The sequence below is a fragment of the Thioalkalivibrio sp. ALgr3 genome (assembly GCF_000377325.1).
GTDB lineage: Bacteria > Pseudomonadota > Gammaproteobacteria > Ectothiorhodospirales > Ectothiorhodospiraceae > Thioalkalivibrio.
The window spans coordinates 1-56,837 of the sequence record NZ_KB897984.1 but is presented as its reverse complement, the minus strand read 5'-3'; the positions used below and the strand labels follow the sequence as shown (position 1 = coordinate 56,837).

Below are 56,837 nucleotides of genomic sequence, written 5' to 3'. Positions count from 1 at the left end.
AGGGTGTCGTTGATGTCCTTGAAGTTGTCGAGGTCGAGGAACAGCGCCGCGCCGTGCAGGCCGGTCCGGTGCGCATGCGCCAGGGACTGACGCAGACGGTCGTGCAGCAGCGTGCGGTTCGGCAGGTGGGTGAGGTTGTCGAAGAACGCGAGGCGCCGCACTTCTTCTTCCGCCCGCTTGCGGTCGCTGATGTCCATGATGGTGCCGAACAGCGCGATCACGCGACCACGTTCGTCGCGCCGGGTGCTGGCGAACACGCTGACCCAGCGGGCATTGCCTTCGCGGGTGCGCAGGCGGATCTCTTCGGCAAAGTCGCGGTCCTGCTCGCCCTGCATCAGGGTGCGGCAGACCTGGTCGGCCTCCGCTTGGTCCTCGGTGGCCACGAATTCGCACAGGCTGCGGCCGAGGCTCTCGTCCAAACTGAAGCCGGTCAGCTTCTCCCAGGCGGGGTTGAGCAGGGTCCAGCGGCCCTCGGCGTCGGTGCGGAAGATCACCTCCGAGATGTTGTTGACGACCTCCTCGTAGCGCGACTCGGTCTCGTGCAGGGCGTCGGCGGCCTGGCGATGGGCGGTGATGTTGAGGGTCAGGCCGCGCAGTACCGGCTCGCCGCGGTCGTCGGCCGCCCAGGACAGGATGTCGCGCAGCCACATCCAGTGGCCGTTGCGGTGGCGGAAGCGGTAGTCCACCGGCCGCGGCCGTTCCGCGGGGTCGCGCGTGGCCTCCCGGACGCGGGGCAGGTCCTCCGGATGGATGCGGCGGACCCGCAGCCCCGGCCGGGCCAGGCGCTCGACCGGGTAGCCCAGCAGTTCGCGGGTGTCGCCGGCGACGAACTCCCAGTATCCGGTATCCGGGTGCGATTCCCACAGGATGGCGTCGGCGCCGCCCAGCATGGACTCCAGGCGCGCCACCGAACGGTTGAGCCGGAGGTTCTGCTGCTGGATCTCGCTCTGGGTGTTTTCCAGATGGGCGGCGACGTTGTTGAACGTGCGGGCGAGATCGCCGAATTCGTCGTTGGAGGTGACCTTCAGGCGATATTCGAGATTGCCGCGCTGCAGGGCCTGGCCGCCCAGGTTGAGCAGCCGCAGCCGGCGGGTCACGATCAGCGCGAAGAGGGTCCCCGCGGCCATGGACAGGGCCAGCACGCCCAGGGCCAGGGCGATGTTGCGGTGCAGCAGGTCGGTGGCGAGGGCGTCGATATCGTCGGTGGAGTACTCGACGTGGATCGTCCCGAGGTGCTGCCCGGCCAGATCCACCGGGATGCCCATTTCCAGGGTGCCGGGTTGCTGGCGCAGGCCGTCGTGTTCGGGAAGGCTGTCGGGCACCGAACCCACGTCGGCCATGCGGCGGCCGTCCGCGTCTTCGACCACCGCGTAACGCAGGGTCGTGTCCTGCTCCAGGTCGTCCAGCAGCTCCTGCAGCATGCCGGGGTCGGCGTAGGCCAGACCGGGCCCGACGGCAGAACTGAGCAGACGGCCCTGCTGGTCGGCGAAGCGTTCCAGCACCTCGGCCTGGTTGTCGCGGATAAGCGAGGTTCCGCTGGCCATCAGCACGATGACCATCACGGCCTGGATGGCGACCGTGCCGATCGCGATCTGCGCGGCGAAATTCAGGCGCATGGCATCACGCCCGGTCACGCGTGCAGAGCAGGCCGCCCGCCAAGAGGTCTCAGCTCCGGTTGACCGAGTAGCGCCCGGGGCCGGTGAGCGCCAGGGCGACCGCCGCGAACAGGAACATGCCCTGCAGTTCCAGGGCCCAGCCGCCGTGGGCGGTCAGGTCGGTCAGTTCGTGGGCATGGGCCAGGGCGATGGCGACCACCATGTTGATCGCGATCAGCACCGCGCCGATGCGCGAATACAGCCCGAGGATCACCAGCACCGGGGCCAGGACTTCGCCGATGTAGACGCCCCAGGCCACGAACGCGGGCAGGCCGGCGTCCACGACCATGGATTCGATGCCGCCGATCCCGCCGAGGATCTTGTCGATCCCGTGCAGCAGGATGAGGACCCCCAGCGCGAGGCGCAGGATCAGTTTTCCGGTGTCGTCGAGCATGCTGTCCATGGTGTCCCCCGTTGTGGTTCGAGTGGTGGCGGATTCAGTGGTCCGTACCCGCCGGGTCGTCGCTGTCGGGAAGGACAAAGCCCGGATCCGGCAGCGGCATCATGTCCGGGATGGCGTCCGTGTCGAAGGCTTTAAAGCCCCGATGGCCGATGCGCCCCAGGCGTTCGCGCCCCTCCGGCGTGTCGCTCAGCGCGATCAGCTGTCCGGCCAGCTCAGCGGTGGCCGGCAGGCGGTCCTCGCGCGCCAGGATGACCGCACCCGGGAAGCGCGGCGTGCGCATCAGCATGCGCACCAGTTGGCCGTCCCGCAGGGAGATCAGGCGTTCCCGGTCCGGGTCACGCGTTTCAGGACGTGCGGAACCCGCCTCGTCATCCACCACCATGATCGCAGCATCCGCAAGGCCGCGCTGCAGCGCGTCCAGGGCGGTCTCGTGATGGGAATAATAGAGGTACTCGGGCGGATTGTCCGCCAGTGGCAGATCCAGCAGATAACGCACGGCCACGGTGCCCATGCTCAGGCGCGGCGGGGCGGCGATGGTGTGCCCGGCCAGGTCCTGCACGGAGTCGATCGGGGAATCGACCGGCGTCACGATCCGCGCGGAGAGGCGGTGGGTGGCCGCGACCAGCGGGCGGTAGTCGCCGTGCGTGCGGGCGCGCCGGGCCAGGTGGGACCCGGTGAGCACCAGATCGTAACGGCCCGCATCGGTTCGCCCGAGGAAGGTTTCGAAATTGCGTGCGGTCTCGATGCGCACTTCGCGTTCGAGGGTCTGCGACAGCCAGTCCCGCAACGGTGCATAGCGCTGAAACAGGGTCCCGGGGCTGGCGAACGGCAGGATGCCGAGGGTCACGGGGTCGGCATCCGGCGCGGGTTCTTCCGCGGTCTGCGCGGTGGCGGGGAGTGCGGCGGCCATGCTCCCGAGCAGCAGGACCAGGGTCAGGATCAGGGGCAGGTTGGTGCGGCCTGGCATCGGGCCCTCCCGGGGCAAATCTGTCCTCAGGGTAGCGTTTCTGGCGGCGCTTTGCCGTCCGCCGGCGATCGGCGTCCCACGGCCTGACGGATTGTTGACGGTGCGGGCTCGGGATGGAGCCGCGGGCGCCTCCGACGGTGTCGGAAGGTCGACGTTTGTCGGGACGACGTCCGTGCGCGCGGGGCCTGCGACGGGTGGCCCTGATATTGCTTCCTGATCCGGGGAGTCGGCATGGCCATGGCGCCGCGGGCGTTTCCCGGGCGCCGACACCCGGACAGGAGCAAGCATGACACAGTGGTTGAACGGACTGGCGAGCGCCCTGCTGGGGACGCTGGAGGCGCTGACGCCGATGACCGTGATCGGAGCGTTTTCCCTCGGCCTGCTGGTCCTCGCCGGCCTGGCGCTGGCGGGCATGGCGCTGGGCCGGATGACGCGGCTGCAGGCGGCGGCCCCGGCACTGCTGACCACGCTGGGGATCCTCGGGACCTTCCTCGGGGTGGCGATCGGGTTGCTGGACTTCGATGCGGCGCGGGTCGAGGCCTCGGTGCCGGCGCTGCTGGAAGGGCTGAAGCTGGCGTTCGTTACCAGCATCGTTGGCATTGCGCTGGCGGCCCTGTTGCGCCTGCTACAGGTGCTGCGGCCCGAGCCCGCCGCCGCGGATGATCCGGACGCGGCCGGGGGCACGGGGGCCGCGGGCGGCAACGGGTTGCCGCAGGACCCGGCCCTGGTGCCGGATCTGCTGCGCGAACAGCGCGATGCGATGCAGGCGGTGGCGCAGCGGCTGGAGGCCATGGACCGCGGCCTGGAGGAGCGTCAGCAGCGCCAGCATCGCGAGACCCTGGAGGCACTGGACGGGCTTGCGGAGCGCATGAGCGAGATGAGCAGCGGCCATCTGGTGGCGGCGCTGGAGCAGGTAATCCGCGACTTCAACACGCGCCTGGGCGAACAGTTCGGCGAGAACTTCCGCCGCCTGGATGCCTCGGTGGGTCGCCTGCTGGAATGGCAGGGGCAGTACCGCGACCAGATGGAGGAACTGCGGCGGGCGTTCGATCAGGCGCGCGAGGGCATAGAGCACTCCGGCGCCAGTCTGGAGAAGCTGACCGATCAGGCCTTCCGCATCACGCGGCACGTGGAGGATCAGGATGCGACGCTGTCCAGCCTGCGCCGCGAGACGGTGGAGCTGGAGGCCCTGCTGGGATCCATCGCGGCGCTGCGGGATCGTGCGACCGAGGCCTTCCCGGCGATGGACGCGCGTCTGGAGGGCATGCTGGAGAGCCTGGAGAACGCGATTGAGGCGGGACAGGCCGCGCAGGCGCGCTGGTCCGCGACCGAAGGGCGCAGCATGGCGGCCGCCGGGGGGCGCTCGTGATCCTGCGGCGGCTGTTTGCGCGGCGGGCGCGGGCTGCGGGGGAAACGCCTTCCGAGCAGGGTTCGCAATGGCTGGCGGTGGCCGACCTGATGGCCGCGCTGATGATGATCTTCCTGTTCATTGCGGTGCTGCACATGGTGCAGGTGGAGCGCTCGCAGGCGGCCCACGAGGAAACCCGCAGCGAGGCGCTGGCGCTGCGCGACGCGATCCACGCCGCGTTGCTGGACGAATTCGAGGAGGACCTGGAGCGCTGGAACGCGGAGCTGGACCGCGAGGATCTGACGCTCAGCTTCCGCGAGCCGGAGGTCCTGTTCGAGCAGAGTTCGGCGGCGATCCGGCCGCGCTTCGAGGCCATCCTGGAGGATTTCATGCCGCGTTATGCCGAGCGTCTGCGGCCGTTCGCCGGGGTCATCCGCGAGGTGCGCATCGAGGGCCATACGTCCAGCGAATGGGCCGGGGCGGAAGACGCGCGCGAGGCCTATTTCGCCAACATGGACCTGAGTCAGCGGCGTACGCGTTCGGTGCTGGAATACGCCTGGGGTCTGGAGCGCGTGCGCGGCGAGGACTGGTTCCGCGAGCGCGTCGCGGCGGTCGGCATGTCGTCCTCGCGCCGGGTGCTGGATGAGCGCGGACGCGAGGATCGCGAGGCCTCAAGGCGGGTGGAATTCAGCGTGCTGACGGATTTCGAGTCGCGCCTGCTGGGCGAGTCGGGCGCGCCGGGAGCCCCGGACACGGGAGTCATGCCGGTCCCGCGTCCCCTGCATTCGGGCCCGCATTCGAACTCGGGGGCTCCGACTCCCGGATAGCCTCCAGCAGGGCCGCGCGCAGGCGCTCGCGTTCGGCCGCGGTGAGCGGCCGGCGGTCGCTGCCGGTGAGGGTGAAGCTGTCCTCGACCTGTTCCCCGGCGGTGGCGATGCGCGCGGTGCGGATGTCGGTGTCGTGCTCGGCCAGCACATGGCCGACGGTGGACAGCAGGCCGGGGCGGTCCAGCGCGCGGATGCGCATGCGTGTGGCACCGCCCGGCGAACCTTCCTCGAATTCCACCCGGGTGTCGACGTCGAAATGCTTCAGCCGCCGCGGCAGCTGGCGCTGCACCGGGGCTGCGCCGCCCGCGCCTTCGCGCAGCGCCCGGTTGAGGGTCGCGCAGATCTCCTGGGTGCGGTAGCCGGATTCGACGGTCTGTCCGGCGTTCTCCAGCACCAGAAAGGTGTCCAGGCTGTGACCGTCGGCGGTACTGATGATGCGGGCGTCGACGATGTCCAGCCCGAGCTGGGCGAGGGCGGCGGTAGTCCGCGCGAACAGGCGCGGGTGGTCCTCGGCATAGACGAAGACCTCGGTGCTGCCGCGCGAGGTGCGCGGGCGGACCAGCACCAGGGGCAGGTCCTCGAGGTCGTTGTTCAGCAGGGCCTGGGTGTGCCAGGCGATCTCGTCGGGCGAATGGCGCAGGAAGTATTCGTCATCCAGGCGGCCCCACAGCACGGCGGCATCTTCCCCGCCAATGCCCTGCGGCGCCAGCAGTTCCAGGGTCTCGCGGCGGGTCTGGCGGATCTGTTCCTCCATGTCCGGCGGCCGGTCGAGCCCGCGGTCGAGGACGTTGCGCGTAGCGTGGTACAGCGTCTGCAGCAGGGAATCCTTCCAGCTGTTCCACATCTCCGGGTTGGTTCCGCGGATGTCGGCGATGGTCAGCAGATAGAGGAAATCGAGGCGCTCCGGCGAGCGCACCTCGCGGGCGAATTCCATCACCACGTCGGGGTCGGAGATGTCGCGGCGCTGGGCGGTCAGGGACATCAGCAGGTGCGAGCGCACCAGCCAGGCGACCAGCGCGGCGTCCGCGTCCGACAGCCCGTGCTGCTGGCAGAAGTGCAGCGCGTCCTGTGCGCCCAGCTCCGAGTGATCGCCGCCGCGGCCCTTGGCGATGTCGTGGAACAGCGCGGCCAGGACCAGGCGTTCGGGGCGTTCCAGGCCGGCGTGGATCTCGCTGGCCAGCGGGTGTTCGTGGGCGAACTCGGGCAGCGCCAGGCGGCGGGCGTTGCGCACCACGTGCAGGGTGTGTTCGTCGACCGTGTAGACGTGGAACAGGTCGTACTGCATGCGCCCGATGATGCGGCCGAAGGCGGGCAGGTAGTTGCCCAGCACGCCGTAGCGGTTCATCCGCCGCAGCTGGCTGGTGATGCCGCGCGGGGCGCGCAGGATCGCCATGAACAGCTCGCGGTTGAGGCGGTTGCGGCGGAAGTGGCCGTCGATCAGGTGCCGGTGGGCGCGGATCAGGCGCACCGTGGAGGCGCGGATGCCCTGGATCTCCGGGTGCTGCTGGAGGATACGGAAGACTTCCAGCAGGGCCGGCGGGTAGATCATGAAGACCTGGTCGTGGGCGACTTCCAGATAGCCGCCGCGGACCTGAAAGCGGGGATGGATGCGTTCGGGCTGCTGGAGCTGCTCCGGGTCATCCAGGATCGCCTCGTTGAAATGCTGCAGCAGCAGTTCGTTCAGGCGCTCCAGGTCGTTGATCGTGCGGAAGTAGCGCTGCATGAACTGCTCGACCGCCCGGTTGTGGTTCTGGTCGACGAAGCCGAAGGTGCTGGCGAGCTGACGCTGCAGGTCGAACAGCAGGCGGTCCTCGCGCCGGCCGGTGAGCATGTGCAGGGCAAACCGCACCCGCCAGAGGAAGTTCTGCCCCTCCACCATTTCCTGGAACTCGCCCTCGCGCAGAAAGCCGAGCGAGACCAGCTCCTCGATCCGTTCCGCGCCGAAGTGGCGCTTGGTCACCCAGCCGATCATCTGGATGTCGCGCAGTCCGCCGGGGCCTTCCTTGACGTTGGGTTCCAGACGATAGGCGGTTTCGCCGAAGCGGCGATGGCGGGCCTGCTGTTCGGCCAGCTTGGCGGCATAGAAGCTGCGCGAATCCCATACGCGATCGGCTTCGATCGCGGCGCGAAAGTCGTTGAAAAGGGTCAGGCTGCCGCTCAAATAGCGCGATTCGATCAGGTTGGTGACCACCGTGATGTCGTCGCGGGCCTCGCGGGTGCAGTCCTCGATGCTGCGTACGCTGTGGCCGACCTCGATGCCGATGTCCCAGAGGAAGGTGACGAACTCGCCGATGCGTTCGGAGCGCGTGGCGTCATGTTCGCCCGTCACCAGGATCTGGATGTCGATGTCGGAGGCCGGGTGCAGTTCGCCCCGGCCGTAGCCGCCGACCGCCACCAGACACAGGTTCGGATCGGCGGCGAGGCCGAACTGGGCCCAGATCAGGCGCAGGAGGTCGTCGATCCGGCGGGCGTGGCCGAAGATCAGATCCTCGATCGCCACCCCTTCATGGAAGCCCCGGTACTGCTGTTCCACGATCCCGCGGCGATATTCGCGGAACCGCGCGATGTCACCGGGGTGGCGGCTGAGCTCCCGGTAGTCCGCGCTGCTGTCGGTCAGGGCGGGTTCCGTGTTGGCCATGCGCGCCTCCGGGGCGGTGTCGGGATGGATGTCAGGCGGCCACTTCCTGCGGCGGGGTCTCATCCTTGCGCAGGGTCAGGATCTCGTAGCCGTCCTCGGTCACCAGCAGGGTGTGTTCCCACTGGGCCGAGGGACTGCGGTCCTTGGTGACCGCGGTCCAGCCGTCGGCCAGGACTTTCGTGTGGCGCTTGCCGGCGTTGACCATGGGTTCGATGGTGAAGCACATGCCGGGCTCCAGCACCATCCCGGTCCCGGGCTTGCCGTAGTGCAGCACCTGCGGATCCTCGTGGAAGCCGCGCCCGATGCCGTGGCCGCAGAACTCGCGCACCACCGAGCAGCGCTGCTTCTCGGCGTAACTCTGGATCGCGTGGCCGATGTCGCCCAGGGTCGCGCCGGGGCGCACCTGCTGGATGCCCAGGTACATGCCGGTGCGGGCGACGTCGATTACCCGCTGCGCCTGGATGCTCGGCTTGCCGACCGTGAACATGCGGCTGGTGTCGCCGTGGAACCCGTCCTTGATCACCGTGACGTCGATGTTGACGATGTCGCCGTTCTTGAGTGTGCGATCCCCGGGGATCCCGTGGCACACCACGTGGTTGACCGAGGTGCACACCGATTTGGGGAACCCGCGATAGTTCAGCGGTGCGGGCGTGGCCTGCTGCTCGTTGACGATGTAGTCATGGCAGATCCGGTCGAGCTCGCCGGTGGTGACGCCGGGGACGACATGGGGCTCGATCATCTCCAGCACTTCGGCGGCCAGACGGCCCGCCACGCGCATGTACTCGATTTCTTCCGGGGTCTTGATGGTGACGGACATGGGGTCTCCGGACGCGGCATGACGGGCCGCGCGTGCTTGGTTCGAATAAGCGTTCTATGCTATAAAGCGCGCGCTTCGCTGGCAATTGAGCGGAGACTTGCAACCTTAATCCACACACGTATCGACACGGTCTGTCGGGTGCTGGTTCGCGCGAGCGGGCCGGTTTCAGGCCGGGATGCGTGGAGGCCCAACCCGTACAACAGGAGAACACTCATGTCCCTCGTGACCATGCGTCAGATGCTGGAGGCCGGCGTCCATTTCGGCCACCAGACCCGTTACTGGCATCCCAAGATGGCGCCGTACATCTTCGGCGAGCGCAACAAGATCCATATCATCAACCTGGAAAAGACCCTGCCGATGTTCAACGACGCGTTGAACTTCCTCGGCAAGGTCGCGGCCGACGGTGGCCAGATCCTGTTCGTCGGCACCAAGCGCTCCGCGCGCGACGTCGTCGCCGAAGAGGCCCGCCGCTGCGGCATGCCCCACGTCACCCACCGCTGGCTGGGCGGCATGCTGACCAATTTCAGCACCGTGAAGCAGTCGATCAAGCGTCTCAAGGATCTCGAGACGATGGACACCGACGGCTCCTTCGACGTGCTGAACAAGCGCGAGGCGCTGTCCCGCCGTCGCGAGAAGGACAAGCTCGATCGGAGCCTGGGCGGCATCAAGGACATGAACCGCATGCCGGATGCCATGTTCGTGATCGACGTCGGTTACGAGCGCATCGCGGTCAACGAGGCGAAGAAGCGCGGTATCCCGGTGGTCGCCGTGGTCGACTCCAACAATCCGCCGGACGGCGTGGACTACGTGATCCCGGGCAACGATGACGCGATGCGCGCGATCCAGCTGTACGTCGCCGCAGTCGCGGACACCATCATCGAGGCCAAGGGCACGATGACTACCGCCGCCGGCGAAGAGGCGTTCGGCCAGGCCGAAACGGCCGAAGCTGCCGAGGCTTCGGCCGCCGACCAGGCTTGATGAAACCGGCCGGCCGCGATCCGCGCGGCCGGCCCCGCAAGAATTCTTCAGGAGTTGATTCCGATGGCAATCAGTGCTGCCCAGGTTAAGGAACTGCGCGAACGCACCGGCGCAGGCATGATGGAATGCAAGAAGGCCCTCACCGAAACCGACGGTGACCTCGAGGCCGCCGTGGAGGCCATGCGCAAGTCCGGCATGGCCAAGGCCGACAAGAAGGCCGACCGCGTGGCCGCCGAGGGTCGCGTGGAGATCGTCAGCGAAGGCAACCGCGCGGTGATCGTGGAAGTGAACTGCGAGACCGACTTCGTCGGCAACGACGACAACTTCCGTGCGTTCGCCACGCGCTGCGCGCAGACCGCGCTGAACACCGAGGCCACCGACGTGGATGGCCTGATGAACGAAGAAGTCGAGGGCGAGAAGCTGGAAGAGCATCGCACCCAGCTGGTGGCCAAGGTCGGCGAGAACGTGCAGGTCCGCCGTTTCGAGCGCCTCAACGCCGAGGGTTCGCTGGGCGCCTACCAGCACGGCGCACGCATCGGCGTGCTGGTCGCGCTGGACAAGGCCGACGACGAGCTGGCCAAGCACATCGCCATGCACATCGCGGCCCAGCAGCCCGTGTGCGTGGACGAGGACGAGGTCCCGACCGAGATGCTCGACAAGGAACGGGCGATGTTCAAGGCCCAGGCCGAGGAATCCGGTAAGCCGGAGAACATCATCGAGAAGATGATCGAAGGGCGCATCCGCAAGTACCTCGGCGAGATCACCCTGGTGGGTCAGGCGTTCGTGATGAACCCGGACCAGACCGTGGGCGACCTGCTCAAGGAAAAGGGCGCGAAGGTCACCGGCTTCGTGCGTTACGAAGTGGGCGAGGGTATCGAGAAGAAGAGCGAGAACTTCGCCGAGGAAGTGATGGCGCAGGCCCGCGGGGCCTGAGCCGGCCGGGCCGGATCCTGCGGGGTCCGGCCTGCCCGTAACAAGCAGCATTTCAGGATTAATACCACTCCGATCCCGTCAGCCAGCCCGAGAAAAGGAACCCGATGAGCCAGGACACGCAGCCCGCCTACCGACGCATCCTGCTGAAGCTGAGCGGGGAGGCCCTGCTGGGGGAACATCATTACGGTGTCGATCCGGCGGTGCTGTCGCAGGTGGCCGAAGAGGTCTGCGAACTCTCGCGGCGCGGGGTCGAGGTGGGTATCGTCATCGGGGGCGGCAATATCTTTCGTGGCGCCGGGCTGGCCGAAGGCGGCGTGGACCGCGTGACCGGCGACCACATGGGCATGCTGGCCACGGTGATCAATGCCCTGGCGCTGCAGGACGCGATCGAGCGGGCCGGGCGCTTCTGCCGGGTGATGTCGGCCATCCGCATCAACCAGGTCTGCGAGGATTACATCCGTCGGCGCGCCGTGCGGCACCTTGAAAAGGGCCGGGTAGTGGTATTTGCCGCCGGCACCGGGAACCCGTTCTTCACCACCGATTCCGCGGCCAGTCTGCGGGCGATCGAGATCAATGCCGATCTGATGATCAAGGCCACCAAGGTGGACGGGGTGTACGACGCGGATCCGTTCACACAGACGGACGCACGGCGTTTCGACAAGCTCACCTACGACGACGCACTGGAGCGCCGTCTGGGCGTGATGGACACCACCGCACTGGTGATGTGCCGCGACAACGAGCTGCCGATACGAGTCATGAACATGTTTGCGAAGGGGGACCTGCAGCGCCTGGTGATGGGCGAGGCGGTGGGAACCCTGGTCGAGGGGTCCAGGCAATGACAGATGCGACGATCAAGGATGCGCGCGAGCGCATGGACAAGACGCTGGAATCGCTGCGCACGGAACTGGGCAAGATTCGCACCGGGCGCGCGCACCCCAGCCTTCTGGATCACGTGCACGTGGAGTATTACGGCACCGAGGTGCCGATCAACCAGGTGGCCAACGTGAATGCCGAGGATGCCCGCACGCTGGCGGTGCAGCCCTACGAGAAGGACATGATCGGCAAGATCGAAAAGGCGATCATGACTTCCGATCTGGGGCTCAACCCGTCGTCCCAGGGGATGGTGATCCGCGTGCCGCTGCCGGCGCTGACCGAGGAACGGCGGCGCGAGCTGGTCAAGGTGGTCAAGTCGGAGGCCGAAGGGGCGCGCGTGGCCGTGCGCAACATCCGGCGTGACGCCAACAATACCTTCAAGCAGCAGGTGAAGGACAAGGCGATCTCCGAGGACGACGAAAAGCGCGCTCAGGACGAGATCCAGAAGCTGACGGATGATCACATCGCGCGCATCGACAAGATGCTCGCCGACAAGGAAAACGAGCTGATGGAGGTCTGACGGCCTCCGATCATGCCGGATCCGCACCCGAACATGAGTGCCGAAGCCGTGCTGCCCGCCCATGTGGCGGTGATCATGGACGGCAACGGCCGCTGGGCCGAGGCGCGTGGCCAGCCCCGGGCCGCCGGGCACCGTGAAGGCCTCGGCGCGACCCGGGAGGCGGTCCGCTATTTCGGCGAGCGCGGGGTCACCGCGCTGACCCTGTTTGCCTTCAGCAGCGAGAACTGGCGCCGTCCGCGGGACGAGGTGGAGGCGCTGTTCGAGCTGTTCATCACGGCGATCGAGGGTGACCTCCCGGAACTGCTGGAGCGCGGCGTGCGTCTGCGTTTCATCGGCGAGCGCGCACGTTTCCCCGAGGAACTGCAGCAGCGCATGCAGGAGGCCGAGCGCCGGACCGGTGACAACCGGGGTCTGGAACTGGTGATTGCGCTGGGCTATGGCGGACGCTGGGACGTGCAGCAGGCGGCGCTTCGCTGGGTGCGCGAGCAGGGAGACGGTGCGCGCAGCGACGACGAGATCGGTCTGGAACGCTATCTCAGTACCGCAGGCCTGCCCGACGTGGATCTCCTGATCCGCACCGGCGGCGAGCAGCGGATCAGCAATTTTCTGCTGTGGCAGGCGGCCTACGCGGAACTGCTGTTCATCGATACCCTGTGGCCGGACATGACCCGCGAGAATTTCGCCGCCGCGCTGGAATGGTATGCCGGCCGGCAGCGCCGTTTCGGGGGCGTTCCGGGGACGCAGGGCGAGGCGGTGGATGCTTAAGCAGCGCGTGATCACGGCCAGTGCGCTGGGGTTGCCGGCGCTGGCGCTGATTGCCTGGGGCCCGGCGTGGGCGGTGCTGATCCTGGTCGCCGCGACCCTGGGCCTGGCGGCCTGGGAGTGGGGCGTTCTGGCGCGGCTTCGGGGTGCCGCAATGCTGGTGCCCTGGACCGTGCTGGCGGTGGCCGGGATTGCGCTGCCGACCCTGGCGGGCAGTGAGCACCTGGAGCTGACGGGGGTGATCCTGGGCGTGGCGCTGTGGGCGGCGGCGGCCTTTGCGCTGCCGTTCTATCACGCGGATACGGCGTCGGAGGCGGTCTGGCGTCCCTTGCTGCGGGCCAGCGGGTTGCTGATGGTCCTCGCCGCGGGTGTATCCATCCTGGCGCTGCATCGTCTCGAACCGTTGCTGGTGGTCTATCTGATCGTACTGATCGGGCTGGCGGATACCGGGGCGTATTTTGCGGGTCGGCGCTTCGGCCGCACCGCGCTGGCGCCCGAGATCAGTCCCGGGAAGACCCGCGAGGGCCTGATGGGGGGCATGGGCCTGGTGTTCGTGTTCGCGGTGATCGTGGCCGGGGCCGCCGATCTGGATCCGATGGATGCCCTCCCGTTCGTGCTGCTGTCCATCGTGACCGGGCTGATCTCGGTGGTGGGCGATCTGTTCGAAAGCATTCTCAAGCGCCGTGCCGGGGCCAAGGACAGCGGTTCCTTGCTGCCGGGGCACGGCGGTATTCTGGATCGTGTGGACAGCCATCTTGCGGCGGCACCAGTGCTGGCGGGCGGGCTGTACTGGCTGCAGCTGTGGCCGGTACCCGCAGCCTGATGGTTTCCGGGGCACCACGCCCCGACCTCCGGGAGCATTCCATGAACAAGCAACAGATCACCATCCTCGGCTCCACCGGCTCCATCGGACTCAGCACCCTGGACGTGGTGGCGCGCCAGCCGGAACGCTTCTCGCTGTACGCGCTGACCGCGCACCGCAATGTCGAGCGGATGGAGGCGCAATGCCTGGAGTTTCGCCCGCGGGTGGCGGTGATGGTGGAGCCGGAGGCGGCGGAGAGCCTGCGCGACCGCCTGACCGCTGCCGGCTGCGAGACCGAGGTGCGCGGCGGTGCGGAGGCGCTGGTCGAGGTCTGTCGCGCGCCCGAGGTGGATGCGGTGATGGCGGCGATTGTCGGCGCCGCGGGCCTGCTGCCGACCCTGGCGGCGGCGGAGCACGGCAAGCGGGTGCTGCTGGCCAACAAGGAAGCGCTGGTGATGTCGGGGGCGTTGCTGATGGATGCCGTCGGGCGCTCGGGCGCGCGGCTGTTGCCGATCGATTCCGAACACAATGCGATCTTCCAGTGCCTGCCCAACGGCTACACCTGCGCCGATCCGGTGAGCCCGCACGGGGCCAGCCGGATCTGGCTGACGGCCTCCGGCGGGCCGTTTCGCGAGCGCTCGCTGGAGACCTTCGGCGAGATCACCCCGGACGAGGCCTGCGCCCACCCCAACTGGGACATGGGTCGCAAGATCTCGGTCGACTCGGCGACGATGATGAACAAGGGGCTCGAGCTGATCGAGGCCTGCTGGCTGTTCGCGGTGCCGCCGACGAGCATCCAGGTGGTGCTGCATCCGCAGAGCATCGTGCACTCCATGGTGGCGTATGAAGACGGCTCGGTGCTGGCGCAGATGGGCAACCCCGACATGCGCACGCCGATCGCCCATGCGCTGGCGTGGCCGGAACGCATGTCCTCCGGTGTACAGGCACTGGACCTTCTCAGCATGGGGGCGCTGGAATTCTCCGAGCCCTGCGAGACCCGTTATCCGGCCTTGCGCCTGGCGCAGCGCGCGCTGGAGAAGGGGGGCACGGCCACCGCGGTGCTGAACGCCGCCAACGAGATCGCGGTTGAGGCCTTCCTCGCGGGCGAGCTGGCCTTTGATGCGATCCCGGCCCTGATCGAGGCGACCCTGGAGGGGATGGAGCCGGAACCCGCGGAGACGCTGGAAGTCGTACTGGGTGCCGACGCGCGGGCGAGAGCGCACGCGCGGGACTGGCTGGACATGCGGAGGCGTGAAGCGGTGTGACGGGATTTCTGACCAGTCTGCTGGCCTTTGTCGTGGCGATCGGGGTGCTCGTCACGGTGCACGAGTACGGCCATTTTCTGGCGGCCCGCCTGATGGGCGTGAAGGTCCTGCGTTTTTCCGTGGGCTTCGGGCGGCCGTTGTGGTCGCGGCGTTTCGGGCGTGATCGGACCGAATTCGCGATCGCCTCCATCCCTCTGGGCGGCTATGTGAAGATGCTCGACGGTCGCGAGGGCGAGGTGCCGGCGGACGAGGAACACCGCGCGTTCGATCGCCAGGGACTGGGGGCGCGGACGTTCGTGGTGTCCGCCGGCCCCGCGGCGAACTTCCTGCTGGCGATCGCGGTGTTCGCGGTGATGTTCATGATCGGCGTGGGCGGCGTGCGCCCGGTGGTGGGCGAGATCACCCCGGGATCGCCGGCCGCGGAAGCGGGCCTGGAGCGGGGCGAGGAGATCGTGCGCATCGCCGGGCGCGAGGTCGGGGACTGGGAACAGGCCAACCTGCGGCTGCTTGACCACGCGGTGCGGGGTGATACGGTGCCGCTGATCGTCCGCGATGCCGACGGTCGCGAGATCGAACGCAGCCTGGATCTGTCGGCCCGCGCCGAACTGCTGGGCGAGGGACAGTTCCTCGACCGCCTGGGCGTGGCGCCGTACCGGCCGCAGCTGGAGCCCGTGATCGGCCAGGTCGAATCCGGTTCGCCGGCCGATCGCGCCGGGCTGCAGCCCGGGGACCGGGTGGTCGCGATGAACGGCGACGGCGTCGCGGACTGGAATGCCTGGGTCGAGCGTATCCGGGCCAGCGCCGGGAGCGAGCTGTCCGTCACGCTGGAACGCGACGGGGTGCGGCAACAGGTGACGCTGACCCCCGAGCCGGTAGAGGCCGAACAGGGTACCATCGGGCGGATCGGGGCCGGCGTGGATCCGGATCAGCCGGCGATGCGCGAGCTGAGCGTGATCGTGCGCCAGGGGCCGGTGGAGGCTGTCGGTTCCGGCGCGGTGCGGACCTGGGAGGTCACGACCCTGACCCTCGGGATCCTCTGGCGCATGGTGACCGGCGAGGCCTCGGTCAAAAATATCAGCGGACCGGTTACCATAGCCGAGTTTGCCGGCACGTCCGCGGTCATCGGGATCTCCGCCTTCCTCGGTTTTCTCGGGATCGTCAGCGTGTCGCTGGGGATTATCAATCTGCTGCCCATCCCGATGCTCGACGGCGGGCACCTGCTGTACTACGCGGCGGAAGCCGTGAAGGGGAGCCCGGTGTCGGAAAAGACCCAGATCGTGGGCCAGCAGATCGGGTTGCTGATGATCGCGGCATTGATGATCCTCGCCTTCTACAACGACTTGACACGGTTGTTCGGCTGACCGGAAACGGGACCGGACGCCCTCCACTTGGCGGACAGCATGGCGCGACAAAGCTTGAAAGGATGGGCCCTGCTCGGCCTGGTGACCCTCGCGGGGCCGGCCTGGGGGCAGGCCTATCAGATCGAGGACATCGAGATTGAAGGGCTGGAACGCATTACCGCGGGGACGGCTCTGAGCTATCTCCCGGTGGAGGTGGGTGACACCTTCGATGACAGCCAGACGCCGGAGGTGATCCGCGAGCTCTTCCGCACCGGCTTTTTCGACGACGTGGAGCTGGCGCGGCGCGGTGACGTCCTGGTGGTGATCGTTTCCGAACGGCCGGCGATCAACGAGATCCGCTTCTCCGGGAACAACGACATCCCCGACGAGGCGCTGGAGGAGGCACTGGAATCGGTGGGCCTGCGCAGCGGGCGGGTGTTCAACCGGACGCTGCTGGAGCGCATCGAGAACGAGATCCGCGAACAGTATTTCGCCCGCGGACGCTACAACGTGCGCATCGACGTCGACATCGTCGACCTGGCGCGCAACCGGGTGGATGTCGACATCGACATCACCGAAGGGCCGCAGGCGAAGATCCGGGGCGTGAACCTGGTCGGCAACCAGGCGTTCGACGACGGCGATCTCAAGGGTGATTTCGAATCGGGGATCCCGCGCTGGTGGCAGTTTTTCTCCAGCCGTGATGACTATTCCCGCGAGAAGCTCTCCGGCGACCTCGAGACCCTGCGCTCGCGCTACCTGGATTCCGGCTTTCTCGAGTTCGACGTGGATTCCACCCAGGTCACGCTGTCGCCCAATCGCGAAGACCTGTACATCACCATCAATGTCGACGAGGGCGAACCCTATACCCTGACCGGCACTTCGCTGGCCGGTGATTTCGTCATCCCGGAGGAGGAACTCGAGGGTCTGATCGAGGTGGATCTGGGCGCGCCGTTCTCGCGCAGCCAGGTCACCGAGTCGGCGGAGCGCATGGCGGAACGCCTGGAGCGCGAGGGTTATGCCTTTGCCAACGTCAATCCGGTGCCGGATGTCGACGAGGACAGCCGTGAAGTCACGGTGACGTTCTTCGTGGACCCCGGTCCCCGGGTGTACGTGCGGCGGATCAACATCTCCGGCAACGAGAACACCCAGGAGAGCGTCTACCGCCGCGAGCTGCGGCAGATGGAGTCGTCCTGGTACAACGGGGCGCTGATCGAGCGCTCGCGGATCCGCCTGCAGCGGCTGCCGTTCGTTGCCAGCGCGAACGTGGAAACGCGGCGGGTGCCGGGCTCGGACGACGAGGTCGATCTCGACATCAGCGTGACCGAACGCCAGTCCGGCGCGCTGTCCATCGGCGCCGGGTATTCGCAGAACCAGGGGTTGCTGCTGTCCGGCTCGATCTCGCAGGACAACTTCCTCGGCACCGGCAACCGGTTTTCCACGGAGATCAGCACCTCCGACGTGAACCGGGTTTTCCGCATGAACCTGACGAACCCGCATTACACGCCGGCCGGGGCCAGCCGCGGTTTCTCGGTGTTCTACCGCGAAGTGGACGCCGAAGCGGCGAACATCTCGCGTTATTCCACCGACCGCTACGGGTTCAACGTGACCTACGGGATCCCGCTGTCGGAGGTGGACCGGGTGCGCATCCGGCCGGGATTCGAGCACATTGCGGTCAATACCGTGGACCACACCGGCGGGCGTACGGGCACGCCGGTGGAGATCCGCGACGAACTGGACGAGTTCGGTGACACGGCCAACCTGGTCAAGCTGGAGACCAGCTTCATCCACGACACGCGGGATTCGACGACCTTCGCCAGCGAGGGCCGGCGGCACCGGATCGGGATGGAGCTGGCGATTCCCGGCAGTGATCGCGAGTTCTACAAGCTGACCTATTCCGGCGAGGAGCTGTTCCGCCTGAGCGAGCGTTTCAGCTTCTCCGTTTCCGGAGGCATCGGTTACGGCGACGGGTTCGGCAGCGACGAACTGCCGTTCTTCGAACGGTTCTTTGCCGGCGGGATCCAGTCGGTGCGCGGCTACGAGGCCAACCGTCTGGGCGACCTGCGGCCGCTGCGCAACGGGCAGCCGGCCACGCGCGACAGCAACGATGATCCCTATGGCGGGCGCCTGCGGACCACGGTGTCCGGCGAGCTGTTCTTCCCGGCCCCGTTCGCCGCGGATAACGATGCGATCCGCATGAGTACCTTCGTGGACGCCGGCAACGTGTTCAACGAGCCGGGCGATTTCGACGTGGGCGAGCTGCGCGCGGCGGCGGGACTGGCGCTGACCTGGTTCTCGCCGGTGGGGCCGCTGAGCTTCAGCGTGGCCGAGCCGCTGAACGACGAGCCGGGTGACGATACCCAGAGCTTCCAGTTCCAGCTGGGCGCGGGCTTCTGAACGAGCACAACCGCAGTGACAAGCACGGGGGCGGCAATGCCCCGGGAGGCGGCATGAAGGCCTGGATAACGGCCGGGATCGGTTTCGCACTGGTGGTGGCGGGCTGGACGGCAGTGCCCGCGATGGCCGACGCGCAGACCGTGGGTTACGTGACCATGAACCGGATCCTGGAGGATTCGCCGCAGGCCGAACAGGCGATGCGCGAGCTGGAGGAGGAGTTTTCCCCGCGCGATTCCGAGCTGGTGGCCGAACGCGAGGAACTGCAGCGGCTGCGCGATCGCCTGGAGCGCGAGGGCGACATGATGGACCCGTCCGAACGGGCCGCGCTGGAGCGCGAGTTCTCGGCCCGTTCGCGCGAGTTCCGGCGCGCCCAGGAGAGCTTTTCCGAGGACCTCAACGTGCGCCGCAACGAGGAACTGTCGCGCCTGCAGCGGCGCATCAACGACGCGATCGCCGAGCTGGCGCGCGAGCGCGACATCGACGTGATCCTGACCGAGCGCAACGTGCTCTACGCCTCGGATCGCGTGGACATCACCGACGACGTGCTGGCCGCGATGCAGCGTGAGTGATCCGGACGGCATCGAGACCGCGGCCCTGGCGCGTCGGGTCGGGGGCGAGCTGGAGGGCGACGGTGCGCGGCGTATCCGCGGACTGGCCTCCCCGGCGCGTGCGGCACCGGATCAGCTGGCGTTCGTGGTGCGCGCCGATGCATTGCCGGACGGGCTGGCGGACTCGCGCGCCGGGGCCCTGCTGATTCCCGCCGATCTGCCTGCCGCGGTTCTGCCGGCGGGGGCGGTGCGCATCCGCGTGGCGGCGGTTTATCCGGCCTATGCGCGTGTGAGCCAGATGCTGGCCGCAACGCGCCGCGCGCGTGAGCCGGGCATTGCGCCTTCGGCGGTTGTCGATCCGTCGGCACGGGTCGATCCCGCCGCGACGGTCGCTGCCGGCGCGGTCGTCGGCGCGGGTGCCCGCCTGGAATCCGGTGCCGTGGTGGAGGCGCAGGCGCATGTCGGCCGCGACGCGGTGATCGGCGCGGGCAGCTTCCTGCATCCCGGCGTGCGGGTACTCGACGGCGTGGTGCTGGGCGAGCGCTGTCTGGTGCACGCCGGGACGGTCATCGGGGCCGACGGTTTCGGCTTCGCGCCGGAAGACGGCACCTGGCTCAAGATCGAGCAGCTGGGCGGGGTCCGCGTGGGTGATGATGCGGAGATCGGGGCCAACTGCACGATCGATCGCGGGGCCGTGGAAGACACCCGGATTGGTCACGGCGTGAAGATCGACAACCTGGTTCATGTTGCCCATAACGTCGAGATTGGAGACCATACGGCGATTGCCGGCTGTGTCGGTATCGCGGGCAGTGCCCGCATCGGCCGGCATTGTGCCATCGGCGGCGGGGCGGGGATCCTCGGCCATCTGAGCATCGCCGACCACGTGACGATTCACGCGATGACCCTGGTCACCCGCAGCATCGAGCAGGCCGGGCATTACGCCTCGGGCGTTCCGCATCAGGAGGCCCGACTGTGGAACCGGACCCTGGCCCGCCTGCGGCGCCTGGGCCGACGCGCGCGCGACACATGAGCAGCAGGGCATCCGGCGGCCCGAAACAACATCACCAGGACAAGAAAACAGGATACGCCCCGTGGATGCCCTCGACGTTCAGCAGATCATGCAGTACCTCCCTCACCGTTACCCGTTCCTGCTGGTGGACCGGGTGGTGGAATGCGAACCCGGCGAGCACCTGGTCGGGCTGAAGAACGTCAGCATCAACGAGCCGTTCTTTCAGGGGCATTTCCCGGTCAAGCCGGTGATGCCGGGGGTGCTGATCCTCGAGGCCCTGGCCCAGGCGACCGGGCTGCTGGCGTTCAAGACCGAGGAGGCGCGCGGCGTCAATCAGGACAAGCAGCAGCTCTACCTGTTCGTGGGCATCGACCAGGCGCGTTTCCGCCGCCAGGTGGTGCCCGGCGATCAGCTGGATCTGCGGGTGGAGCTGACGCGCACGGTGCGCGGGATCTGGCGCTTCGATGCCGAGGCGAAGGTGGAAGACGAGATCTGCGCCACCGCTGAACTGATGTGTGCGGGCAAGGAAATCGACGCGTGATCGATTCGCGGGCGGACATCCATCCGAGCGCCGAGCTCGACAGCTCGGTGGAAGTCGGACCGTTCTCGGTGATCGGCCCGAACGTGCGCATCGGCGCGGGGACCCGAGTCGGGCCGCACGTGGTGATCAACGGGCCGACCGAGATCGGCCGCGACAACCGTATCTTCCAGTTCTCCTCGATCGGCGAGGAGCCGCAGGACACCAGTTATCGCGGCGAGCCGACCCGCCTGGTGATCGGCGACCGCAACGTGATCCGTGAGTCGGTGACCCTCAGCCGCGGAACCGCCAAGGGACTGGGCGAGACGGTGATCGGCCATGACAACCTGATCATGGCCTACGTGCACATCGCCCATGACTGCACCATCGGCAGCGAGATCATCTTCTCCAATGCCACCTCGCTGGCCGGCCACGTGGAGATCCACGACAAGGCCACTCTGGGCGGCTTTACCCTGGTGCACCAGTTCTGCCGCGTGGGGACCTTCGCGTTCACCAGCATGGGCTCGGCCCTGAACCGCGATCTGCCGCCGTACTGTCTGGCCAGCGGCAACTACGCGCGGCTGATCGGGATCAACAAGATCGGGCTGCGCCGCAACGGGTTCAGCGACGAGGCGATCCAGGGGCTGCATCGGGTGTTCATCCGCGGCATGCGCGGGCGCGCCGGGCGCGAATCGCATCTCGACGAGATGCTGGCGGAGACCGATATCCCCGAGGTGCGCGATCTGATCCACTTCGTCCAGGGGTCGCGGCGCGGCATCCTGCGGGGTGGTCGCCAGCACTGACCGCGGTTTTCGCGCGCAAGCGCGCTCCTGAGGGGGTACCGCACGGGGCACACGGCGTATGGGTCGGGCCCCGGCATCCCGGCATCCAGGGGCAAACGCGCCGAGCCCGCACGGTGCGTCAGTCGGCGGGCAGCAGGTGTCCGTGCTCCAGCATCTCGGCGGCCGCCGCGGCCACGCGGCGATCCGCGCCGCCGTCGCCCAGTCTTTCCCGTACCCGTGACAGGCGCTCGCGCATCGCCTCCAGGCGTTGCGGTTTCCGCAGCAGGGCGTCGGCGTCGTCGGTGAGGCGTTGCGGGTTCGCGTCGTGCTGCAGGTATTCGGGGACGACCCCTTCCTCGGCGACGATGTTGACCAGCGCGATGTGCTCCAGGTGCACCAGGCGGCGGAACACGAAATGCGACAGTGCGCCCATGCGGTAGAACACCAGCATCGGCGCCCGCAGCAGGCCGGCCTCCAGGGTGGCAGTACCGGAGGCGGTCAGCAGCAGGTCGGCGCCGGCCATCACCGCGTGGGTCCCGTCCTCGCCCCCGACGTAGTCCAGCGGCGGTGTGCCGGCGCTCTCGTCGTGCCCGGCGGGCGGCGGGGCCAGCCCGGCCAGGCGCTCGGCGGTGACCCCGGGGGCGAGACCCACCGCGAAGCGCAGATCCGGGTGCCGGTGGTGCAGGCGGCGGGCGGTTTCCAGCAGCAGGGGCCAGTGGCGCTTGAGCTCGCCGCCGCGACTGCCCGGCAGCAGGCCGATGATTCGGGTATCCGGCGCGACGCCCAGGCGTTCGCGCAGGGGTGGTTCCGGCGCCTGCACGTGGTCAACGAGCGGGTTGCCGACGTAGCGTACCGGCACGCCGGCGCGTTCGTAGATGGCGGTCTCGAACGGGAACAGCACGGCCATGGCGTCGACATGGCGCCGGATGCGGCGGATGCGGCCGCTGCGCCAGGCCCACAGCTGCGGGCTGACGTAGAACAGCACCGGGATGCCCAGGCGTTTGGCATGCGCGGCCAGGCGCAGGTTGAACTCGACGTAGTCGACCAGCACCAGCAGCGCGGGGCGGGTGGTCTCGAGGTGGTCGCACATGCGTCGGAACAGCCGCCGCAGGCGGGGGTAGTTGACCAGTACGTCGACCAGCCCGACCACCGCCAGTTCTTCCACGTCGATGCGGGTGTCCACGCCGGCGGCGCGCATGCGTTCGCCGCCCATCCCGGAGAAACGCAGGTCGTCCGCGTGGCCGGCGAGTTCCCGCACCAGCCCCGCCCCCAGGGCGTCGCCGGAGCTCTCGCCGGCGCAGACGACGACCTCGCGGGTCATGACAGTGTGCGGCGGATCCGTTCGACGATGCGGTCGACCTGCGCGTCTTCCAGTTCGGGGAAGATCGGCAGGGACAGGCAGCGCGCGGCCACCGATTCGGTCACCGGCAGGGATTCGGGCTCGCCGTCGGGCTCGGCAAAGGCCTTCTGCTGGTGCAGCGGCACCGGGTAGTAGATCGCGTTGGCGATGCCGTCCTCGGTGAGCGCGCTCATCAGCGCCTCGCGGTGATCGGTCAGCAGGGTGTACTGGTGATACACGTGCACGCCGATCCCGTCCTCGTGCGGGGTCTCCAGCGGCAGGTCCTTCAGCCCCTTGCTGTAGCGCGCAGCCACGCGCCGGCGCTCGGCGTTGTAGTGGTCGATGTGCGGCAGCTTGCAGCGCAGGATCGCCGCCTGCATCTCGTCCAGGCGCGAGTTGTAGCCGATCTCGTCGTGGTAATAGCGGACGCTGGAGCCGTGGTTGCGCAGGCGGCGCAGGGCCTCGGCGGAGGACGGACAGGAGGTGGTCACCAGCCCGCCGTCGCCGAAGGCGCCGAGGTTCTTGCTGGGGAAGAAGCTGAACGCCCCGAACGCGGTGGTGGAACCGGTCTGCGCGCCGTCGATGCTGGCGCCGAAGGACTGCGCGCAGTCCTCGATGACCAGCAGCTTGTGGCGCTCGGCGATCTCGCGGATGCGCGGCAGATCGGCCGGCTGGCCGAACAGATGCACCGGCAGCACGGCCCGGGTGCGCGGGCTGATCGCCGCCTCGATCTGCTCCGGGTCCAGATTGAAGGTCCGCGGGTCGATGTCGATGAACACCGGCTCGGCGCCCAGATAGCGGATGGCCTCGGCGGTCGCGATGAAGGTGAACGGCGTGGTGATGATCTCGTCACCGGGCCCGACGCCCGCGGCATGCAGCGCCAGTTGCAGGGCGTCGGTGCCGGAGGCGCAGGTGATGGCGTGTTCCACGCCGAGGTAGTCGGCCAGCTCCTCTTCCAGCGCCTGGACGTTGGGCCCGAGGATGAAACGGGCGCCGGTGAGGACTTCCTGCAGGGCGGCATCGATCTCGGTGCGCAGCGTCTGGTACTGACGCTGCAGGTCGACCATGGGGATCACGGGCGGGCTCCTGTTGCGGATTCGATTGCGGAGTGCGGGCCGTCGGCGCGGCCCATCACGTTGAGATTGGCCTGCACCAGTTCGGTGATGCGGCTGGCGGTCTCCAGCGCGCGCTGTCCGTCGCGGCCGCTGACCAGGACCGGGGCGTCGCCGCGCGCGGCGGCCACGAACGCGCGGATTTCGGCGAGCAGGGCATCGGCCTCGTCGAACACGCGCTCGTCGCGGTGGATCTCGGGCGCCCCGGTTTCGGGATCGACGTCACCCAGGTGGTTGAACGACAGGATGCGGTTCTGGAAGTCCACCGAGGCGTAGGCATGCGACTGGAAGATGCGCATGCGCCGCTCGGATTTGGTGCTGATACGGCTGGAGGTGACGTTGGCCACGCAGCCGTCCTCGAACTCCAGGCGCGCATTGGCGATGTCGATGTCGCCGGTCAGGACCCGGGCGCCGGAAGCGCGGATCTCGGCCAGCGGCGAGTCGACCAGGGCCAGGATGATGTCGATGTCGTGGATCATCAGGTCCAGCACCACCGAGACGTCGGTGGCGCGCGGCTTGTACGGCGCCAGTCGGTGCGACTCGATGAAGCGCGGGTGCAGCGGATTCTCGGTCAGCTGGCGCAGGGCCGCGTTGAAGCGTTCCAGATGCCCGACCTGCAGTACCACGCCGCGTTCTTCGGCCAGCCGGTTGAGGGCCTCGGCCTCGTCCAGTGTCGCGGTCACGGGCTTCTCCACCAGCACGTGGCAGCCGGCCTCGATGAAGTCGCGGGCGATCGCGTAGTGCAGGGTGGTGGGCGCGGCGATGGAGACCGCGTCCACCCGGCCGATCAGGGCGCGGTGGTCGGTCTCGGCCGCACAGCCGTGCTCGGCGGCGACACGGCGGGCGGTTTCGGGGTCGGCATCGGCCACCGCCACCAGTTCGGTGTCGGGCAGTGCCGCGTATTTGGCCGCATGCCAGCGGCCGAGATGGCCAACACCGACGGCGGCGCAGCGCAGGGGATTCTGGGACATGGTCGGGATGCTCGGTCCGGAGGGGGCTGTGCTAGGATTTCGGCGCCATTGTAACGGATCCCCCGGATGGCGTGCGGGGCATCGTCCGGGAACACGGCGTGCGGACATCGGGAGCGGCTTCATGAGCGGCAAGACAGGCGGGGCAGACGGGGTCGCGGGCGTCGACGAGGTGGGTCGCGGGCCGCTGGCCGGGCCGGTGGTGGCCGCGGCGGTGATCCTGCCGGAAGGCTTCGATGCCCCCGGTCTGACCGATTCCAAGAAACTCACCGCGCGCCGGCGCGAGGCCCTGGACGAGCGGATCCGCGACGGTGCCCTGGCCTGGGCCCTGGGGCGCGCCGAGGCGGCCGAGATCGATCATCTGAACATCCATCGCGCGACCCTGCTGGCGATGCAGCGGGCGGTGCAGGCCCTGGATCCGGCGCCGGTGCATCTGCTGGTGGACGGCCGTTTCACCCCGGAGGGCCCGTGGACCGCCGAGGCCCGCGTGGGCGGTGATGGCAGCGTGGCCGCGATCAGCGCCGCTTCGGTGATTGCCAAGGTGGCGCGCGATCGCGAGTTGCGCGCGCTGCACGAGCAATGGCCGGAATACGGCTTCGACCGCCATGCCGGCTACCCGACCGCCGCGCACCGCGCGGCCCTGGAACGCCACGGGCCGTGTCCCGCGCATCGGCGCAGCTTCGGCCCGGTGGCGCGCGCGCTGGCGGCTGCTGCGCAACCGGCTGCGGAAGAACGGGGGCACGCGTGACCGACTCCCCCGCCACGATCGCCGACGCCGGGCTGCAGGATCCGCTGCTTGATCCGGGGTTCGTGCACCTGCGGGTGCACTCGGAGTATTCCCTGATCGATGGCCTGGTGCGTCTGAAGCCGCTGGTGCAGAGCGTGGCCGCGGCCGGCATGCCGGCGGTGGCGGTCACCGATCACTGCAACCTGTTCGGGCTGGTGAAGTTCTACAAGGCGGCGATCGGCGCCGGCGTGCAGCCGATCGTGGGCGCGGACGTGCTGGTGCGCGACGCGCGCGCCGATGGCACCCCGGCGCGCATGACCCTGCTGGCGCAGAACGATGCCGGCTATCGCAACCTGACGCGGCTGATCTCGCGCGCCTGGCAGGAGGGTCAGGAGAAGGGCGTGCCGCGGATCGACTGCGCCTGGCTGGATGGCGGCGCGGCGGAGGGGCTGATCGCCCTGTCGGGAACCATCGACGGGCTGTTCGTCAGTGGCAGCGGGGTCGCGCAGGCCCTTGCCGAGCCCGTGCTGCAGCCGTGGCTGGAGCGTTTCCCCGGGCGCTTCTATCTGGAGCTCACGCGCACCGGGCGGCCGGGCGAGGAGGCCTGGATCGAGGCCGCGATTGGCGCGGCCGAGAGCCACGGACTGCCGGTGGTCGCCACCAACGACGTGCGTTTTCTCAGCGGCGAGGACTTCGAGGCCCACGAGGCGCGGGTGTGCATCCACGACGGCCACACCCTGGACGACGCGCGCCGGCCGCGGCGCTACTCCGAGCAGCAGTACCTGCGCACGCCGGAGGAGATGGCCGCGCTGTTCGAGGACATCCCCGAGGCCCTGGCCAACAGCGTGGCCATCGCCCGGCGCTGCAGCGTGCGCCTGACGCTCGGGGAGTCGGTGCTGCCGGATTTCCCGGTGCCCGAAGGCCGCACGGTGGAGCAGCATCTGCGCGAGATCTCCGATCAGGGGCTGCGTGCACGCCTGGAGCGCTTCCAGTTCGCCGACACCGCGGACTACGAGGCGCGGCTGACGCGCGAGCTGGACGTGATCTGCCAGATGGGCTTCCCCGGCTACTTCCTGATCGTGGCCGACTTCATCCAGTGGGCGAAGGACAACGGGATCCCGGTGGGGCCGGGGCGCGGTTCCGGTGCCGGCTCGCTGGTGGCCTACGTGCTGGGAATTACCGACCTGGATCCATTGCGTTACGAGCTCCTGTTCGAGCGGTTTCTCAATCCCGAACGGGTCTCCATGCCCGACTTCGACGTCGACTTCTGCATGGAGAAGCGCGACGACGTGATCGAATACGTGGCCGAGCGCTACGGCCGTGACAAGGTCTCGCAGATCATCACCCACGGCACCATGGCGGCCAAGGCGGTGGTACGCGACGTCGGGCGCGTGCTGGGGCACGGCTACGGCTTCGTCGACCGCATCGCCAAGCTGATCCCGTTCGAGCTGGGCATGACCCTGGAGAAGGCCCTGACCGAGAGCGAGGACCTCAAGGCGCAGTACGACGAGGACGAGGAGGTCCGCGCGATCATCGATCTGGCGATGAAACTGGAAGGACTGACCCGCAACGCCGGCAAGCACGCCGGCGGGGTGGTGATCGCGCCGTCGGCGCTGACCGACTTCTCTCCGCTGTACTGCGAAGATGATGGCGGCTCGCTGGTGACCCATTTCGACAAGGACGATGTCGAGGCGGTGGGCCTGGTCAAGTTCGACTTTCTCGGGCTGCGCACGCTGACCATCATCGACTGGGCGGTGCAGAACCTGAAGCGCATGGATCCGGAGATCGAGATCGATCTGGAGGGCGTGCCGCTGGACGACCCGGAGACTTTTCGACTGCTCAAGGGCTATCAGACCACCGCGGTGTTCCAGCTGGAATCCGGTGGCATGAAGGACCTGATCCGGCGTCTGCAGCCGGACAGCTTCGAGGACATCATCGCGCTGGTGGCGCTGTACCGCCCGGGGCCGCTGCAGTCGGGGATGGTGGACGACTTCATCGACCGCAAGCACGGGCGCTCCGAGGTGGAATACCCGCACCCGGATCTGGAGCCGGTGCTCAAGCCGACCTACGGCGTGATCCTGTACCAGGAGCAGGTGATGCAGATCGCCCAGGTGCTGGCCGGCTACACCCTGGGCGGTGCCGACCTGCTGCGCCGCGCGATGGGCAAGAAGAAGCCCGAGGAGATGGCCAAGCAGCGCGAGATCTTCGTCAATGGTGCGGTGGAACGCGGGGTGGAGGAGCACACCGCGACCTACATCTTCGACCTGGTGGAGAAGTTCGCCGGCTACGGCTTCAACAAGTCGCACTCCGCGGCCTATGCCCTGGTGGCCTATCAGACCGCCTGGCTCAAGGCGCATTATCCGGCGCCGTTCATGGCGGCGGTGCTGTCCGCGGACATGGACAACACCGACAAGGTGGTCGGCCTGATCGAGGAATGCCGCAGCATGGAGCTGGCGGTGCTGCCGCCGGACGTGAACCAGTCGGACTACCGCTTTACCGTGCAGGACGCGCGCACGGTGGTGTACGGGCTGGGGGCGATCAAGGGCGTCGGCGAGTCCGCGATCGAGACCCTGCTGAAGGCACGCAACGAGGGCGGGCCGTTCCACGGGCTGGTGGATCTGTGCCAGCGGGTGGATCTGGGCAAGCTCAACAAGCGGGTGCTGGAGACCCTGGTGCGGGCCGGTGCGCTGGATTCGCTGGGGGCCAACCGCGCGACCCTGCTGGCCGACATCCCCACCGCGGTAGCCGCGGCGGAACAGACCGAACGCAATGCCAGCCTCGGCGTGGTGGATCTGTTCGGCGACCCGGCGGCCGCGGTGGTGCCGGAGAGCGAGACGCAGCCGGAGATGGAGGACGATGACCGGCTGCGCGGGGAGAAAGAGACCCTCGGGCTGTATCTGACCGGGCACCCGGTGGAGCGCTATCGCGGGGAGCTGCGCAGCCTGACCGGCACCAGCCTGGCCGAGCTGGAGGCGAAACTGGAACAGCGCCCCGACGAGGGCGAGAACCGCGGGCGCGGACGCCAGGAGACCGTGCGCATCGCCGGGCTGGTGGTGGGCGTGCGGGTACGCAACACCAACAGCGGGCGCATGGGCGTGGCGACCCTGGATGACCGCAGCGGGCGCGCTGAGCTGGTGCTGTTCAACGACGATTTCAACCAGTACCGCGACCGGCTCGAGCCGGACAGCCTGCTGGTGGCCGAAGGCACGGTGACCCTGGACGACTATGCCGGCGGGGTGCGCATGCGCGCGCGCCGGGTCCTGACCCTGGACGAGGCGCGCGCGCAGTGGGCACGCGCGCTGTGTCTGGACCTGCGCGAGGTCCGGCCGGAGCAGATCGCCGGGCTGCACGGCCTGCTGCAGGAGCACCGACCGGCCGGGCGCGGCAACGGCAATGGCAGTGGCGGCGCGCCGGAGGCGGACGAAGAGGGTGCCCCGCCCGGCTGCCCGCTGCGCCTGCGCTATCGCCGCGACGGCATGGAGGCGGAACTGAAGGTGCCGCAGGACTGGCGCATCCTGCCGAACGAGGCCCTGCTGCGCGGCATCCAGCAGACCCTGGGTCCTTCCTGCGAGGCGCGCCTGCTCTACCAGCGGGGCTAGGCCCGGCCGGCGGGGCCCGCTGCCGGCCAGCGTAGATCGCGCCGATTCGTTAAACTCGCCACCCCGAACGTGACTGACTGGAATCCTTGCATGAACCCGGAATTTCTCGACTTCGAACAGCCGATCGCCGAACTGGAGGCCCGCATCCGCGACCTGCAGTACGTGAGCGACGACACCGAGGTCAACATCCAGGAAGAGGTCCAGCGGCTGCAGGACAAGTGCCAGTCGCTGACCGAAAGCATCTTCGCCAAGCTCACGCCCTGGCAGATCGCCCAGCTGTCGCGTCATCCCCGGCGTCCGTATCTGCTCGACTACATCCCGGCGCTGTTCGAGGAATTCGAGGAACTGCACGGCGACCGCGCCTATGCCGATGATCCCGCGATCGTCGGCGGCATGGCCCGCTTCGACGGGCGGCCGGTGATGATCATCGGCCACCAGAAGGGCCGCCAGACCCGGGACAAGGTGCAGCGCAATTTCGGCATGCCGCGTCCGGAGGGCTATCGCAAGGCCCTGCGCCTGATGGAGATGGCCGAGCGCTTCCGCATGCCGGTGTTCACCTTCATCGACACCCCGGGCGCCTACCCCGGCGTGGGGGCCGAGGAGCGGGGGCAGAGCGAGGCGATCGCGCGCAACCTGCGGGTGATGGCGCGGCTGGACACCCCGATCATCGCCACGGTGATCGGCGAGGGCGGCTCCGGCGGTGCGCTGGCGATCGGCGTGGGCGACGCGACGCTCATGCTGCAGTACTCGACCTATTCGGTGATCTCGCCGGAAGGCTGCGCCTCCATCCTGTGGAAGAGCTCGGAGAAGGCCGCCGAGGCCGCCGAGGCGCTGGGGATCACCTCCGGGCGGCTGAAGGACCTGGGGCTGATCGACCGGGTGATTGACGAACCCCTGGGCGGCGCCCACCGTGATCCGGAGACCATGGCGGAGCATCTGCGTGCGGCGCTGGCCGAGACCCTGGGCGGGCTGGAGCGGCTGGACCCGGGCAAGCGCCTGGAGCGGCGTTACCGCCGGCTGATGGACTACGGTGCCTTCCAGGAAGCCGGCGCCTGATCCCGTTGACGTCGCGCTGCGGCGGTTCCTCGAGGAGTGTCCCGCGGGCGGCCCGCTGCGCGTCGCCTTCAGCGGCGGTCGCGATTCCAGCGTCCTGCTGCATGCCCTGACCGCGACCTGTCGAGCTGTCGGGCATCCCGATCCCGAAGCCTGGCACGTGGACCACGGGTTGCACGCGCAGTCCGCGGCCCAGGCGGAACACTGCCGTGCGGTGGCGCATTCGCTGGGTCTGCATGTCGAGCACCGCGCGGTCGGTCCCCTCGAGACCCGCGCGGACGGGGTGGAGGCCGCGGCCCGGCACGCCCGCTATGCGCTGCTGCGCGAGGGCCTGGGGCCGACCGGGGTGGTGGTCACCGCGCATCATGCCGGGGATCAGGCCGAGACCTTCCTGCTCGCGGCCCTGCGCGGCAGCGGTCCGCTGGGCCTGCGTGGCATGCCCCCGTGGCGCCGCGAAGGCGAGGGCTGGCTGGCGCGCCCGCTGCTGGACGTGGCGGATGCAGCCGTGGCGGCGCGGGCACGGAGCGAGGGGCTGACCTGGATGGAGGATCCCACCAACGCCGATCCGGGGTTCGACCGCAACTTCCTGCGCCGCGAGATCCTGCCCCGGCTCAATGAACGGTTTGCTGCGTCGGCCGGGCTGGCGCGGGCCGCGCGCTGGCAGGCCGGGGTGGCCGACGGGGAGGACGCCGTTCTCGCGCGCCACCTGGCGGGCGCCGGGGCCGGTGAATGCCTGCCGCTGTCCGTCCTGCGGCCGCTGGAACCGGGACGCCGGAGCGCCCTCCTGCGTCACTGGATCCGGGAACACGGCCTGCGCCCGCCGGGCCACAGGCGGCTGGCGGAATTCCTGCGTCAGGCGCAGGCGGCCGGCGAGGATCGCCAGCCGCGGCTGGACTGGGACGAGGGCTGCCTGCGGCGCTACCGCGATGCGCTGTATCTGGATCCGCCGGAGACGGAGCCCGCGTCGCCCATCCCGTGGCCGGCCGGCCAGCAGCGGCTGCGTCTGCCCGATGGCCGGGTGCTGACCCGCGAGCATCCGGCGTTCGCCGATCCGCTGCTGGCCGGGGCGGTGGAGGTGGTGTTCCGCCAGGGTGGTGAACGGGTGCCGGCGGGCGGCCGGCACCGGCGGCTGAAGTCGCTGATGCAGGAGCGCGGGATTCCGCCATGGCGGCGTGCGCGCATCCCGCTGCTGCGCCCGCCGGGGGGCGAGGTGCGTGCCGTGCTGTGGCCGCGCGGACCGGATGACGGCGGCCCCCCGTGAGCTGCGTCGCAGGTTCGGGCCGAGGCGCCGCAGCCCCGCCATGACGGGCCCGCAGGCGCCCCGCGGGGCGCGTTCGCGATTGAGCGAAAACGGGGGGTCTGGTACCCTTTGCGGGCATTTTGACCCCCGTCGGTCCCGGCCAGGTTTCCCGCATGACGCGATTCGTGTTTATCACCGGAGGCGTGGTTTCGTCTCTGGGCAAAGGTATTGCATCCGCCTCTCTGGGGGCGATCCTCGAGGCGCGTGGCCTGAAGGTCACGCTGATGAAGCTGGACCCCTACATCAACGTCGATCCGGGGACCATGAGTCCGTTCCAGCATGGCGAGGTGTTCGTCACCCATGACGGGGCCGAGACCGACCTGGATCTCGGGCACTACGAGCGCTTCGTGCGCATCCGCACCTCGCGGCACAACAATTTCACCACCGGCCAGATCTACGAGAACGTAATCCGCAAGGAGCGCCGCGGCGACTATCTGGGCGGCACGGTGCAGGTCATTCCGCACATCACCGACGAGATCAAGCGCTCGATCCGCGAAGGGGCGGATGACGCCGACATCGCACTGATCGAGATCGGCGGCACGGTGGGCGACATCGAGTCCCTGCCGTTCCTCGAGGCGATCCGCCAGATGGGCGTGGAGCTGGGGCGCGACAACGCGCTGTTCATGCACCTGACCCTGGTCCCCTATATCGACGCCGCCGGCGAGATCAAGACCAAGCCGACCCAGCATTCGGTCAAGGAACTGCGTTCCATCGGCATCCAGCCGGACATCCTGCTGTGCCGCTCGAGTCAGGCGATCCCCGAAGGGGAACGGCGCAAGATGGCGCTGTTCACCAACGTCGAGGAAAAGGCGGTCATCTCTGCGGTGGACGTCGACAACATTTACAAGATCCCGCTGTGGCTGCATTCGCAGAAGCTCGACGAGATCGTGCTGCGCAAGCTGCACATCGAGGATCTGCCGGTCGCCGACCTGTCCGACTGGAAGCACGTGGTCAACGCCATGGAGTTCCCCGAGTCGGAGGTTACGGTCGGCATGGTCGGCAAGTACGTCGAGCTGACCGAGTCGTACAAGTCGGTCAACGAGGCCCTGACCCATGCGGGCATCGAGGTCGGCACCCGGGTGCGCATCCGCTACCTGGATTCGGAAAAGCTGGAGGGCGACACCCCCGAGGCACGCGCGGAGCTTGAAGGGCTGGATGCGATCCTGGTGCCGGGCGGCTTTGGCGAACGCGGCGTCGAGGGCAAGATCGAGGCGGTACGCCATGCGCGCGAGGAGGGCATCCCGTATCTGGGCATCTGCCTCGGCATGCAGGTGGCGGTGATCGAATACGCCCGCAACGTGGCCGGCCTCAACGGGGCACATTCCACCGAGTTCGCGCCCGATACTCCGCATCCGGTGATCGCGCTGATCACCGAATGGCAGGACCGCGAGGGGCGGATCGAACATCGCGATGCCGAAAGCGATCTGGGCGGCACCATGCGCCTGGGTGCGCAGACCGCCTGCCTGACCGAGGGCTCGCGCATCGCCGCGGCCTACGGCACCAGTCGCATCGAGGAGCGCCACCGCCACCGTTACGAATTCAACAACGCCTACCGCGCGCGTCTGGAGCAGGCCGGGCTGGTGATCTCCGGGCTGTCCGAGTCCGGGGAACTGGTGGAGGCGGTGGAGCTTCCGGAACATCCGTGGTTCGTCGGCTGTCAGTTCCACCCCGAGTTCACCTCCACGCCGCGCGACGGACACCCGCTGTTCGCCGGCTTCGTCCGTGCGGCGCGGGACTACCAGAACGAGCGCGCGCCGGATGTGGGCGCGGCGCTGACCGATTGACGGGAGGCAGGTTGATGGAACTGTGCGGTTTCTCCGTGGGCCTGGACCGGCCGTTCTTCCTGATCGCCGGTCCCTGCGTGATCGAATCGGAGGCCATGGCCGAGGAAACCGCGGGGCAGCTCGCCGAGCTCACGCGCGAGCTGGGGATTCCGTTCATCTACAAGTCGTCCTTCGACAAGGCCAACCGGTCCTCCACCCGCAGCTATCGCGGCCCGGGCATGGAGGAGGGGCTGCGTATCCTCGAATCGGTGCGCGAGCGCATGGGCGTGCCGGTGCTGACCGACGTGCACGAGGACACCCCGCTGGCGGAGGTCGCCGCGGTGGTGGACGTGCTGCAGACCCCGGCGTTTTTGTGCCGCCAGACCAATTTCATCCAGAACGTGGCCCGTCAGGGGCTCCCGGTGAACATCAAGAAGGGCCAGTTCATGGCCCCCTGGGACATGGGCAACGTGGTGGACAAGGCGCGCGAGGCCGGCAACGAGTCGGTGATGGTCTGCGAGCGCGGGGTGTCCTTCGGCTACAACACCCTGATCTCCGACATGCGCGGCCTGGCCGACATGCGCCGCACCGGCGCCCCGGTGGTGTTCGACGCCACCCACTCGGTGCAGCAGCCGGGCGGGCAGGGTGCCAGCTCCGGCGGGCAGCGCGAATACGTGCCGGTGCTGGCCCGTGCGGCCGTGGCCAGCGGTATCTCCGGGCTGTTCATGGAGACCCACCCCGATCCCGCGAACGCGCTGTCGGATGGCCCCAATGCCTGGCCGCTGCCGCGCATGCGCGAGCTGCTGGAAACCCTGAAGGCGCTGGACGAGGCGACCAAGTCGCGTCCGCTGGCGGAAGCCGAATACGGCCTGGGCTGACCCCGGGATGACCCCCGGGGGCGGCCGGCCCCGAATCGAACGAGTCAAGGAGAGAGTACGAGCATGTCCCAGATTGCCGAGATCCACGCGCGCGAGATCATTGATTCCCGCGGCAACCCGACGGTGGAAGCCGACGTCGTCCTGGCCTCCGGTGCGACCGGGCGGGCGTCGGTGCCGTCGGGGGCTTCCACCGGGGCGCGCGAGGCCCTGGAACTGCGCGACGCCGCGGCCCGCTACGGCGGCAAGGGCGTGGAGAAGGCGGTGGGCCATGTGAACGGCGAGATCCGCGACGCCCTGCGCGGCATGGAGGCTGACCAGACCGCGGTCGACCAGCGCATGCTGGAGCTGGACGGCACCGAGAACAAGTCGCGCCTGGGCGCCAACGCTCTGCTGGCGGTGTCCATGGCCGTGGCCCATGCCCGCGCAGCCGATGCCGAGCGCCCGCTGTTCGAGACGGTCGGCGGGCCGGATGCGCATCTGCTGCCGGTGCCGATGATGAACATCGTCAACGGCGGTGAGCATGCCGACAACAGCGTCGACATGCAGGAGTTCATGATCCTGCCGGTGGGCGCCCCCAGCGTGCGCGAAGCGGTGCGCTACGGCGCCGAGGTCTTTCACGCACTGAAGAAGGTGCTCAACCAGCGCGGCCTGGGCACCGGCGTGGGCGACGAGGGCGGGTTCGCGCCCAACCTGGAGTCCAACTCGGCCGCGGTGGAGACCATCCTCGAAGCGATCCATCAGGCCGGGTTCAAGGCCGGGCGCGACATCTGGCTGGGCCTCGACTGCGCCGCCTCCGAGTTCTACCGCGATGGCCGCTACCACCTGGATTCCGAGGGCAAGTCGTTCAATGCCGAGGAATTCTGTGACTACCTCGCGCACTGGGTCGATCAGTACCCCATCCTCAGCATCGAGGACGGGCTGGCCGAAGACGACTGGGAGGGGTGGAAGATCCTGACCGAACGTCTGGGTGAGCGCGTGCAGCTGGTGGGCGACGATCTGTTCGTGACCAACACGCAGATCCTGCGCGAGGGCATCGACCGCGGCGTGGCCAACTCCATCCTGATCAAGCTGAATCAGATCGGCACCGTGACCGAGACCCTGCAGGCCATCGAGATGGCGCGCGACGCGGGTTACACCTCGGTGATCTCGCACCGTTCGGGCGAGACCGAGGACGTGACCATCGCCGATCTGGCGGTGGCCACCGGCGCGGGGCAGATCAAGACCGGCTCGCTGTCGCGCTCCGATCGCGTGGCCAAGTACAACCAGCTCATGCGGATCGAGGAGCATCTTGGCGGGCAGGCCCGCTACCCGGGCATGGACGCCTTCCGGGTCCGGCCCTGACTCCGGGGAACCGGGGTGTCCCGGCCGGAGGCCTGAGCGATGCGCTGGCTGCTGCCGGGCGGTCTGTTGCTGCTCGTGCTGGCGCTGCAGTGGCCGTTGTGGTTCGGCGAGGGCGGCTGGCCGGATGTCCGCGAACTGCGCAGCGAGACCGCCATGCAGGAAGCGGAAAACCAGCGCCTGCGCGAACGCAACCGGGCGCTGGAGGCCGAGGTCCGCGATCTGCGCGAGGGCTCCGCGGCGGTGGAAGAACGCGCCCGGCGTGACCTGGGCATGATTCGCGAGGACGAGACCTTTTTCTTCATCGTGGACGAAGAAGACGAAGTGCCGGGCGAAGTCCCGGGGTTGATGCCCGAAGACGCCTCTGCTGGCGCTGCCCCGGAGCCTGCCGAGGAGGACACGACGATCGTGGAGGATCCGTTCGATGAGTGATGCCGACTCCCCCGAAGGTTCGGGCGTCTTCTGGGCGCTGATCCCGGCGGCGGGGATCGGCCGTCGCATGGGGACGGATCGTCCCAAGCAGTTCCTTTCCCTGGGGCCGCGCAGCGTGCTGGCCCATACCCTGTCGATCTTTCTGGAGCATCCGCGGATTCGCGGCGTGATCCTGGTGCTGGGCCCGGACGTGGACCCGGACGCGCTTGACCTGCCGCTGGCCGGCGGGCGTCTGTTCCGCGTGGCCGGCGGCGACGAGCGGGCCGACTCCGTGCAGAACGGCCTGGACTTCCTCGAGGAACGCGCCGGCCCCGAGGACTGGGTGCTGGTGCACGACGCCGCGCGTCCCTGCCTGCCGCCGGACGATCTCGACCGCATGCTGGACGAGCTGCGCGACGATCCCGTGGGCGGGGTACTGGCGGCCCCGTCCACCGATACCATCAAGTGGGCGGACGCCGACGGTCGGGTGGAATCCACGCTCGATCGCGAGCGGGTGTGGCGGGCCCTGACCCCGCAGATGTTCCGCCTGGGCACGCTGCGCGACGTCAACGCCCGCGCGCGTGCCGCCGGACACCCGGTGACCGACGAGGCCAGCGCGATCGAATGGGCGGGACTGCGGCCGCGGCTGGTGGAGGGCTCGCTGATGAACATCAAGATTACGCGCGCTGAGGACCTCGAACTGGCCCGTCTATACTTGCTGGAACAGGGCCGGCTCGACGGAGGGTATCGGGGATGACGGCGATGCGTGTGGGCCAGGGTTTCGATGTACACGCCTATGAGGCGGGGGATCACGTGGTGGTCGGCGGGGTGCGGATCCCGTTCGATTACGGCGTGCGCGCCCATTCCGACGGTGACGTGCTGCTGCACGCGCTGTGCGACGCGCTGCTGGGGGCCGCCGGCCTGGGCGACATCGGCCGCCACTTTCCCGACAGCGATCCGGCGTTCTCCGGTGCCGACAGCCGCGACCTGCTCGAAGAGACCCTGCGCCGGGTGCGCGAGGCGGGCTGGGTGCCGGTGAACATCGACGCCACCATCATCGCCCAGCGTCCGCGCATGGGCCCGCACGTGGACACCATGCGCGCCAACATCGCCGCGGATACCGGTTTGCCGGCGGACGCGGTCAACGTGAAGGCCACCACTACCGAGCGGCTGGGCTATACCGGCCGCGAGGAGGGCCTCGCCGCGCAGACCGTGGTGCTGCTGAAGACCCCGGGAGACGGGGAGGTCGCATGAGCGACGGCGTGGTGCGCGGGGTGCACCACGTGAGCGTGGTGGTGTCGGATCCGGAGCGTGCGGCCACGTTCTACGGCGATCTGCTCGGACTGGCGCCGTTGCCGCGTCCCGATCTCGGGTTCCCCGGGCGCTGGTTCGATCTGGGTGACGGGCGCGCCCTGCATCTGCTGGGGGTGCCCAACCCGGACCCGGTGGAGCGCGGGGTCGCCGGTGGCCGCGACCGCCATCTGGCCCTGGTGGTGGACGGCCTGGAGACCCTGCTGGGCCGCCTGGAGGCCGCGGGCTTCCCCGCGCAGCGCAGCCGTTCCGGGCGCCCCGCGGCCTTCGTGCGCGATCCGGACGGGAACACCGTCGAATTCGTCGCAGCCGGCGAATGACGCTGTCCGCACCCGCATTCCCTCACCGCCGGTAGCGGGCATGAACTGGGACGACGCCGACACCCCGCGCCCCGCGGCCCGTAACCTGCGGGTCCTGATGCCGCTGCTCGCATTCCTGCGGCCGTACCGGCGGCGCATCGTGTTCGGGCTGGTGGCGCTGGTGGTGGGCTCGGGGGCGATCCTGGCCTTCGGCGGGGTGCTGCGCCTGCTGGTGGACGCCGGCCTGGGTCCCGAGGACCCCGCCGGGCTCAATCGCGCGCTGGTGCTGCTGCTGGTGGTGGTGACGGTGATGGCCATCGGGGTGGGGGCGCGAATCTATCTGGTGACCTGGCTGGGCGAGCGGGTGGTGGCGGACCTGCGCCGCGCGGTGTTCGCCAACGTGATCCGGCTGGATCCGGCGTTTTTCGAGCAGACCCGTACCGGCGAGGTGATCTCGCGCCTGACGGCCGACGCGACGCTGATCCAGACCGTGGTCGGCACCACCCTGACCATTGCCGCGCGCAACCTGCTGCTGATCGTCGGCGGGCTGGTCCTGATGTTCCTGTCCAGCCCGCCGCTGGCGGCCCTGCTGGTGGCCGGCCTGCCGGCGGTGGCCGTGCCGGTGTGGCTGCTCGGCCGTCGGGTGCGGCGGCTGTCGCGCCGGACCCAGGACCGGGTCGCGGACGTGGGCGCGCGCACCGACGAGACCCTGTACGCGATCGAGACGGTGCAGGCCCACGGTCAGGAAGACGCCGAACGCGGCCGGCATGCCTCGGCGGTGGAAGCCGCCTTCGGCATGGCCACGCGTCGGGCCGCCACCGGCGCACTGCTGGCCGCTGCGGTGATGCTCTTGATGTTCGGCCTGATCGCCGGGGTCCTCTGGATCGGTGGCCACCGCGTACTGGACGGGGTGATGACCCCGGGCGAGCTGGCCGCGTTCCTGTTCTATGCGGCCCTGGTGGCGGGGTCGATCGCCGCGCTCAGCGAGGTGACCAACGAACTGCTGCGGGCGGCCGGGGCCGCGGAGCGCCTGCTGGAGCTCGCGGAGGTCCGTTCCGGCCCGCCCTGGCCACGGCACCCCGAAGACCTGGCGGAACCGGTACGCGGCGAGATCGCGCTGGAGGACGTGGTTTTCGCCTATCCGACGCGCCCGCAGCCGCCGGCACTGGATGGGGTCTCCCTGCGGGTGCGCCCGGGCGAGTCGGTGGCGCTGGTGGGACCGTCGGGTTCCGGCAAGTCGACCCTGTTCCGGCTGCTGCTGCGCTTTCATGACCCGGACGCCGGACGCGTCCTGTTCGACGGGCACGACCTGCGTCGCCTGCGGCCGGATGAACTGCGCCGGCACATCGCGGTGGTGCCGCAGGAACCGGTGCTGTTCTCCGGCACCGTGCGCGAGAACGTGGCCTACGGCGTGCCGGATGCATCCGACGCGTCGCTGCAGGCGGCCGCGGAGGCGGCGCATGCGCGGGGGTTCATCGAGGCGCTGCCGGAGGGCTGGGACACCGCGCTGGGCGAGCGCGGCGTGCGCCTGTCGGGCGGTCAGCGGGCGCGTCTGGCGCTGGCCCGCGCCCTGCTGCGCGAGCCGGCCGTGCTGCTGCTGGACGAGGCCACCAGCGCGCTGGACGCCGAAAGCGAACGCGAGGTGCAGGCGGCGCTGGCCGGGGTGCGTGGTCGCTGCACGGTGCTGACCATCGCCCACCGGCTGGCCACCGTGCAGTCGGCGGACCGGATCGTGGTGCTCGACGGCGGACTCGTGGTGGGCGAGGGCACGCACGCCGAACTGATGGCGCAGGGCGGGCTGTATGCGCGGCTGGCGGCGCTGCAGTTTGCGGATGCGGACGCGCTCGCCTGAAACTCGGGGTGAGGGCGATCAAGCGGGAGGAGATCATGGCCAACGGATACATCCTCGCCCTGGACCAGGGCACCACCAGCTGCCGGGCGATCCTGTTCGATCTGGAGGGCGGCATCGCCGGGGTCGCGCAGAAGGAGTTCGCCCAGTCCTACCCGCACTCCGGCTGGGTGGAGCACGACGCGATGGAGATCTGGGGCACCCAGATCGGCGTGGCGCGCGAGGCGCTGGAGCGCAATGGCATCAAGCCCGCGCAGCTGGCGGCCATCGGCATCACCAACCAGCGCGAGACCACGCTGGTGTGGGATCGTCACAGCGGCCGCCCGATCCATCCGGCCATCGTGTGGCAGGACCGGCGCACCGCGGATCTCTGCGACCGCCTGCGCGACGAGGGTCTGGAAGGCCATATCCGCGCGACCACCGGGCTGCTGCCGGACGCCTATTTCTCCGGCACCAAGATCCGCTGGATCCTCGATCACGTGGACGGCGCGCGCGAGAAGGCCCGCAACGGCGACCTGCTGTTCGGCACCATGGACAGCTGGCTGGTGTGGAACCTGACGCGCGGCGAGCGCCATGTCACCGACGTGACCAACGCCTCGCGCACCATGCTGTTCGACATCCACCGCCTGCAGTGGGACGACACCCTGCTGGAAGCGCTGGACATCCCGCGCGGCATGCTGCCCGAGGTGGTGTCCTCCAGCGAGGTGCTGGGCCACACCGGCACGGAGATGTTCGGCGGCGCGCGGGTGCCGGTGGCCGGCATGGCCGGGGACCAGCACGCGGCCCTGTTCGGCCAGGCCTGTTTCGAGCCGGGCATGGCCAAGAACACCTACGGCACCGGATGCTTCCTGCTGATGAACACCGGCACCCGCCCGGTGACCTCGGAGCACGGCCTGCTGACCACCATCGCCTGGGGCCTGGACGGGCAGGTGGAATACGCCCTGGAGGGCTCCATCTTCATCGCCGGTGCCGCCGTGCAGTGGCTGCGCGACGAGATGCACCTGATCGATACGGCCGCGGACTCGGAGTATTTCGCCAGCCAGGTCGAGGACGCCGGCGGCGTTTACGTGGTGCCGGCCTTCGCCGGGCTGGGGGCGCCGTACTGGGATCCGCATGCGCGCGGGGCGATCTTCGGCCTGACCCGGGGCACGCGCAAGGAGCACGTGACGCGTGCGACGCTGGATGCCCTGGCCTACCAGACCCGCGACGTGATCGAGGCGATGCAGGCCGATTCCGGTCTGGCGCTCAAGACCCTGCGCGTGGACGGCGGTGCGGTGGCCAACGAGCTGATGGTCCAGTTTCAGGCCGACCAGCTCGGGGTACGGGTGGAACGCCCGGCCATCACCGAGAGCACCGCACTGGGCGCCGCCGGCCTCGCCGGACTCGCCACGGGTCTGTGGAGCCGCGATGATCTGCGCGCATTCAGCCGCATCGAACGCGTATTCGAGCCGCAGATGGACGCCGCCACCCGCGACCGCCAGTACCACGGCTGGAAGGAAGCCGTGCGCCGCTGCATGAACTGGGAACGCGACGCGCGGGGGTAGGCCCGCGTCGTTATTTACGCGAGAGGTGACCTATGAGGATCAAGGACCTGATTGATGAAGCCGAGGCACTCCCGGTTGAAGAGCGTGCGCTGGTGGTCGATTCGCTTCTGCGCAGTCTCAATCCCCCCGAATCCCGGATCGATGAAAAATGGGCTTCGGTGGCGCAGGAGCGATTGAAGGAGTTTCGTTCCGGTGATGTGGAGGCCGTTCCCGGAGAAGAAGTGTTCGCGAAGATCTGGGGCGAGCAATCTCAATGAGCTTCCGCGATCGTTTCGCTTGCTTCTTCGGTCTGGTGACGCTCGAGACTGACCCCGAAACGCGCGATCCTCTGGCACCGATGGGGGGCGATCGGGTCCGGGCGCTGCCCCTGCTCGATCAGGCGATCGTCTGGAAGCAGTAGATATGCAGGCCCTGGTGTTCTGGTGCTATTGTGTAGCAATGGAAAAGCCGGGAATACACCATGGCGCGACTGACCATTTCTCTCGATGATCAGGTTCATCAGGCATTGAAGGAGGCAGCGGCCCGACAGCGCCGCTCGATCGCCTCGATTGTGGAAGAGAGCCTGGTCTACCGGGGTATCAAGACCCATGTGGATGCCCGCGGCCTTGTTGATGCCGCTCGAAAGAAGGCGGGGCTCAGCGAAGAAGACGCTCTGGCCATTGCCGTTGATGAGACACGGAAAACCCGTCAACGGTGAACAACCGTACGTATATCGTCGACACCAATGTGGTGGTGGCCGGGCTCCTTTCGGCCGACGCCGAGTCACCGGTATGTCACATCCTCGACGACATGCTCGACGCGAGACTGCCGTTCCTGCTCTCTCCCGACCTTCTGGGGGAGTATCGTCGCGTCCTGCTGCGCCCCCGCCTGACCAGGCTCCACGGGCTGGAAGCCGGGACGATTGACGATCTGCTCGTCCACCTGACCGCGAATGCCATCTGGCGTGAACCGCCACCTTCTCCGTGCGCGGCACCGGATCCGGGAGATGCCCACCTCTGGGCGCTTCTGCATCTCCAGCCGCACACTGTTCTGATCACAGGTGACCGGTTGCTGCTGGACGATCCGCCAGCAGAGGGCAAGGTCATCACCGCCGGTGACTATGTCTCCATCGGCTGAATTCCAGCCCCACCCTTCGGCCCCGCTGTCAGTCGATGCTGGCGGGGCGGGCGGCGAGGCGGCCGGACTGGTAGTCGGAGATGGCCTGCTGGATCTCGGCGTCGCTGTTCATCACGAACGGGCCGTAGTGGGCGATGGGTTCTTCCAGCGGGCGGCCCTTGAACAGCAGGACGCGGCTGTCCTGGCGGGCGATCAGGTGGATCATGGTGTGGCCGTGCCAGACGCCCAGTTCGCCGGCGTTCAGGCCGGTGAGCGCGCCCTCGAAGACGTAGCCCAGCACGCGCTCGTCCAGCTGTACGGCCAGTGACAGGCGGTAGCCGGCTGGCAGGCTCAGATCCGCCATGCCCGCGCCTTCGCCGATCTGGCCCAGCGGGCCCTCGGTGTCGCCGGCGCTGGTCTGCCAGGAGCCGGCCACGGCCTTGAAATCGAGCGGGGCGTCTTCCTCCGGCAGGTGGCGCATGACGTCGGTGCCGACGTCGCGATAGCGCGGGGGTTCCATCTTGCGCGCGGCCGGCAGGTTCACCCACAGCTGGAAGCCGTGCAGCCCTTCCGGCTCGGGATGCAGGGTCTCGGAGTGGATCACGCCGCGGCCGGCGCTCATCCATTGCGCGCCGCCGGCCTGCACCTGTCCTTCGTTGCCCATGGAATCGCGATGGCTGACGCCGCCGCGCACCAGATAGGTGAGGGTCTCGAAGCCGCGATGCGGATGGTCGGGAAAGCCGCCCACGTCCTCGTCGCCGGGGGCGGTCTTCAGCTCGTCCAGCATCAGGAACGGGTCGAGGCCGCCGCCGAAGTCATGGATGCGGCGGATCTTCACGCCCGCGCCGTCCTGCGTCGGGTGCGAGTGGCGGATGCTGTCCGGTGGCGTGGGGTTCATGGCGTTCTCCTTCGCGTCGAGTCTGCACCATACCGACCGCAAAACGAAAAGAAAATTGCATGGTCCGATCCGGCGCGTTGTTGCCGGTCAGGGGAGCTGCCACGCGTCGGCGAAGGCCTCCAGGCTCTCGATGAAGTCGGGCTCGTGTTCGCGCCGATGCATGGTCAGATGCAGTACGACGGCGGACTCGTCCGGCGGGTGCCCGGTGGTCAGGGTCCAGGCCACGCCGTTGGGGCAGTCCGGCAGGCTGAAGCGCACGCCGCCGTGGATAAGCTCGCGGTTCACGCGGAACTCGCCCCACAGGCAATAGATGACGCCCTGGTCGGTCCCCCGGTCCTCGACCAGGTTGTCGATCAGTTCGCAGGCTGTTGGCAGGGCGGGCACCGTCAGGCGTCGCTGCAGGCTGTCAGGATCGGTCGTGCCTTCGAGGATGCGATGAAACTCCATGGGCTACTCCACTCGGGGCAGGAATACCGGGTGGCCGTCCACCTCGCCCACGCTCAGGGCCTGGTTGTACAGGCGTTCCAGCGCGGCGGGCACCAGCATGCTGCGGGTGGGGCCCCAGCAGGCGCCGCCGTCGGGGAACATCAGCAGGAGGTGGTCGCAGAAGCGGGCGGCCAGATTGACGTCATGCAGGGCCATCACTGCGGCGCGGCGTTCACCGCCGGCGATTTCGCGCACGCGCTGCAGCACGCTGACCTGATGGTGCAGGTCGAGCTGGCTGGTGGGTTCGTCCAGCAGCAGGACCTGCGGGTCCTGGGTCAGTACGGTGGCGAGGGCCAGTCGCTGGCGCTCGCCGCCGGACAGGGTGTCCACCTGCCGGCCCTCCATGCCGTCGAGGTCCACGGTGGCCAGCGCGGCACGCGCGGCGTCCACGTCCTCGCGGGTCTCGATGTCCCAGGGGCGCAGGTACGGGTGGCGGCCGATCAGCGCGGTTTCGAGGACGGTGGCAGGGAAGCCGTCATGGTGGTTCTGGAACACCAGACCCAGGCGCCGTGCCAGATCCGGCCGCGACAGGCTGCCCAGGGGCTGCCCGGTCAGTTCGATCCCGCCGGCGCGCGGGGGGCGCAGGCGGGCGAGGGTGTGCAGCAGCGTGCTCTTGCCGGCGCCATTGGGCCCGAGAATGCCCCAGCACTGGCCGGGGTTCACGGTCAGGTGCAGCGGCGAGGAGTCCGCGCGTTCGGGGATGTCGATCACCAGGTCGCGGGTGGCCAGCAGGGTGTCGGCGGTGGGGGCCTCGTGCACGCTGAGGGCATCGGCATGTGCGTCGGCGCGGCTCATCTCAGCGGCTCCGGTACAGCAGGAACAGGAAGGCCGGCACGCCCAGCATTGCGGTGATCACGCCCACCGGCAGCTGCTCCGGGGCGATGATGGTGCGCGCCAGGGTATCCGCCAGGGTCAGCAGGATGCCGCCGGCCAGCGCCGAGGCGGGCAGGATCACACGCTGGTCGTTGCCGAACACCAGACGCAGCATGTGCGGCACGATCAGGCCGACGAAGCCCACTGCGCCCACCTGGGTGACCGCGGTCGCGGTGATCAGCGACGCGGCGATGTAGATCGACCATTCCACCGGCCGCACCGACACGCCCAGCGCGGCGGCCTGCATCGGGCCGCGTGCGAGGACATTGAGGGTGCGGCCCAGCGGCATGGCCGCCAGCACCACGAACACCAGCACGCCCCAGGCCGGGCCCGGATGGCGGGCATGCGAGACGTCGCCCATCAGCCAGTAGAGCATGCCCGGCAGTTCGGCGGTGGGGCTGACGGCGAGCAGGAAGCTGATCAGCGCGCCCCAGCCGGCGGCCACCACCACCCCGGTCAGGAGCAGGCGGGTGGCGGTCCAGGATCCGGTGCCATGCGCCAGGCCGAACACGATGAGCGTGGAGAGCATGGCCCCGGCAAAGGCCGCGGCGGATACCGAGAACATCGACAGCCCGGCGAGCATGGCCAGCAGTGCGCCCACCGAGGCGCCGCCGGAGAGGCCCAGTACGTAAGGATCGGCCAGCGGGTTGCGCAGCAGCACCTGCATCAGCGCGCCGGCCACGCCCAGCAGCCCGCCCGCGGCGAACGCGGCCAGCGCGCGTGGCAGGCGCAGTTCGGTGATCAGCGTGGCGTGCAGCGCCGAGGCCTCGCCGGTGAGCACCCGCGGGAGCTCGCCGAGCGGGATGGCCACGCTGCCCCAGGCCAGGGCCACCACCAGCGACAGCAGCGAGGCGGGCAGCAGCACGCCCGCCGCCAGCAGGAAGGATCGGGTCACGGGGGCTTACGGCGATTCGGGACGCCGGTCGCGGGCGGTCTGCAGGTCCTCGCACATGAGGGCGGTGCCCTCGGCGATGCGCGGGGTGTGGCGCTGCAGCAGCGACGGCGGCAGGAAGAACAGGTTGTCGCGGCGCACCGCGAGCATGTTGCCCCACTCGCGCCAGGCCTCGACCCAGGCGGGGTTGTCCTCGCCCATGCCGCCACCGATGATGACCTCGGGGTCGGCGTGGATCACCGCTTCGCGGTCCATGCGGGGTACCAGGCGGTCGAGGTGGCCGAACACGTTCTCGCCGCCGCAGACCTCGATGGCCTCCGCGATCAGGTGTTCGTTGTTCACCGTCATCAGTGGCTGGTCCCAGACCTGATAGAACAGCGGGACCGGGTCGCGATCCGCGTATTCGGCGCGCAGGGCCTCGATCTCCTGCAGGAAGCGCTGGGCCTCGGCGCGGCCCTGTTCCGCGGTGCCGGCCAGTTCGGCCATGCGCTCCATGCTGGAAGCCACGCCGTCGAACCCGCGCGGTTCGGAGGTGTAGACGGTCAGGCCCAGTTCGCGCAGGCGCTCGATGTGCGAGCGCGAGTTGCCGCTCTCCCAGGCCACCACCAGGTCGGGTTCCTTGGCGAGGATGCGTTCCAGGTCGAGACTGGTGTAGCCCCCGACCCGGGGGATGTCCGCGGCCGGTTCGGGGTAATCGCTGTGGTCGGTCGCGCCGATCACGCGGTCGCCGGCGCCGATCGCGAACAGTACCTCGGTGATGTGCGGGGCCAGGCTCACGATCCGCTCGGCCGGGGCGTCCAGCCGGACTTCCCGATCCGTGTCGTCGATCACGGAAACGGGGTCGTTGTCGGAGGCGTGGCCGGACGGGCTCAGCAGCAGGGCACTCGCCGCGAGCAGGGCCGGCAACAGGTTCGAACGATATGACATGCGCAGTGGTTCCTGGATTTCCGATTCCGGGGGCTGGCGCGGACGGTGCTCCTGCGGCAGCAAGCCGCAACCGGCGGTATGCCGCGCCTGCAAGGACGCAACATCATAACAGGAGTGTCACGGCCCCCGCGGGAGAGCCCGCCCGCGGCAGGGCCGTGTGTGACCGGGTGCACTGGAGAGGGCGGGTGCGAACGCGTATCATCCTGCCTTCCCGTCCGGCCATGCGCCGGATCCTCGCGACACCCTTGCACCCATCTCGCCCGCTGCCGGGAGACGCCTTCGCATGTCCCGCAACACCCCGTCATCCGCCGAACCTTCCAGCCCTTTCCCGGCCGCCCCGGAGTCGGGTTTTCCGCCGGAAGAAGCCGCGGCGGTCTACCGCGCGATCAACGAGCGCCGCGACATGCGGCATTTCCGTGCCGGCACCGTGGTGGACCCGGAGGTGCTGGGGCGCCTGCTGGAGGCGGCGCATCGTGCCCCCAGCGTCGGCTACATGCAGCCCTGGCGCTTCGTAAGGGTGGCCGATCCGGCGCTGCGCGAACGCATCCACGGCCATGTGGCCGCCGAACACGAGCGCACCGCCGAAGCCTGCGGCGAGCGCGGTGCCGAGGTCCAGCGGCTGAAGCTGGAGGGCATCCGCGACGCCGGGGAGATCCTGGTGGTCGCCCTGACCGACGGGCGCGAACGCTACGTGCTGGGCCGGCGCACCCTGCCGGAGATGGACCTGTGCTCGGCCGCCTGCGCGATCCAGAACCTGTGGCTGGCGGCGCGTGCCGAGGGCCTGGGCATGGGCTGGGTGTCGCTGTTCGAGCCGGAATGGCTGGCGCGCACCCTGGAGATGCCGGAGGGGGCGCACCCGATCGCGATCCTGTGCCTGGGCGAGGTAGAGGCGTTCTACGACGAGCCGATGCTGGAGACCGAGGGCTGGGACACCCGGCGTCCGCTGGAAGAACTGGTGTTCGAGGACCGCTGGGGGCAATCGGCTTCGACGCCCGTGTCCCATTCGCAGGACGACCCCTCGCAGGACGCATCCCGGGACGTTTCCCGAAACAGGAGTGTCTCATGACCGCCTTTCTCGTCCTGCTGGGCGCGCTGACCCTGGACCGGCTGTTCGGCGACCCCCGGCGCTTCCATCCGCTGGCGGGCTTCGGCCGTCTTGCCCAGGGGCTGGAACGGCGCTTCCACGCGGACAGCCGGCTGCGCGGAGCCCTGTTGCTGACGGTGCTGGTGCTGCCCTGGGTGGTGCTGGCGGCCTGGGCGGCCAGCCTCGCCTGGGGCTGGATCGTGAGCCTGCTGGTGCTGGTGCTGGCACTTGGCTGGCGCTCGCTGGACGAGCACGCCGAGCGGGTGGCGGTGTCGCTGGAGCAGGGCGACCTGGACGGCGCGCGCGCCGGGACGGGGATGCTGGTTTCGCGCGCGACCGACGAGATGGATGCCGACGGTGTCAGCCACGCGACCGTGGAATCGGTGCTGGAGAACGGCAACGACGCCCTGTTCGCCACGGTGTTCTGGTTCCTGGTGGCCGGTGCGCCGGGGGTGGTCGCCTATCGGCTGGTGAACACCCTGGATGCGATGTGGGGCTATCGCACGCCGCGCCACCGCCATTTCGGCTGGGCCGCCGCGCGGCTGGACGACGTGCTCAACTACATCCCCGCGCGCCTGACCGCGCTGGCCTATGCCGCCGCCGGGCGCATGGGCAGTGCGCTGCGCTGCTGGCGCGAACAGGCCGCCGCGTGGAAGAGCCCCAACGCCGGGCCGGTGATGGCCGCCGGCGCGGGCGCGCTGGGCGTGCGGCTGGGCGGCTATGCGTATTATCACGGCCGGCGCGAATGGCGTCCGGTGCTGGGGCAGGCCGCGGAGGCCACCAGCGACAAAGATGAGGGGGCGGCCGGGGCCGCACGCATCCGCCGGGCGATGGCGCTGGTGGACCGCGCGCTGGCACTGTGGATGGCGGTGGTCGTGATCGGGGTGTCGTTCGTTGTCCTCGCCTGACGTCCGGTCCGGATCCCGGGACGGCGGGACGCCGGAGTCGCGCCATGGCGGGGGCGTTCGCGCGGCGGCCCGGCGCTGGGGGCATCCGGTCGAGGACTGGCTGGACCTGTCCACCGGCATCAACCCGCGGGGCTGGCCAGTGCCGCCGCTGCCGCCGCAGGCCTGGACGCGGCTGCCGGAGGCCGATGACGGGCTGGAGGCGGCGGCCGCCGCGTATTACGGCAGCAATGCCCTGCTGCCGCTGCCCGGGTCCCAGGCGGCGATCCAGGCCCTGCCGGCGCTGTGGGGCGAGGGCACCGGCCGCGAGCAGGCCCGGGTCGGCGTGCTGCACCCGGGTTACAACGAACACGCCCGCGCCTGGAGCGCCTGCGGCCACGCCGTGCAGCCGGTGGAGCCCGAGCCCGGCGCCATCGAGGCCGTGCTGGACGCGCTCGACGTGCTGGTGCTGATCCATCCCAACAACCCCACCGGCACGCGCTTCGAGCCCGCGCAGCTGCGCGAGTGGCATGCGCGGCTGGCGCGGCGCGGCGGCTGGCTGGTGGTCGACGAGGCCTTCGTCGACAGCGAGCCGCACCTGAGTCTGGTGCCCGATGGCCCGCGTGACGGGCTGGTGGTGCTGCGCTCGCTGGGCAAGTTCTTCGGCCTGGCCGGGGCCCGTGTCGGGTTCGTGTTCGCGCCGGAGCCGCTGCGCCGGGCGCTGAGCGCGCGCCTGGGGCCGTGGAGCGTGCCGGGGCCGTCGCGGCAGGTCGCGGCCGGGGCGCTGGCGGATCATGGCTGGCAGTCGGCGCGGCGCCTGCAGCTGGCGGGCGAGGGCGGACGCCTGGCGGCCCTGCTGCGCGCGCACGGACTCGACCCGGATGGCGGTACCGCGCTGTTCCAGTGGGTGCGCAGCGACCGCGCCGAGCAGATCCAGGACCGGCTGGCGCGCGCGGCGATCCTGGTGCGGCGCTTCGACGAGCCGGCCAGCCTGCGCTTCGGGCTGCCCGGTGACGAGGCGGGCTGGCGGCGCCTGGAGGCCGCGCTAACGGAGCTGAGTGATGACTGATACCGGCGGCACGCTGATGGTCCAGGGCACCACCTCGGATGCCGGCAAGAGCGTGCTGGTGGCCGGGCTGGGGCGCGTGCTGCGCCGGCGCGGGATCGCGGTGGCGCCGTTCAAGCCGCAGAACATGGCGCTCAACAGCGCGGTGACCGCGCAGGGCGGCGAGATCGGGCGGGCCCAGGCCCTGCAGGCCGCGGCCTGCGGGCTGGAGCCGCATACCGACTTCAACCCGGTGCTGCTCAAGCCCTCCAGCGATCGCGGTGCGCAGGTGATCGTCAACGGCCGCGCGGTGGAGGAGCTGGACGCGCGCGCCTACCATGACTACAAGCCGGTGGCGCGCGAGGCGGTGCTGGCGGCGCACGGGCGTCTGGCGGCGCAATACGACTCGGTGCTGGTGGAAGGGGCCGGCTCGCCCGCGGAGATCAACCTGCGTGCGGGTGACATCGCCAACATGGGGTTCGCCGAGGCGGTGGACTGCCCGGTGATCCTGGTCGCGGACATCGATCGCGGCGGGGTGTTCGCGCATCTGGTGGGCACGCTCGCGCTGCTGGCGGAAAGCGAACGGGCGCGGGTGGCCGGCTTCGTGATCAACCGCTTTCGTGGCGATCCGGCGCTGCTGCAGTCCGGGCTGGACTGGCTGGAGGCCGAGACCGGCAAGCCGGTGCTCGGCGTGCTGCCGTATCTGTCCGGGCTGCAGCTGGATGCCGAGGACGCGCTGCTGCGCGAGGCGGCCCCGGCGAGTGACGCGTGGGCGAGCGGCGGGGACGAGCCCCTGCGGGTGGTGGTGCCGGCGCTGCCGCGGATCTCCAACCACACGGATTTCGACCCGCTGCGCCTGCACCCCGGGGTGTCGCTGCGCTTCGCCGGGCCGGGGGAGCGGCTGCAGCCGGCGGATCTGGTGCTCCTGCCGGGGTCCAAGGCGGTGCGCGACGACCTGGCCTGGCTGCGCGAACAGGGCTTCGAGCGCGAACTGATGCATCACCTGCGCTACGGTGGCCGGGTGCTGGGGATCTGTGGCGGCTACCAGATGCTGGGGCGCGCGGTACACGACCCGGAAGGCGTCGAGGGCACCCCGGGTTCATCAGTCGGGCTGGGCCTGCTGGACGTGGAGACCACGCTGCGCCCGGCCAAGCAGCTGCGGCAGGTGACCGGCGAAGGCGTGATGGAGCGGGCGGCGCCGGTGCGCGGCTACGAGATCCACGCCGGGCACACCGCCGGGGCGGACTGCGAACGCCCGGTGCTGCAACTGTCCGCGGGGCCGGACGGCGCGCGGTCGACGGACGACGCAGTGGCCGGCACCTACGTGCACGGGGTGTTCGACGAGCCGGCCGCCGCCGGGGCATTGCTGGCCTGGGCCGGGCTGGACGCGGACGGCGCCGCCGTGGATCTGGACGCGCTGCGCGAGACGAGCCTGGAGCGTCTGGCCGACGCACTGGAGGAACACATGGACATCGACCGACTGCTGGACCTGCTGCACGTGCAACAAGGGGGCGCCCGGTCATGAGAACCCTGATCCTGGGCGGCGTGCGTTCGGGCAAGAGCCGCATGGCGGAGCAGCTGGCGCTGGGTTCCGGCCAGCCGGTGACCTACGTGGCCACCGCGCGCGCCGACGACGACGAGATGCTGCGGCGGGTGGAACAGCACCGCCGTCGCCGGCCGGCCGGCTGGGACCTGATCGAGGCCGGCGACGATCTGGCCGTGCGGCTGCAGGAGGCCGCAGCGCCGGATCGCTGCCTGCTGATCGACTGCCTGACCCTGTGGCTGACCCAGCTGTTGTGCACCGAGGACGAGGCGCACATCGAGCGCGAGCGCGAGGCGCTGATCGCCACGCTGCCGACCCTGCCGGGTACCATCATCGCGGTGAGCAACGAGACCGGGCTGGGGATCGTGCCGCTGGATGCGCTGTCGCGGCGCTTCGCCGACGAGGCCGGCGCGCTGCACCAGCGCCTGGCCGCCGACCTCGACCGGGTGGTGCTGACCGTCGCCGGGCTGCCGCACGTGCTCAAGGGCCCGGTGGTGAACGCCTGATGACCGCATCGACCCGCGAGGAACGCGCGTGACCGAAGACTGTGACTGGCTGAACGTCCCTGCCGCGCCGCTGGATGCCGGGGCGGGTGCGCGTGCCCGCGCCCGGCAGGAATGCCTGACCAAGCCGCCGGGCTCGCTGGGCCGCCTGGAGACCCTGGCCGAGCGCCTGGCGGGGCTGCAGGGCCGCGAGTGCCCGCACCCGCCGCAGCCGTGGATCACCGTGTTCGCCGGCGACCATGGCGTGGTCGCCGAGGGCATCTCGCGCTTTCCGCAGGCCGTGACCGGGCAGATGGTCGCCAACTTCGCCGCCGGCGGGGCGGCCATCGCCGTGCTCGCGCGCAGCCTGGATGCGGGGCTGGAGATCATCGACCTGGGCACGCTGCCCGGCGGTCCCGAGCCCGAGGGTGTGATCCGCGCGGACCTGGGCCCGGGCACCGCCAACTTCGCGCGCGAGCCGGCGATGACCCCGACGCAGCTGGAACGTGCGCTGAACACCGGACGCCAGGCGGCCGAGCGGGCGCGCCAGGGCGGGGCGGGGCTGTTCATCGGCGGCGAGATGGGCATCGGCAACACCACCGCCGCGGCGGCCGTGGCCTGCGGTGTGCTGGGGGCCTCGCCGGACGCGCTGGCGGGCCCGGGCACCGGGCTGGACCCGGCCGGGGTGCGGCACAAGGCCGAGGTGATCGAACGCGCACTGGCCCTGCACGCCGAGGCCGGGGATTCGGCGCTGGAGTGGCTGCGGCGGGTCGGCGGCTTCGAGATCGCCGGGCTGACCGGCGCGTTCCTGGCCAGCGCCCAGATCGGTCAGCCGGTGCTGGTGGACGGCTTTATCGCCAGCACCGCGGCACTGGTGGCGACCCGGCTGTGCCCGGGGGCCGGGGACTGGTTCTTCTACGCCCACCGCTCCGCCGAGCCGGGGCACGACCGCGTGCTGGAGGCGCTGGGCGCGCAGCCGCTGCTGGATCTGGGCATGCGCCTGGGCGAGGGCAGCGGCGCGGCGACCGCGGTGCCGCTGCTGCGCATGGCCTGCGAGCTGCACGCCGGAATGGCGACCTTCGACGAGGCCGGCGTGGCGGACGACGAGTCCGGAGCGGGCGCGTGAATACGGGGGCGTCCGCCGGCGCTGGGGCGCGGGTCGGGCTGCTGCGCCACGGCGAGACCACCGGCGAGGGCTTCTGCGGTGCCGGCAGCGACGTGCCGCTGACCGCGCGCGGCCAAGCGGCGATGGAGGGCGAGCTGGCACGCCGGCGCCCGCCGGGCCTGGCCTCCGGCGAACCGGCCTGGGACCGCATCGTGACCTCGCCGCTGCAGCGCTGTCAGGGGCCGGCCTCGGCCTGGGCCGAGCGCTGGGACGTGCCGCTGGTGGTGGAACCGCGCCTGAAAGAGCTGCACTTTGGCACCTGGGAGGGCCGCAGCGCCGCCGAGTTGATGGAGACCGAGGCCGACGCGCTGGGCCGCTTCTGGCAGGATCCGGAAGGCTGCCCGCCGCCGCAAGGCGAGGCGCTGGGTACGTTCCGCGAGCGCGTGCTGGCCGGCTGGCGCGAGAGCGTGGCCACACCCGGTACCGCGCGCACACTGGTGGTGACCCACGGCGGCGTCATCCGCGTGCTGCGCGCGCACTTCGAGGGCATCCCGCTGGCCGAACTGCTGAACATCGAGGCCCCGCTGGCGGTGCTGCACTGGGTCGATCCTGCGCGGGTGCAGGCATGAGCCGGCCGGCCACGCTCGCCCCGCTGTGGCTGGCGCTGGTGTTCCTCACCCGGGTGCCACTGCCGGCGCGCCTGCTGCCCGAGGCCCCGCGCCCGGAAGACGCCGGCCGTTCGCTGCTGTTCTACCCGCTGGTGGGGCTGGTGCTGGGCCTGCTGCTGGCCGCCGGCGGCATGCTGCTGAGCCTGCTGCCGGGCGCCGAACCGCTGCTGCTGGCCGCGCTGGTACTGGCCGGCTGGGTGGCGATCACCGGCGCGCTGCATCTGGACGGGCTGGCCGACACGGTGGATGCCCGCGTGGGCAGCCACGGCGATCCCGAGCGCGCCCGCACCATCATGAAGGACCCGACCTCCGGCCCGATCGCGGTGGCCACCGTGATGCTGGTGCTGCTGGTCAAGTTCGCCGCGCTGGTGCCGCTGGTGGCCGCCGCGCAGTGGCTGGCACTGGTGATCGCCGCGGTCCTCGGCCGCGCCGCGCTGGTGCTGCTGTTCCGCCTCGCCGATTACCTCAATCCCGCCGGCCTGGGCGCCGACATGGCGGCGCACCTGCCCCAACGGGCCGCCGCCGGAGTACTGGTGGCCACCGCCATCGCCGTGGTCATCCTCGGCGTGGCCGGCGGCCTGCCCGGCGCCATCATCGCCCTGATCCTCGCTGGCGCCACCGTGGCCGCCCTGGCCGGATTCTTCCGCCGCTGGCTCGGCGGCTTCACCGGCGATCCCGCCGGTGCCACCCTGGAGATCGTCGAGACCGTGGCCCTGGTGGTGATGGCTCTGAGCCTCACCGCGTAGGCGCGGCCCCGGCTGCGGGCGGACGGCGTTCAGCCCGGGTTCTGCCTTACGCGGTGTGGGGCCTGCCCGCCGAAACGCCACGCTCAAGTGTGCGACACGCCCGGCGATGACTTAACCTGCGGAAAGTTTTCCAGAAGGAGCGCGACGCCATGACCGTGGGGAAGAAACCCAGTAAAGCCAGTAAGGCCGGGAAAAAAAAGAAGAGCCGGAAAGGTCCGTCGGAAGCGGAAAAACTGTTGCAGAAAGCCTCCGCCGCCTTCGACGAAGGGGACTACGAAGAGGTCGAGGCGTTTTGCGGAGAGCTTCTCAAGCGGGACCCGAACAGCCCTGATGCAGTGAAGATGCTGATCCGGAGCGCATTTGAACAGACCCGCTACAGCACCGCCACATTATATGCCTCCAAGCTCGTGCAGATGTGTCCCGAGGACCCCGCGAGTTATAACCGACTGGCCAGCGTGCTTCTCATGCGAGGGCGTCATGAGGCGGCGGGAGCCGCCTTGCGCGAGGCCCTGAGGCTCGATCCCGACCGGCAACTGGCGCTGGACAATTACGCGCACGTGTTGCAGGCCGAAGGTCGCTGGGACGAGGCGGCAGAGATCCTGGAGTCACTGGTCGGTTCGGACCCTTACAAGCCGAACGTCTGGTTTTCGTATGCGCATTCCCGACATTTTCCCGCCGATGCGTCCCCACGGCAGGATCTCGAAAAGGTCATCCGGAAGGGTAAGTTCAACCTGCGCGAACAGGGCCATCTGCATTTCTCGCTGGCGAAGCTCCACAAGGATGCGGGGGATGTGGATCAGGCGTTTGCCGCCTTCGAAAAGGGCAACGAGCTGCGTGCCAGATCGATCCAGAAGCAGGTCGATGGTGTTCGCGCGGGCCTGGTGCTCCGCACGGTCGGAGCCAGGGAACAGGTCTTCACGCAGGAATGGAAAGGTCAGCTCGACGGCCCGGAAGTATCTCCGCGGCCGTTGAGCGTGATCCTGGGTGCGCCCCGTTCCGGAAAATCACTTCTGGAGGGGGCGTTGTCCGTTCATTCACGTGTCCGCCACTACGGCGAACTCGGGGGTGTCCAGGAGCTTCTCGCTGAGTTGCCCAAAGAGGTACGGAGCAGATACCCCCTGCTGATGCGGGAACTCGGCAGCGAGGCGCTGGGAAGACTCCGCGCCCGTATGGATTCGATCTGGGGCGAGGCGGTGGACGAACAAGTGGGCGCGTATGTGCTCACCAACCCGAGCAATGTCTTCCACGTGGGCACCCTGATGGCTTTGAATCCCGACACGCGCATCGTGTTCTGTGAGCGTGACCCGGTGGACAACGCGATGGCCATCTACATGCGATGGTTCTCACGGACCCTGCCGTATGCCTGGGCCATGGATACGATCGCCGAATACATCATGGCCTACCGCCGGCTTGTGGATCACTGGGCGGCACTTTTCCCGGATCGTGTGGAACGAGTGCTCTACGAAGAATACCTGCAGGCGCCGGACACCCATGCGGCCAGAATTCTGCGCTTCCACGGGCTCGACTGGGAGTCGGCATGCGCCGACTCCGCCGGTGAATCCGTGGAGCCGGCGCGCGTGGGCATGGCGGGAAGTTCGGGACGCCGCAGTCGCGTGAACCCTGCGTTCGCCCGTATCGGTGACGAGTTTGCGGCCTACCGGCCTGCCTTCGAGCGCGCGGTGGAAGAGGCGCGGGAACGAGTGCTCGAGTACTCGCCTCAGAAATCCCGAAACGTCCGTGTGACCGTGGGCGGGACGGCTCGCCAAAGCGAACGGTGACGGGCGCGAAGCTCGGACGTCGGACGGTGGCAAGTCGGAGAATCGAAAAGAAAACAGGCTCCACGCACTAAAGACCCCGGGATGATGGTCGTTAAGGGAATCGAAGGCGGCATGACGCCGCAGAAGGATTGCCTCAGCCGGCCCCGCCGGCACCCTAGTTCCGGAGGAAACAACCATGTCCCAGGTCATCAACACCAACGTGATGTCGCTGAACGCGCAGCGCAACCTGAACCAGTCGCAGGGCGCGCTGGCGCAGTCGCTGGAGCGCCTGTCATCGGGTCTTCGCATCAACAGTGCAAAGGACGACGCGGCGGGGCTGGCGATCTCGGAGCGCTTTACTTCGCAGATCAACGGCCTCAACCAGGCGGTTCGCAACTCGAACGACGGGATCTCGCTGGCGCAGACCGCCGAAGGTGCACTGGATACGGTGAGTGACTCGCTACAGCGGGCGCGCGAACTGGCGGTGCAGGCGGCGAACGACTCCAACTCGGCTTCGGACCGTCAGGCGCTGAACGATGAGGTCCAGCAGTTGATGGACGAGGTCGGCCGGATCGCCAACAACACCGAGTTCAACGGTGGCCGCATCCTGGACGGCAGCGTGGAAGATCTGTTTTTCCAGGTCGGCGCGAACCAGGGCCAGATGATCGGCGTGGACGGTGTGGACGCGCGCAACACCAACCTTGGAGCTGCCGAGGTGGTCGGGAACGAGGCCCTCGACTCCTCCGATCTGGAGGAACTCGCAGGGTTTAGCGGAGAATTGACGATCGACGTCGCGGATGCTGACTCCTTTACGGTGTCCCTGGATGACCCGGATATTCAGACGATGGATGACGCCGTGCGTGCGATCAACAGTGCCATTGCGGAGATGGCAACGGAGGATGATGTCATTTCCGATGCCGCTCTTGAGGCGGCGTTGCGGGTGAATGATGAAGGTGAGACCACCATCTCGGTGACAGGGGCATTTGGCACCGGTTTTACCGTGGAAGGAGGAGTGGCTGAGGATGACGACGGCAACACATTGGCCACCTTATTTGAGGGTGCGCAGGGTTCAACCGATCCGGGTGGAAATGACGTCAACCTGACTGAGATTGACGTGACTACGCGTAATAATGCTACACAAGCGATCGGCGTAATGGATGGCGCGCTGACCCAGATCAGCTCCCTCCGCTCCGAGCTGGGCGCGGTGCAGACCCGTTTCGAGAGCACGATCTCGAACCTGGAGATCGGATCGGAGAACCTGTCGGATGCGCGTTCGCGGATCATGGATGCGGACTTTGCGGCGGAGACGGCGGAGCTGACGCGCGCCGAGGTGCTGCAGCAGGCGGGGACTTCGGTGCTGTCGCAGGCGAATGCGGTGCCGCAGAACGTGCTGGGTCTGCTGCAGTAAGAAGGAGGTTTCCTCCGGGCCCGTGCCGCGGGCCATCCCAGGGCCCGCCCCGAGTGATCGGGGCGGGCTTTTTTG

At 69.2% G+C, this 56,837-nt stretch carries 55 protein-coding genes (1 of these 55 running past the window's edge); 42 read left to right on the top strand and 13 right to left on the bottom strand.

The window, feature by feature from the left end:
- The 3 genes in view from C998_RS0110060 to C998_RS0110050 are tightly spaced (at most 49 nt apart) and all read right to left on the bottom strand, a layout consistent with a single transcriptional unit that may run on beyond the window.
- Positions 1-1,616 carry the 5' portion of an EAL domain-containing protein gene (locus C998_RS0110060; RefSeq protein WP_018870740.1) on the bottom strand. 1,183 nt of this gene lie to the left of the window's left edge, so 1,616 of the gene's 2,799 nt are visible here — the first part of the coding sequence; the start codon lies at positions 1,614-1,616; its stop codon lies off the left edge, out of view.
- A gap of 49 nt (positions 1,617-1,665) precedes the next feature.
- Positions 1,666-2,058 (bottom strand): DoxX family protein, encoded by a 393-nt coding sequence (locus C998_RS0110055; RefSeq protein ID WP_018870739.1) that lies wholly within the window; start codon positions 2,056-2,058, stop codon positions 1,666-1,668.
- A gap of 34 nt (positions 2,059-2,092) precedes the next feature.
- Complete coding sequence (locus C998_RS0110050; RefSeq protein ID WP_018870738.1) at positions 2,093-3,025, bottom strand: phosphate/phosphite/phosphonate ABC transporter substrate-binding protein; 933 nt, start codon at positions 3,023-3,025, stop codon at positions 2,093-2,095.
- 286 nt (positions 3,026-3,311) lie between these two features.
- Here C998_RS0110050 and C998_RS0110045 point away from each other — a divergent pair, with 286 nt between their 5' ends.
- A complete protein-coding gene (locus C998_RS0110045) occupies positions 3,312-4,394 on the top strand; it encodes a hypothetical protein (RefSeq protein WP_018870737.1) in 1,083 nt (360 codons plus the stop codon).
- A complete protein-coding gene (locus C998_RS0110040; RefSeq protein WP_018870736.1) occupies positions 4,391-5,200 on the top strand; it encodes an OmpA family protein in 810 nt (269 codons plus the stop codon). Before C998_RS0110045 ends, C998_RS0110040 begins: the two co-directional genes overlap by 4 nt.
- Here the strand turns inward: C998_RS0110040 and glnD are convergent.
- Both glnD and map read right to left on the bottom strand, forming a co-directional pair.
- Entirely contained in the window at positions 5,133-7,838 is a 2,706-nt protein-coding gene (gene glnD / locus C998_RS0110035; RefSeq protein ID WP_018870735.1) for a [protein-PII] uridylyltransferase, read from the bottom strand. The two genes, C998_RS0110040 and glnD, sit on opposite strands and share 68 nt — an antisense overlap.
- Before the next feature lie 31 nt (positions 7,839-7,869).
- A complete protein-coding gene (map, locus tag C998_RS0110030; protein ID WP_018870734.1) occupies positions 7,870-8,655 on the bottom strand; it encodes a type I methionyl aminopeptidase in 786 nt (261 codons plus the stop codon).
- Between the two features lie 213 nt (positions 8,656-8,868).
- Between map and rpsB the strand changes: the two genes are divergently transcribed.
- The 13 genes from rpsB (at position 8,869) to lpxA (ending at position 21,399) form a co-directional block, all read left to right on the top strand.
- Positions 8,869-9,633 (top strand): 30S ribosomal protein S2, encoded by a 765-nt coding sequence (gene rpsB / locus C998_RS0110025; protein WP_018870733.1) that lies wholly within the window; start codon positions 8,869-8,871, stop codon positions 9,631-9,633.
- 63 nt (positions 9,634-9,696) lie between these two features.
- Positions 9,697-10,566: a translation elongation factor Ts gene (tsf, locus tag C998_RS0110020; protein WP_018870732.1), complete on the top strand. Its 870-nt coding sequence runs from the start codon at positions 9,697-9,699 to the stop codon at positions 10,564-10,566.
- Positions 10,567-10,670: 104 nt separating this feature from the next.
- Positions 10,671-11,405 (top strand): UMP kinase, encoded by a 735-nt coding sequence (gene pyrH, locus C998_RS0110015; protein WP_018870731.1) that lies wholly within the window; start codon positions 10,671-10,673, stop codon positions 11,403-11,405.
- Complete coding sequence (gene frr, locus C998_RS0110010) at positions 11,402-11,959, top strand: ribosome recycling factor (protein WP_018870730.1); 558 nt, start codon at positions 11,402-11,404, stop codon at positions 11,957-11,959. The genes pyrH and frr overlap by 4 nt, the downstream gene beginning before the upstream one ends.
- 12 nt (positions 11,960-11,971) lie before the next feature.
- On the top strand, positions 11,972-12,724 hold the full coding sequence (gene uppS / locus C998_RS0110005; protein ID WP_018870729.1) for a polyprenyl diphosphate synthase: 753 nt from the start codon (positions 11,972-11,974) through the stop codon (positions 12,722-12,724).
- A complete protein-coding gene (locus C998_RS0110000; RefSeq protein WP_018870728.1) occupies positions 12,717-13,544 on the top strand; it encodes a phosphatidate cytidylyltransferase in 828 nt (275 codons plus the stop codon). Before uppS ends, C998_RS0110000 begins: the two co-directional genes overlap by 8 nt.
- Before the next feature lie 41 nt (positions 13,545-13,585).
- Positions 13,586-14,788, top strand: a complete 1,203-nt coding sequence (gene ispC, locus C998_RS0109995; RefSeq protein ID WP_018870727.1) for a 1-deoxy-D-xylulose-5-phosphate reductoisomerase — start codon at positions 13,586-13,588, stop codon at positions 14,786-14,788.
- The gene (gene rseP, locus C998_RS0109990) at positions 14,785-16,149 is read left to right on the top strand and encodes an RIP metalloprotease RseP (RefSeq protein ID WP_018870726.1); all 1,365 of its coding nucleotides are present in this window, start codon (positions 14,785-14,787) and stop codon (positions 16,147-16,149) included. The genes ispC and rseP overlap by 4 nt, the downstream gene beginning before the upstream one ends.
- 39 nt (positions 16,150-16,188) lie before the next feature.
- Positions 16,189-18,522, top strand: coding sequence for an outer membrane protein assembly factor BamA (bamA, locus tag C998_RS0109985; protein ID WP_018870725.1), 2,334 nt, complete (start codon positions 16,189-16,191; stop codon positions 18,520-18,522).
- A 53-nt stretch (positions 18,523-18,575) separates the two neighbouring features.
- The gene (locus C998_RS0109980) at positions 18,576-19,091 is read left to right on the top strand and encodes an OmpH family outer membrane protein (RefSeq protein WP_018870724.1); all 516 of its coding nucleotides are present in this window, start codon (positions 18,576-18,578) and stop codon (positions 19,089-19,091) included.
- Positions 19,084-20,100 carry a UDP-3-O-(3-hydroxymyristoyl)glucosamine N-acyltransferase gene (lpxD, locus tag C998_RS0109975; protein ID WP_018870723.1) on the top strand — a complete coding sequence of 339 codons (1,017 nt, stop codon included), beginning with the start codon at positions 19,084-19,086 and terminating at the stop codon, positions 20,098-20,100. The genes C998_RS0109980 and lpxD overlap by 8 nt, the downstream gene beginning before the upstream one ends.
- Before the next feature lie 61 nt (positions 20,101-20,161).
- Positions 20,162-20,620 carry a 3-hydroxyacyl-ACP dehydratase FabZ gene (fabZ, locus tag C998_RS0109970; RefSeq protein ID WP_018870722.1) on the top strand — a complete coding sequence of 153 codons (459 nt, stop codon included), beginning with the start codon at positions 20,162-20,164 and terminating at the stop codon, positions 20,618-20,620.
- Positions 20,617-21,399, top strand: coding sequence for an acyl-ACP--UDP-N-acetylglucosamine O-acyltransferase (gene lpxA, locus C998_RS0109965; RefSeq protein ID WP_018870721.1), 783 nt, complete (start codon positions 20,617-20,619; stop codon positions 21,397-21,399). Before fabZ ends, lpxA begins: the two co-directional genes overlap by 4 nt.
- Positions 21,400-21,517: 118 nt before the next feature.
- Here the strand turns inward: lpxA and lpxB are convergent, their stop codons facing one another.
- Genes lpxB through C998_RS0109950 form a run of 3 tightly spaced genes read right to left on the bottom strand, consistent with a single transcriptional unit; the run spans position 21,518 to position 24,800 of the window.
- A complete protein-coding gene (lpxB, locus tag C998_RS0109960; RefSeq protein ID WP_018870720.1) occupies positions 21,518-22,699 on the bottom strand; it encodes a lipid-A-disaccharide synthase in 1,182 nt (393 codons plus the stop codon).
- Positions 22,696-23,793, bottom strand: a complete 1,098-nt coding sequence (locus C998_RS0109955) for a DegT/DnrJ/EryC1/StrS aminotransferase family protein (RefSeq protein WP_018870719.1) — start codon at positions 23,791-23,793, stop codon at positions 22,696-22,698. Before C998_RS0109955 ends, lpxB begins: the two co-directional genes overlap by 4 nt.
- Positions 23,790-24,800: a Gfo/Idh/MocA family protein gene (locus C998_RS0109950; RefSeq protein WP_018870718.1), complete on the bottom strand. Its 1,011-nt coding sequence runs from the start codon at positions 24,798-24,800 to the stop codon at positions 23,790-23,792. Before C998_RS0109950 ends, C998_RS0109955 begins: the two co-directional genes overlap by 4 nt.
- Positions 24,801-24,921: 121 nt before the next feature.
- On the opposite strand from C998_RS0109950, the gene rnhB reads away from it, so the two are divergent.
- The 17 genes from rnhB to C998_RS0109865 all read left to right on the top strand — a co-directional run bounded on the left by rnhB (position 24,922) and on the right by C998_RS0109865 (position 41,985).
- Complete coding sequence (rnhB, locus tag C998_RS0109945; RefSeq protein ID WP_018870717.1) at positions 24,922-25,545, top strand: ribonuclease HII; 624 nt, start codon at positions 24,922-24,924, stop codon at positions 25,543-25,545.
- Complete coding sequence (dnaE, locus tag C998_RS0109940) at positions 25,542-29,123, top strand: DNA polymerase III subunit alpha (protein WP_018870716.1); 3,582 nt, start codon at positions 25,542-25,544, stop codon at positions 29,121-29,123. The genes rnhB and dnaE overlap by 4 nt, the downstream gene beginning before the upstream one ends.
- Before the next feature lie 90 nt (positions 29,124-29,213).
- Complete coding sequence (locus C998_RS0109935) at positions 29,214-30,179, top strand: acetyl-CoA carboxylase carboxyltransferase subunit alpha (protein WP_018870715.1); 966 nt, start codon at positions 29,214-29,216, stop codon at positions 30,177-30,179.
- Complete coding sequence (gene tilS, locus C998_RS0109930; RefSeq protein ID WP_018870714.1) at positions 30,154-31,437, top strand: tRNA lysidine(34) synthetase TilS; 1,284 nt, start codon at positions 30,154-30,156, stop codon at positions 31,435-31,437. Before C998_RS0109935 ends, tilS begins: the two co-directional genes overlap by 26 nt.
- Positions 31,438-31,589: 152 nt before the next feature.
- Positions 31,590-33,260 carry a CTP synthase gene (locus tag C998_RS0109925; RefSeq protein WP_019022781.1) on the top strand — a complete coding sequence of 557 codons (1,671 nt, stop codon included), beginning with the start codon at positions 31,590-31,592 and terminating at the stop codon, positions 33,258-33,260.
- Positions 33,261-33,274: 14 nt separating this feature from the next.
- On the top strand, positions 33,275-34,117 hold the full coding sequence (kdsA, locus tag C998_RS0109920) for a 3-deoxy-8-phosphooctulonate synthase (RefSeq protein WP_018870712.1): 843 nt from the start codon (positions 33,275-33,277) through the stop codon (positions 34,115-34,117).
- Between the two features lie 63 nt (positions 34,118-34,180).
- Positions 34,181-35,458, top strand: coding sequence for a phosphopyruvate hydratase (eno, locus tag C998_RS0109915; RefSeq protein ID WP_018870711.1), 1,278 nt, complete (start codon positions 34,181-34,183; stop codon positions 35,456-35,458).
- A gap of 39 nt (positions 35,459-35,497) precedes the next feature.
- Positions 35,498-35,887 carry a cell division protein FtsB gene (gene ftsB / locus C998_RS0109910; protein WP_018870710.1) on the top strand — a complete coding sequence of 130 codons (390 nt, stop codon included), beginning with the start codon at positions 35,498-35,500 and terminating at the stop codon, positions 35,885-35,887.
- Positions 35,880-36,623: a 2-C-methyl-D-erythritol 4-phosphate cytidylyltransferase gene (ispD, locus tag C998_RS0109905; RefSeq protein WP_018870709.1), complete on the top strand. Its 744-nt coding sequence runs from the start codon at positions 35,880-35,882 to the stop codon at positions 36,621-36,623. Before ftsB ends, ispD begins: the two co-directional genes overlap by 8 nt.
- Positions 36,620-37,120: a 2-C-methyl-D-erythritol 2,4-cyclodiphosphate synthase gene (gene ispF, locus C998_RS0109900; RefSeq protein WP_018870708.1), complete on the top strand. Its 501-nt coding sequence runs from the start codon at positions 36,620-36,622 to the stop codon at positions 37,118-37,120. The genes ispD and ispF overlap by 4 nt, the downstream gene beginning before the upstream one ends.
- Positions 37,117-37,497, top strand: coding sequence for a VOC family protein (locus tag C998_RS0109895; protein ID WP_018870707.1), 381 nt, complete (start codon positions 37,117-37,119; stop codon positions 37,495-37,497). Before ispF ends, C998_RS0109895 begins: the two co-directional genes overlap by 4 nt.
- A 40-nt stretch (positions 37,498-37,537) precedes the next feature.
- On the top strand, positions 37,538-39,328 hold the full coding sequence (locus C998_RS0109890; protein ID WP_018870706.1) for an ABC transporter transmembrane domain-containing protein: 1,791 nt from the start codon (positions 37,538-37,540) through the stop codon (positions 39,326-39,328).
- 35 nt (positions 39,329-39,363) lie between these two features.
- On the top strand, positions 39,364-40,869 hold the full coding sequence (gene glpK, locus C998_RS0109885; RefSeq protein WP_026279566.1) for a glycerol kinase GlpK: 1,506 nt from the start codon (positions 39,364-39,366) through the stop codon (positions 40,867-40,869).
- Positions 40,870-40,901: 32 nt separating this feature from the next.
- Complete coding sequence (locus C998_RS0109880; RefSeq protein ID WP_018870704.1) at positions 40,902-41,126, top strand: addiction module protein; 225 nt, start codon at positions 40,902-40,904, stop codon at positions 41,124-41,126.
- Entirely contained in the window at positions 41,123-41,269 is a 147-nt protein-coding gene (locus tag C998_RS14825; RefSeq protein WP_018870703.1) for a hypothetical protein, read from the top strand. The genes C998_RS0109880 and C998_RS14825 overlap by 4 nt, the downstream gene beginning before the upstream one ends.
- 60 nt (positions 41,270-41,329) lie before the next feature.
- Positions 41,330-41,566, top strand: coding sequence for a hypothetical protein (locus C998_RS0109870; protein WP_018870702.1), 237 nt, complete (start codon positions 41,330-41,332; stop codon positions 41,564-41,566).
- Positions 41,563-41,985, top strand: a complete 423-nt coding sequence (locus C998_RS0109865) for a putative toxin-antitoxin system toxin component, PIN family (RefSeq protein WP_018870701.1) — start codon at positions 41,563-41,565, stop codon at positions 41,983-41,985. The genes C998_RS0109870 and C998_RS0109865 overlap by 4 nt, the downstream gene beginning before the upstream one ends.
- 28 nt (positions 41,986-42,013) lie before the next feature.
- Here the strand turns inward: C998_RS0109865 and C998_RS0109860 are convergent, their stop codons facing one another.
- The 5 genes from C998_RS0109860 to C998_RS0109840 all read right to left on the bottom strand — a co-directional run bounded on the left by C998_RS0109860 (position 42,014) and on the right by C998_RS0109840 (position 46,040).
- Positions 42,014-42,862 carry a pirin family protein gene (locus C998_RS0109860; RefSeq protein ID WP_018870700.1) on the bottom strand — a complete coding sequence of 283 codons (849 nt, stop codon included), beginning with the start codon at positions 42,860-42,862 and terminating at the stop codon, positions 42,014-42,016.
- A gap of 87 nt (positions 42,863-42,949) precedes the next feature.
- On the bottom strand, positions 42,950-43,309 hold the full coding sequence (locus C998_RS0109855) for a hypothetical protein (protein ID WP_018870699.1): 360 nt from the start codon (positions 43,307-43,309) through the stop codon (positions 42,950-42,952).
- A 3-nt stretch (positions 43,310-43,312) separates the two neighbouring features.
- Positions 43,313-44,143 (bottom strand): ABC transporter ATP-binding protein, encoded by an 831-nt coding sequence (locus C998_RS0109850; protein ID WP_018870698.1) that lies wholly within the window; start codon positions 44,141-44,143, stop codon positions 43,313-43,315.
- Position 44,144: 1 nt separating this feature from the next.
- A complete protein-coding gene (locus tag C998_RS0109845; RefSeq protein ID WP_018870697.1) occupies positions 44,145-45,116 on the bottom strand; it encodes an iron ABC transporter permease in 972 nt (323 codons plus the stop codon).
- Between the two features lie 6 nt (positions 45,117-45,122).
- Positions 45,123-46,040 (bottom strand): cobalamin-binding protein, encoded by a 918-nt coding sequence (locus C998_RS0109840; RefSeq protein WP_026279565.1) that lies wholly within the window; start codon positions 46,038-46,040, stop codon positions 45,123-45,125.
- 283 nt (positions 46,041-46,323) lie between these two features.
- Here C998_RS0109840 and bluB point away from each other — a divergent pair, with 283 nt between their 5' ends.
- From bluB to C998_RS0109790, 10 genes are all read left to right on the top strand, one after another.
- Entirely contained in the window at positions 46,324-47,106 is a 783-nt protein-coding gene (bluB, locus tag C998_RS0109835; protein ID WP_018870695.1) for a 5,6-dimethylbenzimidazole synthase, read from the top strand.
- Positions 47,103-48,032, top strand: a complete 930-nt coding sequence (cbiB, locus tag C998_RS0109830) for an adenosylcobinamide-phosphate synthase CbiB (protein WP_018870694.1) — start codon at positions 47,103-47,105, stop codon at positions 48,030-48,032. Before bluB ends, cbiB begins: the two co-directional genes overlap by 4 nt.
- Positions 48,019-49,077: a threonine-phosphate decarboxylase CobD gene (cobD, locus tag C998_RS0109825; protein ID WP_018870693.1), complete on the top strand. Its 1,059-nt coding sequence runs from the start codon at positions 48,019-48,021 to the stop codon at positions 49,075-49,077. The genes cbiB and cobD overlap by 14 nt, the downstream gene beginning before the upstream one ends.
- The gene (locus tag C998_RS0109820; RefSeq protein WP_018870692.1) at positions 49,070-50,578 is read left to right on the top strand and encodes a cobyric acid synthase; all 1,509 of its coding nucleotides are present in this window, start codon (positions 49,070-49,072) and stop codon (positions 50,576-50,578) included. The genes cobD and C998_RS0109820 overlap by 8 nt, the downstream gene beginning before the upstream one ends.
- Positions 50,575-51,102 carry a bifunctional adenosylcobinamide kinase/adenosylcobinamide-phosphate guanylyltransferase gene (gene cobU / locus C998_RS0109815; protein ID WP_018870691.1) on the top strand — a complete coding sequence of 176 codons (528 nt, stop codon included), beginning with the start codon at positions 50,575-50,577 and terminating at the stop codon, positions 51,100-51,102. The genes C998_RS0109820 and cobU overlap by 4 nt, the downstream gene beginning before the upstream one ends.
- A 28-nt stretch (positions 51,103-51,130) precedes the next feature.
- Entirely contained in the window at positions 51,131-52,204 is a 1,074-nt protein-coding gene (gene cobT, locus C998_RS0109810) for a nicotinate-nucleotide--dimethylbenzimidazole phosphoribosyltransferase (RefSeq protein WP_018870690.1), read from the top strand.
- Entirely contained in the window at positions 52,201-52,812 is a 612-nt protein-coding gene (locus tag C998_RS0109805) for a histidine phosphatase family protein (protein WP_018870689.1), read from the top strand. Before cobT ends, C998_RS0109805 begins: the two co-directional genes overlap by 4 nt.
- Complete coding sequence (gene cobS, locus C998_RS0109800; protein WP_018870688.1) at positions 52,809-53,597, top strand: adenosylcobinamide-GDP ribazoletransferase; 789 nt, start codon at positions 52,809-52,811, stop codon at positions 53,595-53,597. The genes C998_RS0109805 and cobS overlap by 4 nt, the downstream gene beginning before the upstream one ends.
- Before the next feature lie 236 nt (positions 53,598-53,833).
- Positions 53,834-55,375, top strand: coding sequence for a sulfotransferase (locus tag C998_RS0109795; protein WP_018870687.1), 1,542 nt, complete (start codon positions 53,834-53,836; stop codon positions 55,373-55,375).
- 175 nt (positions 55,376-55,550) lie between these two features.
- Positions 55,551-56,762: a flagellin gene (locus tag C998_RS0109790; RefSeq protein WP_018870686.1), complete on the top strand. Its 1,212-nt coding sequence runs from the start codon at positions 55,551-55,553 to the stop codon at positions 56,760-56,762.
- Positions 56,763-56,837: the final 75 nt, after the last annotated feature.

Bases quoted from the DNA above. Each gene is read 5' to 3' on its own strand.
- glnD (WP_018870735.1), bottom strand. From the start codon at position 7,838: ATGGCCAACACGGAACCCGCCCTGACCGACAGCAGCGCGGACTACCGG.
- C998_RS0109925 (WP_019022781.1), top strand. From the start codon at position 31,590: ATGACGCGATTCGTGTTTATCACCGGAGGCGTGGTTTCGTCTCTGGGC.
- C998_RS0109950 (WP_018870718.1), bottom strand. From the start codon at position 24,800: ATGTCCCAGAATCCCCTGCGCTGCGCCGCCGTCGGTGTTGGCCATCTC.
- C998_RS0109860 (WP_018870700.1), bottom strand. From the start codon at position 42,862: ATGAACCCCACGCCACCGGACAGCATCCGCCACTCGCACCCGACGCAG.
- glpK (WP_026279566.1), top strand. From the start codon at position 39,364: ATGGCCAACGGATACATCCTCGCCCTGGACCAGGGCACCACCAGCTGC.
- C998_RS0109840 (WP_026279565.1), bottom strand. From the start codon at position 46,040: ATGTCATATCGTTCGAACCTGTTGCCGGCCCTGCTCGCGGCGAGTGCC.
- C998_RS0109935 (WP_018870715.1), top strand. From the start codon at position 29,214: ATGAACCCGGAATTTCTCGACTTCGAACAGCCGATCGCCGAACTGGAG.
- frr (WP_018870730.1), top strand. From the start codon at position 11,402: ATGACAGATGCGACGATCAAGGATGCGCGCGAGCGCATGGACAAGACG.
- ispD (WP_018870709.1), top strand. From the start codon at position 35,880: ATGAGTGATGCCGACTCCCCCGAAGGTTCGGGCGTCTTCTGGGCGCTG.
- bamA (WP_018870725.1), top strand. From the start codon at position 16,189: ATGGCGCGACAAAGCTTGAAAGGATGGGCCCTGCTCGGCCTGGTGACC.
- C998_RS0109895 (WP_018870707.1), top strand. From the start codon at position 37,117: ATGAGCGACGGCGTGGTGCGCGGGGTGCACCACGTGAGCGTGGTGGTG.
- kdsA (WP_018870712.1), top strand. From the start codon at position 33,275: ATGGAACTGTGCGGTTTCTCCGTGGGCCTGGACCGGCCGTTCTTCCTG.
- C998_RS0109980 (WP_018870724.1), top strand. From the start codon at position 18,576: ATGAAGGCCTGGATAACGGCCGGGATCGGTTTCGCACTGGTGGTGGCG.
- bluB (WP_018870695.1), top strand. From the start codon at position 46,324: ATGTCCCGCAACACCCCGTCATCCGCCGAACCTTCCAGCCCTTTCCCG.
- cbiB (WP_018870694.1), top strand. From the start codon at position 47,103: ATGACCGCCTTTCTCGTCCTGCTGGGCGCGCTGACCCTGGACCGGCTG.
- C998_RS0110000 (WP_018870728.1), top strand. From the start codon at position 12,717: ATGCTTAAGCAGCGCGTGATCACGGCCAGTGCGCTGGGGTTGCCGGCG.
- C998_RS0109820 (WP_018870692.1), top strand. From the start codon at position 49,070: ATGACTGATACCGGCGGCACGCTGATGGTCCAGGGCACCACCTCGGAT.
- tsf (WP_018870732.1), top strand. From the start codon at position 9,697: ATGGCAATCAGTGCTGCCCAGGTTAAGGAACTGCGCGAACGCACCGGC.
- uppS (WP_018870729.1), top strand. From the start codon at position 11,972: ATGCCGGATCCGCACCCGAACATGAGTGCCGAAGCCGTGCTGCCCGCC.
- ftsB (WP_018870710.1), top strand. From the start codon at position 35,498: ATGCGCTGGCTGCTGCCGGGCGGTCTGTTGCTGCTCGTGCTGGCGCTG.
- C998_RS0109790 (WP_018870686.1), top strand. From the start codon at position 55,551: ATGTCCCAGGTCATCAACACCAACGTGATGTCGCTGAACGCGCAGCGC.
- C998_RS0109870 (WP_018870702.1), top strand. From the start codon at position 41,330: ATGGCGCGACTGACCATTTCTCTCGATGATCAGGTTCATCAGGCATTG.
- C998_RS0109890 (WP_018870706.1), top strand. From the start codon at position 37,538: ATGAACTGGGACGACGCCGACACCCCGCGCCCCGCGGCCCGTAACCTG.
- eno (WP_018870711.1), top strand. From the start codon at position 34,181: ATGTCCCAGATTGCCGAGATCCACGCGCGCGAGATCATTGATTCCCGC.
- C998_RS0110045 (WP_018870737.1), top strand. From the start codon at position 3,312: ATGACACAGTGGTTGAACGGACTGGCGAGCGCCCTGCTGGGGACGCTG.
- C998_RS0109880 (WP_018870704.1), top strand. From the start codon at position 40,902: ATGAGGATCAAGGACCTGATTGATGAAGCCGAGGCACTCCCGGTTGAA.
- ispC (WP_018870727.1), top strand. From the start codon at position 13,586: ATGAACAAGCAACAGATCACCATCCTCGGCTCCACCGGCTCCATCGGA.
- lpxB (WP_018870720.1), bottom strand. From the start codon at position 22,699: ATGACCCGCGAGGTCGTCGTCTGCGCCGGCGAGAGCTCCGGCGACGCC.
- ispF (WP_018870708.1), top strand. From the start codon at position 36,620: ATGACGGCGATGCGTGTGGGCCAGGGTTTCGATGTACACGCCTATGAG.
- rpsB (WP_018870733.1), top strand. From the start codon at position 8,869: ATGTCCCTCGTGACCATGCGTCAGATGCTGGAGGCCGGCGTCCATTTC.
- C998_RS14825 (WP_018870703.1), top strand. From the start codon at position 41,123: ATGAGCTTCCGCGATCGTTTCGCTTGCTTCTTCGGTCTGGTGACGCTC.
- C998_RS0110050 (WP_018870738.1), bottom strand. From the start codon at position 3,025: ATGCCAGGCCGCACCAACCTGCCCCTGATCCTGACCCTGGTCCTGCTG.
- map (WP_018870734.1), bottom strand. From the start codon at position 8,655: ATGTCCGTCACCATCAAGACCCCGGAAGAAATCGAGTACATGCGCGTG.
- pyrH (WP_018870731.1), top strand. From the start codon at position 10,671: ATGAGCCAGGACACGCAGCCCGCCTACCGACGCATCCTGCTGAAGCTG.
- C998_RS0109855 (WP_018870699.1), bottom strand. From the start codon at position 43,309: ATGGAGTTTCATCGCATCCTCGAAGGCACGACCGATCCTGACAGCCTG.
- rnhB (WP_018870717.1), top strand. From the start codon at position 24,922: ATGAGCGGCAAGACAGGCGGGGCAGACGGGGTCGCGGGCGTCGACGAG.
- C998_RS0110055 (WP_018870739.1), bottom strand. From the start codon at position 2,058: ATGGACAGCATGCTCGACGACACCGGAAAACTGATCCTGCGCCTCGCG.
- cobS (WP_018870688.1), top strand. From the start codon at position 52,809: ATGAGCCGGCCGGCCACGCTCGCCCCGCTGTGGCTGGCGCTGGTGTTC.
- C998_RS0109850 (WP_018870698.1), bottom strand. From the start codon at position 44,143: ATGAGCCGCGCCGACGCACATGCCGATGCCCTCAGCGTGCACGAGGCC.
- cobU (WP_018870691.1), top strand. From the start codon at position 50,575: ATGAGAACCCTGATCCTGGGCGGCGTGCGTTCGGGCAAGAGCCGCATG.